This window comes from Butyricimonas sp. RTP31003st1_G1_RTP31003_210430 (genome assembly GCF_040920905.1).
In the GTDB taxonomy this organism is placed as follows: Bacteria; Bacteroidota; Bacteroidia; order Bacteroidales; family Marinifilaceae; genus Butyricimonas; species Butyricimonas paravirosa.
The window spans coordinates 136,798-184,888 of the sequence record NZ_JBCOSQ010000001.1 but is presented as its reverse complement, the minus strand read 5'-3'; the positions used below and the strand labels follow the sequence as shown (position 1 = coordinate 184,888).

At 43.8% G+C, this 48,091-nt stretch carries 44 protein-coding genes and 1 tRNA gene; 20 read left to right on the top strand and 25 right to left on the bottom strand.

Annotated elements, in window-relative coordinates; all coding sequences use genetic code 11:
• The 6 genes from AB5542_RS00730 to AB5542_RS00705 form a co-directional block, all read right to left on the bottom strand.
• On the bottom strand, positions 1-658 hold a 658-nt coding region (locus AB5542_RS00730), incomplete at its 3' end, for a PKD-like family lipoprotein (protein ID WP_368242948.1).
• 18 nt (positions 659-676) lie between these two features.
• Positions 677-1,489 carry a DUF4843 domain-containing protein gene (locus AB5542_RS00725; protein WP_288215030.1) on the bottom strand — a complete coding sequence of 271 codons (813 nt, stop codon included), beginning with the start codon at positions 1,487-1,489 and terminating at the stop codon, positions 677-679.
• 6 nt (positions 1,490-1,495) lie between these two features.
• Entirely contained in the window at positions 1,496-2,992 is a 1,497-nt protein-coding gene (locus tag AB5542_RS00720; protein WP_340278443.1) for a RagB/SusD family nutrient uptake outer membrane protein, read from the bottom strand.
• Positions 2,993-3,014: 22 nt separating this feature from the next.
• Entirely contained in the window at positions 3,015-6,377 is a 3,363-nt protein-coding gene (locus AB5542_RS00715; protein ID WP_288215028.1) for a SusC/RagA family TonB-linked outer membrane protein, read from the bottom strand.
• 102 nt (positions 6,378-6,479) lie between these two features.
• Positions 6,480-7,607 carry a FecR family protein gene (locus tag AB5542_RS00710; protein WP_288215027.1) on the bottom strand — a complete coding sequence of 376 codons (1,128 nt, stop codon included), beginning with the start codon at positions 7,605-7,607 and terminating at the stop codon, positions 6,480-6,482.
• Positions 7,608-7,654: 47 nt separating this feature from the next.
• Positions 7,655-8,188 carry an RNA polymerase sigma factor gene (locus AB5542_RS00705; RefSeq protein ID WP_124315533.1) on the bottom strand — a complete coding sequence of 178 codons (534 nt, stop codon included), beginning with the start codon at positions 8,186-8,188 and terminating at the stop codon, positions 7,655-7,657.
• Positions 8,189-8,334: 146 nt separating this feature from the next.
• Here AB5542_RS00705 and AB5542_RS00700 point away from each other — a divergent pair, with 146 nt between their 5' ends.
• Positions 8,335-8,907: an ORF6N domain-containing protein gene (locus tag AB5542_RS00700; protein ID WP_118304643.1), complete on the top strand. Its 573-nt coding sequence runs from the start codon at positions 8,335-8,337 to the stop codon at positions 8,905-8,907.
• 55 nt (positions 8,908-8,962) lie between these two features.
• Here the strand turns inward: AB5542_RS00700 and AB5542_RS00695 are convergent.
• Positions 8,963-9,034, bottom strand: a tRNA-Arg gene (locus AB5542_RS00695).
• Positions 9,035-9,357: 323 nt separating this feature from the next.
• Here AB5542_RS00695 and AB5542_RS00690 point away from each other — a divergent pair.
• From AB5542_RS00690 to AB5542_RS00665, 6 genes are all read left to right on the top strand, one after another.
• Entirely contained in the window at positions 9,358-10,581 is a 1,224-nt protein-coding gene (locus tag AB5542_RS00690) for a PLP-dependent aminotransferase family protein (protein ID WP_087419162.1), read from the top strand.
• Positions 10,582-10,672: 91 nt separating this feature from the next.
• On the top strand, positions 10,673-11,125 hold the full coding sequence (gene dtd, locus AB5542_RS00685) for a D-aminoacyl-tRNA deacylase (protein WP_118304644.1): 453 nt from the start codon (positions 10,673-10,675) through the stop codon (positions 11,123-11,125).
• A gap of 40 nt (positions 11,126-11,165) precedes the next feature.
• Positions 11,166-11,522: a four helix bundle protein gene (locus tag AB5542_RS00680; RefSeq protein WP_118304645.1), complete on the top strand. Its 357-nt coding sequence runs from the start codon at positions 11,166-11,168 to the stop codon at positions 11,520-11,522.
• 39 nt (positions 11,523-11,561) lie between these two features.
• Positions 11,562-11,891 carry a nucleotide pyrophosphohydrolase gene (locus AB5542_RS00675; protein ID WP_087419165.1) on the top strand — a complete coding sequence of 110 codons (330 nt, stop codon included), beginning with the start codon at positions 11,562-11,564 and terminating at the stop codon, positions 11,889-11,891.
• Positions 11,892-11,939: 48 nt separating this feature from the next.
• Entirely contained in the window at positions 11,940-14,303 is a 2,364-nt protein-coding gene (locus AB5542_RS00670; RefSeq protein WP_288215026.1) for an efflux RND transporter permease subunit, read from the top strand.
• 100 nt (positions 14,304-14,403) lie between these two features.
• Positions 14,404-15,318, top strand: a complete 915-nt coding sequence (locus AB5542_RS00665) for a hypothetical protein (RefSeq protein WP_288215025.1) — start codon at positions 14,404-14,406, stop codon at positions 15,316-15,318.
• A gap of 6 nt (positions 15,319-15,324) precedes the next feature.
• On the opposite strand, the gene AB5542_RS00660 is transcribed toward AB5542_RS00665, so the two are convergent.
• Genes AB5542_RS00660 through AB5542_RS00635 form a run of 6 tightly spaced genes read right to left on the bottom strand, consistent with a single transcriptional unit; the run spans position 15,325 to position 21,328 of the window.
• A complete protein-coding gene (locus tag AB5542_RS00660) occupies positions 15,325-16,656 on the bottom strand; it encodes a DUF58 domain-containing protein (RefSeq protein WP_288215024.1) in 1,332 nt (443 codons plus the stop codon).
• Positions 16,656-17,633, bottom strand: coding sequence for an AAA family ATPase (locus AB5542_RS00655; protein ID WP_279038613.1), 978 nt, complete (start codon positions 17,631-17,633; stop codon positions 16,656-16,658). The genes AB5542_RS00660 and AB5542_RS00655 overlap by 1 nt, the downstream gene beginning before the upstream one ends.
• Positions 17,634-17,640: 7 nt before the next feature.
• Positions 17,641-18,801: a DUF4350 domain-containing protein gene (locus AB5542_RS00650; RefSeq protein WP_118304650.1), complete on the bottom strand. Its 1,161-nt coding sequence runs from the start codon at positions 18,799-18,801 to the stop codon at positions 17,641-17,643.
• Positions 18,798-19,523, bottom strand: coding sequence for a DUF4129 domain-containing protein (locus tag AB5542_RS00645; RefSeq protein ID WP_279038614.1), 726 nt, complete (start codon positions 19,521-19,523; stop codon positions 18,798-18,800). The genes AB5542_RS00650 and AB5542_RS00645 overlap by 4 nt, the downstream gene beginning before the upstream one ends.
• The gene (locus AB5542_RS00640; protein ID WP_279038615.1) at positions 19,507-20,385 is read right to left on the bottom strand and encodes a hypothetical protein; all 879 of its coding nucleotides are present in this window, start codon (positions 20,383-20,385) and stop codon (positions 19,507-19,509) included. The genes AB5542_RS00645 and AB5542_RS00640 overlap by 17 nt, the downstream gene beginning before the upstream one ends.
• On the bottom strand, positions 20,372-21,328 hold the full coding sequence (locus tag AB5542_RS00635; protein ID WP_270547125.1) for a stage II sporulation protein M: 957 nt from the start codon (positions 21,326-21,328) through the stop codon (positions 20,372-20,374). Before AB5542_RS00635 ends, AB5542_RS00640 begins: the two co-directional genes overlap by 14 nt.
• A 64-nt stretch (positions 21,329-21,392) precedes the next feature.
• On the opposite strand from AB5542_RS00635, the gene AB5542_RS00630 reads away from it, so the two are divergent.
• A complete protein-coding gene (locus tag AB5542_RS00630) occupies positions 21,393-22,121 on the top strand; it encodes an RDD family protein (RefSeq protein ID WP_270544354.1) in 729 nt (242 codons plus the stop codon).
• A 16-nt stretch (positions 22,122-22,137) separates the two neighbouring features.
• Here AB5542_RS00630 and deoC read toward each other — a convergent pair whose 3' ends face one another.
• Entirely contained in the window at positions 22,138-23,013 is an 876-nt protein-coding gene (gene deoC / locus AB5542_RS00625) for a deoxyribose-phosphate aldolase (RefSeq protein ID WP_279038616.1), read from the bottom strand.
• Positions 23,014-23,244: 231 nt separating this feature from the next.
• On the opposite strand from deoC, the gene mutS reads away from it, so the two are divergent.
• Positions 23,245-25,860 carry a DNA mismatch repair protein MutS gene (gene mutS / locus AB5542_RS00620; protein ID WP_279038617.1) on the top strand — a complete coding sequence of 872 codons (2,616 nt, stop codon included), beginning with the start codon at positions 23,245-23,247 and terminating at the stop codon, positions 25,858-25,860.
• A gap of 22 nt (positions 25,861-25,882) precedes the next feature.
• On the opposite strand, the gene AB5542_RS00615 is transcribed toward mutS, so the two are convergent.
• From AB5542_RS00615 to AB5542_RS00605, 3 genes are all read right to left on the bottom strand, one after another.
• Entirely contained in the window at positions 25,883-26,581 is a 699-nt protein-coding gene (locus AB5542_RS00615) for a hypothetical protein (RefSeq protein WP_279038618.1), read from the bottom strand.
• A gap of 8 nt (positions 26,582-26,589) precedes the next feature.
• A complete protein-coding gene (locus AB5542_RS00610) occupies positions 26,590-27,018 on the bottom strand; it encodes a hypothetical protein (protein ID WP_340278436.1) in 429 nt (142 codons plus the stop codon).
• A gap of 88 nt (positions 27,019-27,106) precedes the next feature.
• Positions 27,107-27,910: a peptidylprolyl isomerase gene (locus AB5542_RS00605; protein ID WP_279038620.1), complete on the bottom strand. Its 804-nt coding sequence runs from the start codon at positions 27,908-27,910 to the stop codon at positions 27,107-27,109.
• 115 nt (positions 27,911-28,025) lie between these two features.
• Here AB5542_RS00605 and AB5542_RS00600 point away from each other — a divergent pair, with 115 nt between their 5' ends.
• Both AB5542_RS00600 and AB5542_RS00595 read left to right on the top strand, forming a co-directional pair.
• On the top strand, positions 28,026-28,451 hold the full coding sequence (locus tag AB5542_RS00600; protein ID WP_118304656.1) for an SPOR domain-containing protein: 426 nt from the start codon (positions 28,026-28,028) through the stop codon (positions 28,449-28,451).
• 11 nt (positions 28,452-28,462) lie between these two features.
• On the top strand, positions 28,463-28,963 hold the full coding sequence (locus AB5542_RS00595; RefSeq protein ID WP_288215023.1) for an SPOR domain-containing protein: 501 nt from the start codon (positions 28,463-28,465) through the stop codon (positions 28,961-28,963).
• On the opposite strand, the gene AB5542_RS00590 is transcribed toward AB5542_RS00595, so the two are convergent.
• The 4 genes from AB5542_RS00590 to hemW all read right to left on the bottom strand — a co-directional run bounded on the left by AB5542_RS00590 (position 28,960) and on the right by hemW (position 33,721).
• Complete coding sequence (locus AB5542_RS00590; protein WP_118261574.1) at positions 28,960-29,559, bottom strand: PAP2 family protein; 600 nt, start codon at positions 29,557-29,559, stop codon at positions 28,960-28,962. The two genes, AB5542_RS00595 and AB5542_RS00590, sit on opposite strands and share 4 nt — an antisense overlap.
• Before the next feature lie 18 nt (positions 29,560-29,577).
• Positions 29,578-31,068: an RNA polymerase factor sigma-54 gene (rpoN, locus tag AB5542_RS00585; RefSeq protein ID WP_087419181.1), complete on the bottom strand. Its 1,491-nt coding sequence runs from the start codon at positions 31,066-31,068 to the stop codon at positions 29,578-29,580.
• A gap of 24 nt (positions 31,069-31,092) precedes the next feature.
• Positions 31,093-32,538: an asparagine--tRNA ligase gene (gene asnS / locus AB5542_RS00580; protein ID WP_270544346.1), complete on the bottom strand. Its 1,446-nt coding sequence runs from the start codon at positions 32,536-32,538 to the stop codon at positions 31,093-31,095.
• A gap of 61 nt (positions 32,539-32,599) precedes the next feature.
• Positions 32,600-33,721, bottom strand: coding sequence for a radical SAM family heme chaperone HemW (gene hemW / locus AB5542_RS00575; RefSeq protein ID WP_288215022.1), 1,122 nt, complete (start codon positions 33,719-33,721; stop codon positions 32,600-32,602).
• Positions 33,722-33,835: 114 nt separating this feature from the next.
• Here hemW and AB5542_RS00570 point away from each other — a divergent pair, with 114 nt between their 5' ends.
• From AB5542_RS00570 to AB5542_RS00530, 9 genes are all read left to right on the top strand, one after another.
• Positions 33,836-36,073, top strand: a complete 2,238-nt coding sequence (locus AB5542_RS00570; protein ID WP_288215021.1) for a TonB-dependent receptor domain-containing protein — start codon at positions 33,836-33,838, stop codon at positions 36,071-36,073.
• A 4-nt stretch (positions 36,074-36,077) separates the two neighbouring features.
• Positions 36,078-36,884 (top strand): DUF4249 family protein, encoded by an 807-nt coding sequence (locus tag AB5542_RS00565; protein ID WP_288215020.1) that lies wholly within the window; start codon positions 36,078-36,080, stop codon positions 36,882-36,884.
• 607 nt (positions 36,885-37,491) lie between these two features.
• On the top strand, positions 37,492-37,947 hold the full coding sequence (gene rplM, locus AB5542_RS00560) for a 50S ribosomal protein L13 (RefSeq protein WP_027200744.1): 456 nt from the start codon (positions 37,492-37,494) through the stop codon (positions 37,945-37,947).
• 6 nt (positions 37,948-37,953) lie between these two features.
• Positions 37,954-38,340 (top strand): 30S ribosomal protein S9, encoded by a 387-nt coding sequence (gene rpsI, locus AB5542_RS00555; RefSeq protein WP_027200745.1) that lies wholly within the window; start codon positions 37,954-37,956, stop codon positions 38,338-38,340.
• Between the two features lie 93 nt (positions 38,341-38,433).
• On the top strand, positions 38,434-39,216 hold the full coding sequence (rpsB, locus tag AB5542_RS00550) for a 30S ribosomal protein S2 (RefSeq protein WP_087419186.1): 783 nt from the start codon (positions 38,434-38,436) through the stop codon (positions 39,214-39,216).
• Positions 39,217-39,298: 82 nt separating this feature from the next.
• Positions 39,299-40,117 carry a translation elongation factor Ts gene (gene tsf, locus AB5542_RS00545; RefSeq protein WP_087419187.1) on the top strand — a complete coding sequence of 273 codons (819 nt, stop codon included), beginning with the start codon at positions 39,299-39,301 and terminating at the stop codon, positions 40,115-40,117.
• A 76-nt stretch (positions 40,118-40,193) separates the two neighbouring features.
• Positions 40,194-40,871: an HAD family hydrolase gene (locus tag AB5542_RS00540; RefSeq protein WP_288215019.1), complete on the top strand. Its 678-nt coding sequence runs from the start codon at positions 40,194-40,196 to the stop codon at positions 40,869-40,871.
• 62 nt (positions 40,872-40,933) lie between these two features.
• The gene (locus tag AB5542_RS00535; RefSeq protein WP_087419189.1) at positions 40,934-41,512 is read left to right on the top strand and encodes a hypothetical protein; all 579 of its coding nucleotides are present in this window, start codon (positions 40,934-40,936) and stop codon (positions 41,510-41,512) included.
• Entirely contained in the window at positions 41,502-42,638 is a 1,137-nt protein-coding gene (locus AB5542_RS00530; protein ID WP_288215018.1) for a serine/threonine protein kinase, read from the top strand. The genes AB5542_RS00535 and AB5542_RS00530 overlap by 11 nt, the downstream gene beginning before the upstream one ends.
• Before the next feature lie 5 nt (positions 42,639-42,643).
• Here the strand turns inward: AB5542_RS00530 and AB5542_RS00525 are convergent, their stop codons facing one another.
• The 4 genes from AB5542_RS00525 to AB5542_RS00510 all read right to left on the bottom strand — a co-directional run.
• Positions 42,644-44,254 (bottom strand): leucine-rich repeat protein, encoded by a 1,611-nt coding sequence (locus tag AB5542_RS00525; RefSeq protein ID WP_288215017.1) that lies wholly within the window; start codon positions 44,252-44,254, stop codon positions 42,644-42,646.
• Positions 44,255-44,258: 4 nt separating this feature from the next.
• Entirely contained in the window at positions 44,259-45,206 is a 948-nt protein-coding gene (locus tag AB5542_RS00520; protein WP_288215016.1) for a hypothetical protein, read from the bottom strand.
• Positions 45,206-46,975, bottom strand: coding sequence for a WG repeat-containing protein (locus AB5542_RS00515; RefSeq protein WP_288215015.1), 1,770 nt, complete (start codon positions 46,973-46,975; stop codon positions 45,206-45,208). Before AB5542_RS00515 ends, AB5542_RS00520 begins: the two co-directional genes overlap by 1 nt.
• Before the next feature lie 475 nt (positions 46,976-47,450).
• A partial coding sequence (locus AB5542_RS00510) for a fimbrillin family protein (protein WP_368242946.1) occupies positions 47,451-48,091 on the bottom strand: 641 nt, incomplete at its 5' end.

Below are 48,091 nucleotides of genomic sequence, written 5' to 3'. Positions count from 1 at the left end.
CAAATGCTTTCAGCATATCCACGGTACGAAGGCAAATAAGTTTATCCGATTCCGTGGTGATACAGACGGTATTGGCGTTCACCATTTTGTTCTCCTCTGTATCGATAAAGGCTTGGCTATAACCCACGGAGAGGTTACGAGGAGAACCGGGCAACGCTTCCCCTTGGGTCATGGCTAAAAGATCGGGGACCAGCCCGTTCTGCGTGTACACATCCAGTTCCGTGTTCCCGTCTGCCGTCTCTTTCAAGATGTAGAATCCCTGCGAAAACGTGGTGGAAACGGCAAGTTTCATCTCTGCCGTCGCAGCATAACCATTCTCGGTTGCCGTGGCTTCGAAGATAATCGTGTAACTTCCCGCCGGTAGATTTACCTCGTACGACAGATTCTTGACCGAATCTATTTTATTCGTCCGGAAGCCTTTATCTTGATCTTCCTTGTAAATGTACCACGCGTAGGTTAATTGATCGTCCGGATAAGTCGTTTCTATTTCCGGCTCACGAATTAATTTATTCCCGCTATAAGAGATAATCGATGCGTCTTCCAAAGTTCCGATCGTGATGTCCCCGATTTTCTTAGTTCCCAAGCTACTGTCATCATCATAACAGGATACCAGCCCGAACAGCGTGAACAACACGGATAATATGATATACTTTTTCATGCTTTCTTGCTTTTAAAATTAACTCCAACTTTTAGGCTCAAAACTAACCGGCGTTCCATCTTCTTCCTTGTAGGGTTCCTCCCCGGCCTCTTCCCGTTTTGCATTCTCTTCTTCCAATTTCCGGGCAAACCAACCGGCCAAGTAGTTGACATAGGCGTTATCCCCGTCCATTAATTCCTTAATGTACGCATCATCCCACTTTTCCCCGGTCCACTCGATCATCAAGCGATGCTTTTCCGACCCGTAAAGACCAAACACATAGTCACAATAAGATTCCTCCCATACGGATGGTTTGGTTAATTTCGAAGAAATGGATAACGTGCGGGTCGTTAACCCGTCATATCCCGGTTTGAAATAACCGTTATCCTTGAAAGTGAATTGCAGGGTAACGTCCCCGTTGCTCAAAGAAGGGTCTCTTTTGACAACAACCGGAATTTTGGTTCCCGTTTTACGGGCAGGGATCATGTATTTCGCCTTCAGTTCTTCGTTGGTAAAAGCGACATAATGCACGTCAGCCTTCGCATCATTCCCCCCTGTCTGAATTTGCTCCAGTTCTAACGGTCGGTCCTCATCCGACACGAAACCCATGGTTGATATTTCAAACCAAACCGTGTCAACTTCAACCTCTTCCCCGACATACACGAACGAATACGATGCATATCGCATCTCGTCGGTAACTTCTTCTGTCCCCAGCACGGAACCATCATAACTACTGTAGTACACGAAATTCAACCAACAGTCCGGGGTTTCGTACACCGGCAAATCTTTCTCACAGGAACTCATCCCGAAAAGGAACAGACTCCCGGTCAGTATATTTATTAACTGTTTCATAATCATTTACTTTATTTGAGAGTTAGGATTATATTCGGTTTCCGGGAGAGGAACGATGTACACGTTCTCGTCGGCATTCCCGTTCCCCCAAAGCATTGTCGTCGCCCCGGTTCTTTTGTACGTATAGAACATTTGTCCCTCACCGTAAAACTCCCGACGGTACTCGTTTACCATCTCCCCGGAAACCTCGCTCAAAGAGGAAAAACCTGCTTCATTCAATACAACGGAGTGAGCCAACATATAATCATGGTACCATTCGTTTATTTCGTCCAAATCGGAAGAGGTTTCCATCGCTATCAAGTAGACTTCGGACATCCGTAACAACGGGATAATCTGGTAATATAACATCTGGTTTTCAGCATCATCTGCAAAATAATATTTTGCAAGGGCTCCATACAAGTTGGCCGACGCATCTTTCACGTTCCGGTTCCAACAATTCAGATACCTGTTGTGCGAACCCGTGTTTTGTCCCGCATACAAGTCACTTAGCATGGAGCTGGAGATCACGAGATGGGAGGGGCCAGCCTGTTGGTCGGCTTTGTTACCGATCAAGAAGACGGACGAGTATGTTTTCACGTCATATTTACTGAGGTAGAGCAAACATTCCGACGGGCAGGCTTTATATCCCTTGGCAATATCGGTTTCACCGCTCATGGTCATTACCAATTCCCCGTCAGCACCTTTGGCCTCTATGATTTCTTTGGCCAGCGTGTACGCCTTGTCTTTCTTTCCCAAGTAAAGGTACATACGGGCTTGAATGGCTTTTACAGCCCAATAATTCATCCGGGACTGACGATAGTACATGTAGCTATCACTTAATTCATTCCCGTTCGCTGAATTCAACTCGGAAAAAGTATATTGGAACAAGGGATCATTGTCTTTCAATAAAGATTCCGCTTTCGACAAGTCGCTTTCTAATTTCACGACGTAATCATCAAAACTATAATAAGCGGGCATCTCGTCAATCGAGGTTGTTTCAGAATAAGGTAATTCCACTTGCCGGGAGGCTCCCTGTGGTATTTGTCCGAACAAACGCAGCACGTCCAACTGACAAAAAGCACGAATGGCGTACGCCTCTCCCGTGATAACAGCTCGAGCCGCAGGGTCCTCAATAACATCCCCGTTCTTCTCGGCATATTTAATAATCATGTTCGCTTGGGCGATCACGTTGAACAATCCCGCGTAGATGGTCTTCACGGCCGTCTTGGAGTAGTCGCCCGTGTAGTCATGGTTCATGAGGTCGTTATCCTCGTAGCGTGTCGAATTACGGAACTGGTACCAGAGATTAGCCAAAGATTCAATATTCGACATCGTTAATCTTTCACCATAAACATCTTGGCTAGCCAAACTCATGTAACAACCCGTGAGGGCATCTTGGAATCCTTTGTACGTGGTAAACAAATCTTTGTCTTTCTGTTCCGTGTCCGGCCGAACATCCAGCCAATCATTACAAGAAACGGACAACAAAGCCACGAGTACCGTTATGATATATAATCTTTTCATAAATACAGTTTTTAGTTACGTGTTAGAATAAGAACTTGATATATCCCTGTATGTTACGAGCATACGGGTAGCTGGTTCCCCGTTCCATTTTAATGGATGATAAATGCAGAATGTCGGACATATTCACACCGAAAGTAATCGACGTGGCACGAGTATATTTCTGAATCCAAGGGGTATCCCATCGATATTGCACACCGATAGACGAGATCTCAAATACATTGTCATCCATCACGAAACGAGAGGTTGCACGGGTCTGGGTGTTACTCAATTGCTTGAAAAACGTCACGTCACCCGCTTGAAACCAACGGGATTTCAGCACACGGGCATCCACGTTTTGGCTGGATAAGGTATTCTTTGTTACCTCTACCTTGTTCAACAAGGTCTCATTGTACACCTTACCTCCCCAATAATAGGAACAGGCCACGTTGACCGTCAGTCCTTTCCACATGAACATGATGCTGCCATTTCCCCTGTACTTCTGATCTTTTGATCCTAAATATACTTTATCGGATGGTTTCCAAGTATCGGTGATTTTCCCGTTTTTATCCAGAAAAATCTCATTCCCCGTACTCGGGTCAATACCTAAAGAGCGTACGGCATAAATGGCATTCTGCGGACGTCCCTCGTAGAACAGGTTGCTCACGTCTACATCCTCCTGCAAGTACAATTCATTCTGGGCCTTGATCGCATCGGAAAGTTTGGTGATTTTATTCTTGTTGTAAACCAATTGCCCGCTAAACATCAAGTTCATCCTACGTTCCGAGTCCCGAATGGCATAGCCGCTAAAAGAGGCTTCCCAACCTTTATTTTCAACTTCCCCGACGTTCGCTATATAGGAAGAGAATCCCATAGAAAGGGGTAGGTCCATGTTAGAAAGAAGGTTTGCCGTCTTTTTCGTGTACACGTTGATTTCTCCTTTTACACGTCCTGTCCACAAACCGAACTCCATCCCGACATTAAATTCATCCGTCTTTTGCCAAGTCAGCTTGGGGTTTCCCCATCCTTGCAGGATCGTCCCGTTCCAGTTCATGTATTTGTTGTCCGTGGAATACTTGTAGGTTGTCGATGCCCCGGTAGAGGAACCCTGTTGTGAACCGGTTTCCCCGTAAGAGGCTTTCAACCGTAAGGTCGTAAGCACGGGATGCCCTTGCAGGAATTGTTCGTTATGCAAGTTCCAACCGATACCGGTACTCCAGAAAGGTGCGTATTTCTTGTCACTCCCGAACGTGGAGCTACCATCGACACGGTAGGCCAAGTCCACGTAGTAGCGCCCGTCATAGATGTAGTTCACGTTCCCGGTCAAGCCAAAGCGACGGGTACTTGTTTTTGTTCCGCTAGGAATCCCATCCTTCATGTACTGACGGGCGTTTCCTAAAAAATTCATATCCTCGCTCGAAAAGCCTTCCAGTTCGAAACTGTATGAACGGGATTGTGTTTCAGCCAATGACCAGTCAACACCCACGGACAAAAGATGTTTCTCGGCAAAAGTTTTATTATAGGTCACCGTGACATTCCCGCTATAACTATATTCTTTCCCGGTTCCGTAACGGTACAATCCGCGACGGAAGAATCCTTCATCCGTGGCATATTCCGCTTTCTGATCCCCGGTAGTGAAATAGGAATGTTCTGCCGGCAAGAAATAATCGCTACTGTTGTCCGTGCTGGAAATTCCCAACTGTCCTCTTAATTTCAACCCCTCGATTATGTCCCATTCGATGGAAAAGTTATTGGTTAACGATTGATATCCCGATTTATCGAAAGTGTTTAACGAGGCGTCATATAACGGATTTTGCTTATCAAGGTTATTATACTGAAAACCATCAAAATAACGCACGAGATTACCATTCTCGTCATACGGGGCATCATAAGGTTGTTGCTGCGCATACGTGCTAAATTCCCCATACCGACTTTCACGCCCCCGGTTCATCCCGTAAGAAGTGTAATTCTTGAATGTCAATTTATCCATCATGTACATCAAAACGATGGAGCCGTTAAAATTACGCCGGGAAGAACCTTTCATGGCTCCAACCACGTTTTTGTAAGCCAAAGCACCACTCCAACGAAATTGTTCACTTCCTCCTTCCAAACGTAAATTATAATGGGTACCGACACCCGTGTGTAAGGGTTTACTCAACCAATCCGTATCCACCCCGGAAAGTACAGCTTTTAGGCGTTTGTTATATCTTTCGGAATACTTCACATCATTCCCCGGAAAATCAGTATCATATAGTCCGGCCATCTTTTCCAATTGTAGTTTTTCTGCCGCATTCAGCAAGTCATAGGAACTCAAGTCCGGAGCCTCAATATCCATTCCTATTTCGGCATTCACTCTCAATTTGCCTGCCTCCGGTTGTTTCGTGACGACCACGATCACACCATTGGACCCACGAGAACCGTAAATGGCCGTGGCTGCCGCATCTTTCAATATATTGATGGATTCGATCTCGTCGTCATTGTAGTCCATTAACTTTTCCAGTGTGATTTCGAAACCATCCATGATGATCAAAGGAGAGTTCACGTCATTTTTGATACTTTCATTATACTCCTGCACACTCATGGGTAAAGAGGAATTACCCCGGATATTGATTTGAGGTACGTTATTCGGATTGCTACCCATGGCATTATTTACCATGAAGTTTAAGGAGGCATCAATATTTTTCAAGGTTTGCAAAACATTCTGCCCCTTGTACATTTTTAATTGTTCGGAAGAGATGCTGGAAACCGCACCCGTGTAACTTTCCTTGGCCTTTTTGAAAATACCGGTAACCACCACGTCTTCCAACACGGTATTATCCTCTTCCATCACGACACGGACTTCAGTTTTGTCTTTGATGGAAACCAGTTGTGTCTTCATCCCGACAAACCCGACTTCGAGTGTCATCACGTCTTCCGGAACACGCAAAGTAAAATTCCCGTCAATATCAGTGGCTGTCCCGATTGTAGCATTCACCACCCGGACCGTTGCCCCGATAACTGTTTCTCCTTTACTATCCACTACTTTTCCCTTGATCTCTTTCGTGGCATCGGATTTTTTCTTGGGCTGATAGACTACCGAGATATACTTTCCGCTGGCCACATCCGAGAAAACAAAAGGCTTCCCATCAAGCACTTTTTGTAAAGCTTCAGTAATAGTTACATCTTTCAACGAAACAGTCACTTTATAGGACTGTACGTCATCATAAGTAAAGAGAATCTTGTAGGTAGAAAGTTTTTCCAGTTGTTTTAACACGTTGGATAAAGGTGCATCCTTGAATTCCGCCGTGATTTTCTTCTCTTGTGCCTGTGTCAGCCCTGCCGACAACAAGCAACACATGAAGAACACAACCCGGAATAACCCGTTCAGTCGAAAACTGCCCGGCTTGAATTGGAGTTTCTGGTGTTTCATAAATTTGTTCATTTAATTTATTTTTACATGACTCAAATACGTATTCTTTATTCAGATTTCGTTTTGAGATGTAAATCGGGTACCAGAAACGATAAAAATTTTTTATTTTACCAAAATTTTATTGTTTTCGTAAGTCGCTTGTACTTTACCAAGCATGTTCAATAATTGCAGTACTTCTTCTATTTTCTGATCGCGTTCGGCAAGGAAATGCAAGCGGTAATTCATCGCTTGCGGGTTCTCGAATTCTACCCGTATATTATACCACCGCCCTAATTCACGCATGATCTCGACCACGGTTTCATTATCAAAATAGAAATACCCTTCCGTCCATAAATAGTAATTGTCCGTGTCGACTTCCCGCACGTCAAAAGTCCCGTCTCCTTGTAAATGAGCGTCCTCCCCGGGACGTATTACCACTTCCGAGGACGAACTAACATTTTTCACTTTCACGCTCCCTTTTAACAAGGTCACGTGTGAATCATCGGACACGTAGGTTCTGACATTAAATTCGGTTCCCAGAACTTCCGTCGTGATATTACCGGATTTTACAATAAAAGGTCTTTTTGAATCGGGCGTTACTTTGAAATAACCTTCCCCCTCTAACTCAACCACTCGCTGCTCTCCGGTGAAGCGACTGGGATATTTCAAACGGCTCTCGGCATTTAACCATACTTGAGTTCCATCTGCCAAACGAAGTTGATAAGCCCCACACCTGGGAGTTGTCAATGTATGTATCTCTGTTTCCCGGATCGTTTGCTGGTAATCTAACTCCTCGTCTCCCCGGGTAATACCTGTTTCTCGTAACAAACTATCTGCTTGAGGTGCGGATAAAGACACCATACGCCCGTCACCCGTGGACAAAAGGACTTCTTGAGATTGAGTACTGGCGGTAAAAGCCACGATAGGTCGGTTAACCGGAACCGGGGAAGTCCGATTGAACATCTGCCAACTGAAAAATAAAAGCACAGAGGCCGCCACACCTATCGAGATGCCGATCCACAATTGTTTTCCTTTATTTTTACCGGAAATTCTACTTTGCCGGAAGTTATTCCATTCTTTATTCACATCAGGTTTCAAGGACGCATGACGACGTGTAAACGCTTGCCTGTAATCCCCTAGCAAGCGAGCATCTTCCAGTTCTTTCGGATCATCCAGAATTGCATCAAGCTCCTCCTGACTCAACGAGCCGGGATCATCCAAAGCATCCAGCAAATCCTTTTTATTTTTCATATCCTGATCATCCATGTTTATTAACGACCTAATTTATATTAATACGTTTAGACCTCATTTTCGGGCACCCCCTCCGAGCCATTATTTATATGAAATTCTTCCCGCAATAAACGCAAGGCTTTCATAACGTGCTTTTTTACCGCACTAGGACTGATGTTTAACATCTCCGCAACCTCTGCATATTTTTTTCGGTTAAAATAACATTCTTCCATGATATGCCTTGTTTGCGGGGTTAAACTATCTAATACTTTATATATCCGTTCAATCTTCTCGTTTTCCTCATCCAGCCCCGCATCCTCTTCCGAAAGCATCCGAGAATACAGTGCCACGTAATTCTCTTCCACTTTATTATGCCGGAAGGTGTCTATGCTTTTATTCCGTACACTTTGAAAAAGAATCGCCACCACGTTCATCTTCCGAAAGTTCTCGTAGTTTTTCCACACGTACTCGAACGCATCATTCACTACATCCCGACTGACCTCCGCATCATTCAAAAACTGATAAGCATAGTAGTACAGACGGGAATAGTTCCCCGTGTATAGTTCTTCGAACTCTTTTCCATACCTCAAGCTTTTCAGCATATTCAATCCTGTTTATCCGCCTGCTAAGTTAATAGAAATTCATGGAACACGTACTCTTGATTTGCATATTCTTTAACTTTATAGCTATATAGTGATAATTCATATCTATTTTTACTACATTTGTCCTACTAAATAATATCACCGTGATGGACCTGCAAATCATTCAAGATAAAATTTATGAAATTCGAGGACAAAAGGTCATGCTTGACTTCGATCTGGCTGAATTATATGGAACAGAAACAAAATATTTGAAACGTTCCGTGAAGAATAATTTAAAACGATTCCCATCGGATTTCATGTTCGAGTTGACAAAAGAAGAGTTCGATAGTTTGAGGTGCAGAAATTGCACCTCAAACCAAAGAGGTGGCAATAGATATATGCCTTTTGCTTTCACGGAATTAGGTGTCGCCATGCTAAGTAGCGTCCTTAATTCAGAAATCGCTATCGAGGTAAACATGGGCATCATGCGAGCTTTTGTCGCCGTTCGACAATTAATAGCCAACTCTCCAACAGATAAAATAGGGGAAATTAAAAACGAGTTGAAAGAACTGAAAGAGTATATCAAGGAAATGTTTACCGACCAAAACGATATAAACGAGGACACCCGAATGCAACTCGAACTGATCAACCAAACGCTTGCCGAATTACAAGCAAAAAATCGAGGGACTAACGAACGAAAACGAATCGGCTATCAATTACCGGGATGTAACAATAAATAAAAGCTAAAAGTACATTCTCCCTGTTTAACTTTTAGCTTTTAACTTTTATCTTTTGTACCCCCGGGCAGAATCGAACTGCCATTTAAAGTTTAGGAAACTTCCGTTCTATCCGTTGAACTACAAGGGCCTTTATTCGGCTTGCAAAACTAATCGAAAAAACGGTTTATTCCAAATAATTATCACATTAGTCTTCTTTTTCTAGTCGAGAAAATCCCATAGCATCATATTATCTCCTCTACTTCTCTGAAGAAACTTTTATCCAAGCAAAATACAACTACAAAGCTCTCAAAATTCAAATTATTACTAAAAAAGCTCGAAAACATACAAAATGAAAGTACCGCAATCGATTTTAATAAAAAACTGATATGAAAAATTTTATTTCAAAAACTTATTATTAACTTCGCAACACAAATACTTAACAGCGTGTATTCACTTTAAATAAGAATAAACATGGTTAGCGACTACAAAGAAATTCTATCAGACAGCGCCAAAGGGATGAAGCGCTCTGCTATCAGAGAGTTGTTGAAATTAACTCAAAAGCCGGAAATTATTTCTTTCGCCGGGGGTCTTCCTGCTAAAGAATCTTTCCCGTTAGAACAATTACAAGAAATTTGTGCGGAAGTAATTGCCACGGATGGTGCTGCTGCTTGCCAGTACGGTTCAACTGAGGGAGTTCCTGAATTATTGGAAATCCTTGCTCAACGTTACCGGGATCAAGGCTTGAGCTATGTTACAAAAGAAAATATCACGATCATCACTTCTTCTCAACAAGGTTTGGACACGGTTGGTAAGATTTTCTTGAACCGTGGAGACAAATATATTTGCGAGTTACCTTCTTATCTTGGGGCCCTCGGTGCGTTCAACTCTTACGGTGGTGTAGGCGTTGGTATTCCTCAGGACGAACAAGGTATGAGTGCCGTGGAATTAGAAAAGACTTTGGCTGAAATGAAGGCTAAAGGGGAAAAACCGAAATTCATCTATTTGATTCCGGACTTCCAGAATCCTGCAGGTATGACCATGCCGGAAGCCAGAAGAATCGAAATTCTGAATATTGCCAAGAAATACGAGATCATGGTTGTTGAGGATAGCCCTTACCGTGAACTACGTTTCTCAGGAAAACCGCAACGTATGTTGTACGACTTGGATAATGGAGAAGGTAATGTAATTACGTTGGGAACTTTCTCCAAGATCTTCATGCCGGGATTCCGCATGGGTTGGGTTCTTGCTCACCCGATGGTGATTGACAACTTTGTGAAGGCAAAACAAAGTACAGACCTTTGTACCTCTGCTTTCTTACAGAAAATCACGGTTAAATTCTTCCAGAAAAACTATTTCGATGCCAACGTGAAGAATATCGTTGATATGTATCGTAGTAAACTAGAAGCTATGTTAGGTGCTTTCGAGAAATATATGCCGGAAGGTGTCACCTGGACTCGCCCGGAAGGTGGTTTGTTCTTGTTCTTGACATTGCCGGAAGGATACGATGCAGAGGAATTATTCCAAATCGCTATCGAAAAGAACGTGGCATTCGTACTTGGAACCGTGTTCTTCGTTAACGGTGGAGGTAAAAACACCATGCGTATCAATTTCTCTTACATGAGCGAGGAAATGAACATCGAAGGTGTTAAGAGATTAGCCGACGCAATCAAAGAACTATACGCTAGAAAAAAATAATCTAGAATGTAGATTTAAAATTTAGAGTTTGGAGTGGAGTATATGAATAAAATTCATATATTTCACTCTAAATTTTAAGACTAAGTTCAAGATGAAAGTAGTTATTCAACGAGTTACACGTGCCAGTGTTACCATCGAGCAACAATTGTTTTCTTCAATAAATAAAGGGATGCTCATATTAGTAGGAATCCAAGCCGATGACACGGATGAAGACATTAACTGGCTATCTTCCAAAATTGTAAATCTCCGTATATTCGATGACGAGAATGGAGTAATGAATAAATCCATCCTAGACTCCGGTGGTGAAATCCTTGCCGTTAGTCAATTTACTCTCATGGCTCGAACCAAAAAAGGCAACCGTCCCTCATATATTGATGCAGCCCCTCCCGCCATCTCCGTTCCGTTATATGAAAAATTCGTCGCAACCCTAAGCCAAGAACTCCACAAAGAAGTTCAAACCGGACAATTCGGAGCTAACATGAAAGTCGAATTAATCAATGATGGACCCGTAACAATCATTATTGATTCCAAGAATCGACAATGATTGTTAAACTCACAACTAAAAGTTAAAAGATAAAAGTTACATGGATTCAATTTTACAAGATAAAAGTTATACTTTTGCCATAAGCATCGTGAAACTTGCTCAATTCTTTCAAAAAGAACAGAAAGAATTTGTTATCAGCAACCAAATTCTAAAAAGTGGAACCTCCATGGGAGCTTTAATCCGTGAAGCAGAATTTGCACAAAGTCAAGCTGATTATATTAACAAATTTTATATCGGTCTTAAAGAAGCGAATGAAACGAATTACTGGCTTAATCTTTTAAAAGACACAGGATATATTGATGGGAATAATTTTACAAATATGGAAAAAGATAATAAAGAATTAATCGCCATGCTTGTCGCCACAGTAAAAACACTCAAATCTAAATTAAAGAAATGAACTTTTATCTTTTAGTTTTTAACTTTTAACTTGGTAACAATGGATATCGCAGAATTACAAACCGCAGTAGATGCATGGATCAAGACCCACGGGGTAAGATATTTTAACGAATTAACAAACATGACTATTCTGGTAGAAGAGGTCGGAGAACTAGCCCGGGTGATGGCTCGAAAATATGGCGAACAGTCGTACAAGGAAGGAGAGAAGGATAATTTGGCAGAAGAATTGAGTGATGTTCTTTGGGTATTGGTATGCTTGGCAAATCAAACGGGGGTAGATTTGAACGAGGCCGTAAACAATAATTTTGCCAAAAAAACGGCAAGAGATGCTAATCGTCATAAAAAAAATCCGAAACTCTTAAAAGATTAAACACTTTTATCCTACTTTTGCCAACAAATGCGCAAATAAAAAAATATCATGTGGATTAAGATTGCAGGGATTCTTCTTCGTAACCGGGTGGCCTTTATTGTTGGGGTCTTGCTTATCACCGTTTTCATGGGATTTCAAATCCCTAAAGTGGAAATGTCATATGAATATTCGAACCTGTTACCAGCCACGGATAGCGCATACCTAGACTACCTTGATTTTCACGAGAAATTCGGACAGGAAGGAAACGTGATGGTCTTTGCCATACAGGACAAAGACTTTTACCAGCTCGACAAAATGAATGACTGGATCAGCATGTGCGATAGCCTGAAAGCTCTTCATGGCATCGTGGCTCTCGTGGATATTACCCATTCATTCAATCTTCACAAGGACACACTGAATAAAAAATTTGACATCCAACCCATCTTTCCCAACCATATCAAGGATCAACGGGAACTGGACAGCTTAGTGAATATCATTGAAAATCTTCCATTCTACGACGGAACGCTGTTCAACAAAAAGAAAGACATCTATGGAATGATGGTTTCCGTCTCCGCTGATGTGATGAACTCTCCTGCACGGGTAGGATTAGTAAAGGATATTTTAGAGATTACCGAACATTTCTCAAAAAAACATAACCTCCAGATGCACTATTCGGGACTTCCTTACATCCGGGTAGTCAATGCGGAAAACATCAAAGGAGAGATGTACATGTTCATCATCCTGTCGTTATTGATCACGACATTCATCCTCTACCTGTTTTTCCGTTCCTTCCGCATCATCGGTTTTTGTTTATTGATTGTGCTGATTTGTGTCAGTTGGACGGTCGGTGTTATGGCCATGCTAGGCATCAAAATCACGCTACTCACTGCCATGTTACCACCTCTGTTGATCGTGATATGTATTCCGAACTTGGTGTTCATGATCAACAAATTTCACGCAGAATACGACCGTCACGGGAATAAAATCAAAGCCTTGCAACGTATGATTCAAAAGATCGGGAATGCCTCATTCCTAAGCAATTTGACCACAGCTGCCGGTTTTGCAACTTTCATCGTGACCTCAAGTCAAATCCTCGTGGAATTTGGAATAACCGCCTCCATTGGTATCACATTCGTGTACCTTGTGTGTTTGGTCATGATTCCTTGCGGATTCAGTTTCATGCCGGAGCCGGATAGCAAACAAATCAAACACTTGCACAATAAAACAGTAACCGGAACGCTGGAACGTGTCATTCAACTTATCTTAAATCGTCGGAATGTCGTGTACGGAGTTGCTATTTCCGTTGTCATCCTTGGAATTATCGGACTTACCCTCATGAAATCCACGGGTTACATGGTAGATGACTTGAAAGAAACAGACCCGATTCGACAAGACCTAAGTTTCTTTGAGGAAAACTTTGACGGATTAATGCCCCTAGAGGTAACTGTTGACTTCGGAAAACCAAAGCAAGTATTGAACTTACCTAATCTCCAAAAACTGGATAAACTCTCCGAGGAATTATCAAAAGACGAAGATATTTCCAAACCCATTTCCCTCATTGAAGTCATCAAATTTGCCAACCAGGCGTTCTATAACGGGAAACCCTCTTATTACAAGCTCCCGACAAATATGACCAAGAATTTCATCTTGAAATATGCCTCCCAATCCACGGGAGAGATTGGCGGACAAGCAAACTCTTTCGTTGACTCCACCCTCCAACGGGTGCGCCTCAGTTTCCGGGTAAAAGACATCGGGACCAAGAAAATGCAGGAAAAGGAAAACAAATTATACAATATTGTTGAACAATACTTCCCGAATGACCGCTACACGGTAAAGGTCACTGGTTCAAGTATTATTTTCTTTAAAGGAACTCAATATCTTGTATTTAATCTCTTTACCTCGCTAGCACTAGCCATCCTTCTTATTGCTCTCTTTATGGCTTGGATGTTCAAGAGTAAACGTATGGTACTGGTTGCCTTGATCCCCAATATCATTCCACAGATTATCACGGCTGCCATCATGGGATACTTCGGCATCCCGATCAAAGCATCCACGATCTTGGTATTCAGCATCGCTTTCGGTATTTCCGTTGATGGAACGATCCATTATCTCGCTAAATACCGTCAAGAATTACAAGGAACAAACTGGAGTATACGATCTTCCGCTGTACTGGCCCTACAAGAAACAGGACAAAGTATGATTTACAATGCTATCATCCTGTTCTTCGGATTCGGCATCTTTGCTCTTTCCGATTTCGGTGGTACGGTTGCATTGGGTATTTTGGTCTCCATCACGTTATTGGCAGCCATGCTATCTAACCTGATACTTCTACCGTCATTATTACTAACGCTGGACAAACACACGACAAACAAGACTTTTCAGGAACCTAAAATAGACATTCTCGCTGAAGGAGAAAGCAAAGAAATCAAATAAAAACATCCTATGTAGGATTTTTTAAAGTTAAACTGAAGAATATTTATACTCTTCATTAAAAAAAGATGTATACTTGCATAAATAAATCAAAAGCATATTTATGAGGCGACTATTATTCTTCATGTTGGGGATAAGTATGTTATTCCCGGCCACAGCACAAAAAAAGACAAGTATACACTCGGAGACCTATACGCAATGGAAGAGTAAATCTCCAATAGGCATATCGATCTATTACGACCGACGAAAATACGACCACGATTATTCGATCCAGACTGTAATAGGATACATTCCTGCCCAGGGATACCCTTTTACTACCGATCAAGCCGGTGAATTATTAGAATCTTACTCTAGGGACTACAAAATAAAAAAGAACATCACAAATACAATCCGGTTGCAAGTGGATTACTGGCTTTTTCCTTTCTTAAACATATATGTCCTAGGAGGAAAGATTTTTGATGAAAGCAAACTAAATGCGGCTCTTCAAATCAATTACATCGACTTACCTCCTTTTTCCCAAAGCATAAAAACAGATGGATGGATTTATGGATGCGGCACAAAAAGTGAATTTATATATCATCACTTCAAGCCTCAGATCGAATATACCATATATTGGAACCATTTTGATGAGATCAGTAATAAATCAATATTTCAAACCATAACCCCGAAGCTAGGATACATCGCCACGAGTAACAAGAATTGGATCAAGAATATAGAGATATATGCCGGGGCAACTTACAATCATATAAAATTTAAAAATCATTACGCGGCCTACTATGATGAACCAACACTGCAACAAATATTTGCGGAAATACACCCGTCAGAAGAAGGACCGTTACTGCCTCATGGCGGAATTTTGGATGCTATTATATTAAAAAATATACACGATTGGAACATGACCACTGGCATCGAGATCGAATTTTGCCACCACATTCATTACAAATTTGAAACTATCTTTCTGGGAAAAGAAACAACAATTTCCACGGGTATCACTTATCGACTATTCGGTAAGAAGTAGTAAAGTTTAAATCAACTTTCGCTCCTTCAGATTCAAATAACTATTGATACTATTCACCGTCAGAGATTCCGGTTTGGAAAGGATCACCCGGATACCCAATTGACTTAATTCCCGGACCATTTGTCGTTTCTCCGTGGCAAATCCCGCTGCAATGGTTTCGAAATATGCATCCTTTAGATTGTGTACGGGACGCTCCAAAGCCTTATTTAATTCAGAGTTCTCGAATAAAATGACCAACACGAGATGCCGTGCCGCCAAGCGCTGTAATGCAGGCAAATGACGTCGTAATCCTGATACGGTATCAAAATTGGTAAACAAAATCAGTAAACTCCGGGTCGGGATTTGTCGATTCACCGACACGTATAATTTCTCGAAATCAGTCTCTTGATAATGTGTTTCCAAACGATACAAAGCCTCACTTATCCGATTTAACTGGCCCACCCGGTTATCGGCCTTCACGCAATTCCGAGAATTATTCGAGAACGTGATCAACCCGGCCCGATCCCCTTTTTTCAATATAATATTCGACAAAGTTAAGACCGTATTTATTGCGTGATCCAGCATCGTCATATTATTAAAAGGCGATTGCATCGCACGTCCCTTATCCACCAGACAATAAATCTGTTGAGATCGCTCTTCCGTGTAGGTATTCACCATCAAATGATTATATTTCGCCGTGGCCTTCCAGTTTATCGTGCGGGGATCATCGCCCGTCACATAAGGCTTAATCTGTTCGAAGGCCATGTTTCCCCCGAGAGCCCGGGTACGGATGCCTCCATTCTCCGGATGGTAATTCCCGTAAGCCATCAACTCATAACGGTGCATCATCATAAACGAAGGATAAACAGCCACATCCTGATCCGCACGAAAAGAATAACGCCTTTCGACCAACCCAAAACGCACGGACACGAATACCCGAATCTTCCCGAAATTATAAGAACCTCGTTTTGTAGGACGTAACGTGTAATGGATCTCCCGCTGTTCTCCGGCATTCACCTTCAACCGGAACAAGACATTCCGGTTCTGGAATTCCACCGGGATCTCGTCAATCACACGAAGACAAGCACTCACCGGATAACGATTTCTTAGTACCAGGCAAACCGGATTTTCTTCCCCGTTAGACAATTTATCCACCACCACCCGCGAAGCATCAATCCCGTCCACTCGCTTGTACAATTCGAATAACTCCACGAGTAACAGCAACAGCACAGTCAGCAAAGCCCCCGCAACCCAGATAAAAAGTAACGGGAAAACGTAAGCCATCACAAAAGCGAATATTCCCAACATCAATATCAGGAAAAAACGGCGGGATAAATATGTATCTTTAAGTATTCGCACTATCTTGGAACTTCTATTTTAGACACTATCTGTTGCACTACCTGATCAACAGTCACGCCTTCCAACTCCTTCTCGGAAGAAAGCTGCACCCGGTGTCGCAATACCGGATTTACCAAATACAAAACATCGTCCGGAACAACAAAATCCCGTCCTTGAATAGCTGCGAAGGCCTTAGCCCCGTTCATTAAAGCGATCGACGCACGGGGAGACGCACCCAAGTAAAGCCAACCGCTTTTACGAGTAGCATCCACGATATTCACGATAAAGGATTTTATCTTCGAATCTACACGCACTTGAGCAACCTGTGTTCTCAACTTCTTCAACGCCTCCACGCTCAACACGGGTTCCAGTTCCTGCCAATGGGCGATAGCCCCGTGATCATGCAACTCAAGCACCTCGATCTCTTCCGCCACGGAAGGATAAGTCACGTTAATCTTAAATAGGAAACGATCCAGCTGAGCCTCGGGCAAACGATAAGTACCTTCATGTTCTATCGGATTCTGCGTCCCCACCACCACGAAAGGATAATCCATCCGGTATTCCACCCCGTCATTCGTGATTTGCCTTTCCTCCATCACTTCAAACAAAGCCGCCTGTGTCTTTGCCGGAGCCCGGTTGATCTCGTCCACCAACACGATATTCGAGAAAATAGGTCCTTTCCGATATTCAAAACGCCCTGCTGCCGGAAGAAAAACAGAGGTTCCCAGAATATCACTCGGCATCAAGTCCGGCGTAAACTGAATCCGGTTAAAAGTAACATCCAGCATCCGGGCCATAACCTTTGCCATCAACGTCTTGGCAATTCCCGGAACACCCTCAATCAAGATATGTCCATCAGCCAGCATCGCCGTCAGCAACAAATCGGCCACTTCCTTTTGACCGATAATCACCTTACCCATCCGTTCCCGTATTCGGGTGATCTTCTCGTTTAAATCCGTGAAATCTATTCTGGACTCAAAATTTATCTGATCTTCCATAATCTATTTAGCTTTTAGTTTTAAACAGTTCTATATATCTCACCAGCTCACGTAACTGGTCTTCATCCACATGCTCGGTCTTCCGAATCCGGATAATCAAAAAAATCAGGTCTTCCACGCTACCCCGTGCAACTCCCGCTCGTTCCGACAACAAATCTATAAAAGAACTATCCAGTTCCTCCGTACGCAATTTATAATAATAACGTACCTCTTCCAGAAAACTATTGATCCGTTTATTCGCGATAGCAACATGATCCCGCTGCTTGTAGTACAGAGAACTCACAACCGACACGAATTCCAATGTCCGGTTTTCCAAAGGACGAATTTCCGGAATCGGACGCTGTTCCCGTTTCGTCCGGAACAAAACGTATAGTATCGCCCCCAATATCAACAAAATATACGCCCACTTCAACGCGGGATACCTGAATATCACCCGGAAAAGAGTTTGTTGCCCCTCTGTCCCGGATTTTAGGTATTCATCCCATACCACGTTCGCATCCGGGGGAAGAAACGAGAGAGCCTTCTGGTAATAATCCCCATTCACCGAATCCAACAAGAAGAAATTCGTGAATGCCATCGGGTTCGAATGTAGGTAGATAACCCCCTCCCCGTAATTCATCCGGATAAAATTGGGATTCTTGATCGTATCGACATATCCTAAAACCTCCCCGTCAAAAGATTCCTTCAATTCAAAATAACGGTGAGTTGCCCTGAAAGGATAACCTTTATCTTCAAAGCCTCGCAAATAATCCTTCCCGTTCTGAATCCTTTTCATTCCTGAAACACCCACGTAAGAATACAATGTATCGGGAATAAACTCTGCCGACACGAAAAGCGAACCACCGTCTTCCACCTCTTCCAACACGACCTCCAAATCCCCCGGAACAATTCTGAAAAAGGGACTCACGAAAAAGTAGGTCTTCAAGAAAGGCGTTCTACCCACACGCAATTGTTCCCGTACAGACATCCGGGCAAAAGACACCTCTCCTTCCGGAAATAGATAAGGCAAAGCATCTTTAATAATATACGTCCCATAAGGACTCTTCTTGCTGATAGAAAAATTAGGACTCCAATCTATCGGTTGCGGTTTATTCGCCTCATATCCCGTGTAAACAGCCATAATGGCGATCACGAAAAGAACAATCAATACATTTTGGCGCCGTTTCATCCTTCCACCTCCTTCCTGAACTCCGTGAAATATCGTTTGATATTCCGATAAGCGGTTTCATCCACTGGAAACTCGCCATAACAAACACAATCAAATATACGGCTTATCTCCTCAAAATGACGACTCCACGTTTCATTCTTTATCTCGTAAATATAATGCAGATTCGTTTTAGAAACATCCCAACGAATCACCTCTTTTTTATCCAACATTTGCAACAAAGCAGAATAACTCACCCGTATTGCCAGCACGTAATCATTCTCCTGCTCCGCTTTCGCCAGTAACCGCACGAAAGAATCCGCTTCCTGTTCCCCGGTGTACTCCACGGAATCCTCCGGGAAAAAATCGGTCTCCCGCCTGCGGAAAAGAAATTTATCCCTATTCCTCACGAGCAGGTAAACGATACCCAAGGCAAAAAGACCCAATACAATTTTTAAAATAATATCCATTGTCTGCATTGACCCCTCCGAAACCTTGATCCGAAACAAACGCTCCAGAATCCAACGTTTTATCCAGTCCCAAATACTAGGCGAATCTTCAATATTCGTCGTGTAATCAAAAGCCGCATCTTTCCTATATTTCTCCAAGAAATCAGCTTTCGGGCCCCGCAAAACATAAGAAGAATCCGGAAAGAGCGAAGACTCCCGCTCCCCTTCTTCCGCCCATGTCACGTTCCCGACACAAACAAACACGAATAGAATAATATATTTAATTAGCCTCTTCATCCGCCTTTTTCTCGGGTTGAACCCCCAACTGGTCAATCTGGCTTAATAAAGTCGTGTGTTCCATCTCTTCCGAACGGGAAAAGAAAAGCATCCCGACCCCGACAAATAAAACCGTGTATAACGTGTATTGTCCCAAGTAAGAGAGTAGCAGCGAGAAAGTAATCTCGTAAATATTGGGAATCGCCCCCGTGAAAGCCGACGACATCATCACGAACATATAAGGAATACCAAACAGATAAGCTACAACACCTACCAATAGGTACATCACGAGAATAAACCCGAAAGTCTTCCACCAATTCCCCTTTACCATAGCCATTGATTCCGTGATAATTTTTCCTAGCCCGTTATCTCTTAATATCAGCAAATACGATCCGAAAGTAAACGAAATTCCAATATATATTCCGGGAACAAACAAGAACAAGAAACCGATAAAAACAACCAAACCACAGAAAACAGACCACACAAGATACACCCCGAATTTCTTCAACATAACTCTAAAAACCTCGATAATCGTGATCCGTTCCTCAATCCCCGCCTGATAATGATCCCAGTAAACCCGCAAATAAGAAATAGCAAACAACTGCACCCACAGCATCATCAGCACCCCGAACAGTGACGTGAACAGGGTTCGTAACATCGTATCCGTAAAACTATTCACGTCGTAGTAAGCCTCCGGGTGCAGCGACATATCAAAAACCTCCATCAACAGATCCTTCATGAAAAAAAGCATCAGCAAAATCATGGGAAACCCGATCACGGCAAAAGCCCGGATAAAAGGAACAAACTCCTGTTTCATGAAATTAATCGTCACGGTAATCAAATCCGAAAAAGAACGCTGCACGCTCAAATTAATCTTTTCCATTGGTCTCTGTTTTATGTAAATAATAAGGATAAACAACAAAATACCCGATAACCCCTCCCAGCGAAAGGATAATTGCCGCAGCTCCTACCACCGGGTAAGTATCGGCATAACGCGTGATGAAACTTTCAATCCACCCAGCGATAATAAAAAACGGAATCAGCCCGGTAACAATCTTTATGCCCCGCAAGGCCCCATTCCGAAACGAGTACGAGCGCTTGTACGTCCCCGGGAACAGGAAACTATTTCCCATCACCAGCCCCGCTCCCCCGGCTATGATAATAGACGTTATCTCGAAAGTCCCATGCGCCCACACGGACATCACCGAATGCAACAAAAGCCCGTGCTGGAAAAAGAAGTATTGGAAAGCCCCCAGCATAACCCCGTTCGAGAAAAGAATCCATAACGTTCCCGCGGAAAAAAAGATACCGAAAACAAACGCCACGAAAGCCACCTTAATATTGTTTGCGGTAATCATAAAAAACATATCCACCTCGTTCGAGGACGAATAAATCCCCATCGGAGTCCCGTTCTCGATGTTTTCCAACGTTTTGTCCACGTATGCGTCACCCAGAATCAAGCGCACGAAAGTATCGTCTTTCGCCGTGGAGAAGCCCCCGATCAATGCCGCAAACAGAAGAAAAAGAAAAGCAAACAACAACGTCCGCCTCTCTCGATAGAGCAACAGCGGAAACTCCCGCACCCAAAAGGAAAGAATCCCCTTTTTCTCCGATCTTTCCTGTCCGTAAATATTGATCTGGTAAACAGAAATCAACTGATTCAAATACTTCACCACATCACTACCCGGGTAAAACGTTTTGGCATAGGAGAGATCATCGGAAAGAATCACGTAATTAGAGGCAAGAGTATCTGTATCCAGATGGCTTACATTTTCCATTTTTCCCCATTTCTCCTTGTTCTGACTTACAAATCTAGCCTCTTTCATTCTAAATACCACACTTTTTTCCTGTGATAAAAATAATGCATTTATTCAAAAAAAATGTATGTTTGTGGAAATATTTATACTTATCATGAACATTTCTATCAGTACAGCTCACAACGTTGACATTGATTATATTCCCGCGGGCGTGCTAGACCGCATCCTAGCAACCTTGATTGATGGTGCCTTTCAGTTCGGACTACTCATGTTGGGTCTCATGTTTATCGGCCTCTTCAGCATGGTAGCCTCCCCTACTTGGTTTTTCGTCATTCTCGCGGTGATCATCGCTTCCTATCATCTATTCTGCGAGGCCGTCTTTAACGGCCGCAGCCTTGGCAAATACACCATGCGTATCCAAGTCGTGAAACTAAACGGCAAAAAACTCACCTTCTGGGATTGTATGCTCCGCTGGGTCTTCCGCTTAATAGATATTTCCATCTCAAGCGGTGCCGTCGCCGTCATCTCGATCATCGCCTCCAAACGAATGCAAAGACTCGGTGACATGGCGGCAGGAACCACGGTAATAAAACTCGAAAAAGCAGTCACGTTAAAACAAATCAGTGAATTCGAGGCCCCGGAAGAATATCAGGTCGTCTTTCAGCAAGCCGCTCTTTTGTCCGACAAAGACATCAAGATCATCAAGGATGTGCTACGGGAAGTACACAAAAACAACAATTACGCCCTACTGGCCCCTCTCACGAAAAAGATTAAAGAAGTAACAGGAATTGAAACAGCCATGATTCCACTGGAATTCGTGGAAACCATCTTAAAAGATCACTCTCACTTGGCAAATAATTAGCTGAAAGCTTTCACTTTCAGCCATTAATTTTTACCGTTTTCATCTCTTTCAGAACATCTTCCAGTAATTGGGACGTTCCTATTCTGAAATAAGCAGGCGTAAGCCATTGCTCGCCTAAAATATGTTTCACGATCGTCAAATAACGAATCGCGTTCTGAATCTTCGTAATACCACCGGCCACCTTAATCCCGACCATCTTCCCGGTCTGTGCATGGAACTGACGCAAGGCTTCACAAATCACGTAAACCGTCTCCGGTGTAGCATTTACCGGAACCTTCCCGGTAGATGTTTTAATAAAATCAGCTCCCGCGTAAGCCCCGATCAATGAAGCATTGAACACGCTCTCGATCGTCTTCAGCTCGCCCGTTTCCAAGATCACCTTCAAAATAACCCCGACACAAGCCTCACGAATAGCAACCAACTCTTTATACACCTTCTCGTAATTACGCTCCAAGACATCCCCCACGGAAATCACGACGTCTACCTCATCCGCTCCCGCCGCGATAGCAGCCTTGCATTCAGCCAACTTCACGTCCAAAAACGTCTGTGCAGCCGGGAAACAAGCTCCCACGACCGTCGTTTTAATCGGTGTCCCAACCAGATTTTCCTTCACGAGAGACGTAAACCGGGGAAACACACATACTGATGCCACATCCGGCAACGTGTTTTTCTTCAATTTCTTCAATAATTCAGAAACGAAAGTCATGATTGATTTCTCCGTATCCGTCACCTTCAGCGAAGTATAATCCATACATGAAACACACAATTCAAAATTCTCATTACAATAAGCCGGAGCAATTTCCTTCTCGATCACCCCATCCAGCTCAAATTCGATCCGATCCTCTAAATTTGAATACCCGTAAATTGCCAATGCATCCAATATATTTTCCATATACACTATTTTATTAATCGGCTATCCCCCTACCCGTCTCTATATTCAATACGAAAAAATACACGACAGGTTATTCTTCTACACTCACTAAATTTCGTCATTCCCCTTTTTAGCCTAGGCAAAATTACACAATGTTTGCGAAGTTTTAAAGCAAATCTCGATCAAAATATTTACTTTTGGGAGGCGAAAACACGTAATTAAAATTTAATAACAGACAATAAATACAACATAATGGCAACAAAGTCAGAAGAACAGACGCCGCTTATGCAACAATATTATTCGGCAAAAGCTAAATACCCCGATGCGATTTTATTATATAGGATGGGTGACTTTTACGAAACGTTCGGCGAAGATGCCATTCTAACATCCAGAATACTAGGCATCACGCTCACCAAACGCTCCCACGGCTCTCCCGGAGACGTAGAACTTGCCGGCTTTCCTTATCATGCCATCGACACGTACCTGCCCAAACTGGTACGAGCCGGCCAACGGGTAGCCATTTGTGAACAACTGGAAGACCCGAAAAAAACCAAGAAACTGGTAAAAAGAGGGGTTATTGAACTCGTCACCCCCGGGGTTTCCTATAACGAAAACACCATCGACAACAAAAACAACGTCTTTCTGGCTGCCGTGTATTTCACGAAAACCAAAGCCGGGCTATCCCTGTTAGACCTTTCCACGGGAGAATTCCTAACCACAGAAGGAAGTCCCGCCACCATGGATAAAATATTAAACAGTTTCCAACCCAAAGAAGTACTATACCCTAAAGGTTCGGAAACCCGGTTTAACGAACTCTTCGGGACAAAATACTACACTTACCCGATCGAAGAATGGTTCTTCGAGACAGAATCTGCGACAGATCGTCTCAAAAAACATTTCGAAGTATCATCATTAAAAGGATTCGGGATTGATAAAATGGACTGCGGCATTTCCGCCGCAGGAGCCGTTTTGTATTACCTCGACATGACAAAACATGAACTCGTGGGACATATCACCTCGATCTCCCGTATCGACGAGTCAACCTGTGTCCTATTGGATCGTTTCACGCTACGTAACCTCGAAATTTTAGACACCCTCCACGAGGGAGGACGCTCCCTAGCTGACATTATTGACCGCACCATCACCCCGATGGGCGCACGCGCTTTACGTCGCTGGCTGTGTATGCCCTTGAAGAAACCGGCAGACATAAACGAACGCTTGGACATCGTGGAATGTTTCGTGCATCACGAAACGGAACGTTTGGAACTGGAACAAATTCTCCGCACCATTGGAGACCTGGAACGCCTTGCCTCCAAGATCGCCGTCGGCCGCATCTCTCCGAGAGAAATGGTTCAACTAAAAATTGCGTTACAAGCCATCAAACCGTTGAAAGAACAATGCTTATCTACCAGCAATGAAGTTCTTGCCAAATGGACGCAACAACTGGATGATTGCGAAGTATTAAGCCAAAGAATAGACCACGAGATCAGGGAAGATGCCCCCTCAATGCTCAACAAAGGGAATGTCATCGCCCCCGGAGTTAACACAGAACTGGATGAATTACGGGAAATCTCTTCTCACGGGAAAGAACTTCTACTAAAGATGCAACAACGTGAAATAGAGAACACAGGAATACCTACATTGAAGATCAGCTTTAACAATGTTTTCGGCTATTATATCGAAGTGACCAAAACTCACGTGAGCAAGGTTCCCGACACTTGGATTCGCAAACAAACCCTTGTCAACGCGGAACGTTACATCACTCCCGAACTAAAAGAATACGAGGAAAAGATTCTTGGTGCCGAAGACCGGATTCAAGAATTGGAAAGCGATATATACAACACTTTGCTGGCAGCGGCAGCCTCCTATATCAAACCGATACAGCTGGATGCCCGCGTCATCTCCTACATCGACACCTTAATCTCGTTCGCCAACATAGCAATCACGAATAATTACCATCGACCGGAGATCAACGAATCCTTCGTGATCGACATAAAAGGAGGACGGCACCCGGTCATTGAACGCCAATTACCTCCGGGAGAAAACTATATCGACAATGATCTCTACCTCGATAACGATAAACAACAAATCATCATTATCACGGGGCCCAACATGGCGGGTAAATCAGCACTTTTACGCCAAACTGCGCTCATCGTGATCATGGCACAGGCCGGATGTTTTGTTCCCGCCATATCGGCAAAGATCGGGTATGTCGACAAGATTTTCACCCGCGTCGGGGCATCCGACAACATCTCTTTGGGGGAATCCACCTTCATGGTCGAGATGAACGAGGCTGCCAACATCTTGAACAACATTTCCGACCGAAGCCTTGTACTATTCGATGAGCTTGGACGAGGAACCTCCACGTATGACGGTATTTCCATCGCTTGGGCCATTGTCGAGTTTTTACACGAAAATCCGAAAAGCAGGGCAAAGACCCTTTTCGCTACTCACTACCACGAACTGAACGAAATGGAACGCTCTTATCCGAAAATCAAGAACTTCAACGTATCGGTAAAAGAGGTGAACAACAAAGTCGTGTTCCTTCGAAAACTGATAAAAGGAGGTTCCAACCACTCGTTCGGTATACAGGTCGGTAAAATGGCAGGCTTGCCGCAATCTGTCATCAAACGTTCGTCCGAGATACTGAAACAACTCGAGAACGACCGTAATTCAAGCGGTGCGATACAAAAGAACGTCGCTAAAATAGGAAACGAAAGAGAAGGCATTCAACTCAGTTTCTTCCAACTGGAAGACCCCGTGTTATTACAGATTCGGGATGAAATAGCCGGACTGGACATCAACAGCCTGACCCCGCTTGAAGCCTTGAACAAACTAAATGAGATAAAAAAGATAACAGGTATTTAGGTCACAAATTGTGACCTAAATACTATTTTTCCAAAGCCACATCTCCACTATTCCATATATTCTTACTCTTAAAAAATGTACAATCATACTCTCTCGGTTTGTACTTCACCTGCTTCACTTGCTGAAACTTACCAGACTTATCTATCTTGTAATAAGTATCTATTCGTTGTCCCTGCATGGAGTCTAATTGATAGTACTTATCAAAAAAAAGTATCGGTTCAGACGATATCGGCTTTACTTGACATACTTGTATCTGCAAATTCTTATCAATTCTCCAATGCTTGGAACTTGTATATTCCCCCCTCCTAACAAAACCTATTTCTACTTCAATGTAATCTATCATCTTTCCCTCTTTATCATATGTAATTAATAGGTGTTTAGTGCATTCAGAAACACCTATTTTAGCTACAACAAGAACAAACTCGCTTGATTCCGGTTTAAATAACCTAAAAATACTACCGCCACTTGTCCAAGTTGTCTTAATAGTACCCCCAAAATCCATATATTCAAATAATAAAGAACAAGGGATTTCCTTATCGGCAACAAGCCCATAACTAGGATTTCTTTGCCCCTTATCTGTTAAAACTCGTTCGTAAGGTAAAGAGGTCTCTTTTATTACTTCAAATTTACATTTTAAATCAAAAGTGTTTTTCTGGCAATTTCCGGATAAACCTATACAGAAAAGCAACACGATAGATAACCATACTTTCACAATTTTCATTTTTTAATTTATTTATTAACCTCCCAAACAGCAATAGTTCCACTCCACGTTCTACCATCATTAGGTCTTACCTGGGTTACGTCAACTCTTTCGCCATTATAATTACTCGGGTCATAAAATTCATTAGAAACTGGATCCCAATAAAGTCTATTTTGTGTAGCATCACATCCTTCACTCAACTCAGACACTCCTGTTTCCATATAAATATAATAATACAATCCCAAATCATAATCATATCCCCGCCCTGTAACAACCACAAAATGATCTGTTGTTCCCTCATTTATACCTCGTCCTATTTCAGTATTAAGCCCCACAACTACTGGCCGACCTCGTTCCAAATGAATATCTGTACACTCTAAAGCCTGCATATGAGCTACCCAAGGATCACTACTAAAATTCTCAAGCCTCCCATTCAATTCAATCTTTAGTTGATACATACTATTTGGACTACCAGCTATAAATCAACATAAAACAAACACGAACCCATTAAACGAGAATATGCACACCAAGAAAATAGTCCCCCCCCTACTTCGCCACCCTCACCCTCTTAATCATCACATCCTCCACCGGGCGGTCCCATTCACTGGTCTTCACGGCGGCGATTTTATCCACGATTTCCAGCCCCTCGATTACCTCGCCGAAGACCGTGTATTGCCCGTCCAAGTGGGGAGTCCCGCCGACTGTCGTGTAAACCTTTTTCTGTTCTTCCGTCAGCACGAACTCCGCGTTGACAAACAGGCTGTCGCACTCCCGGGTTAGTTTCTCCGACAAAGCGACTATACCCTCCGTATCGTTTACCTCCTGCAAACGAGTAAATTCATCCTTGTACTGATTCTTCAATCGCCCATATAACGCCATCTTACGCCTTTCATTGATACTCTTCACGGTAGCCTCCAACTGTTCCGGAGAATACACCTTTCCTTGAACAATATAAAACTGTGCCCCGCTAGACTTACGTTCCGGATTGGTATCATCCCCTTCTCGGGCAGCCGCAAGCACTCCTTTCTTGTGGAAATACTCCGGCACGAACTCCGCGTCTATCCGATAATCCACGTCTCCCTCACCCAACATCACGTCCGGCCCTGCATTCTTCGACGTCGGGTCACCGCCCTGTATCATAAAATGATTAATCACCCGGTGAAACAACAATCCATCATAAAATTTTTCATCCACCAACTTCAAAAAATTATCCCGATGCTTGGGTGTTTTGTCATACAAACGAATCTTTATATCCCCGTACTCCGTGGTAATTTTCACGATAGGTTCTGTTTCATTCTTACACGAAGCGGCAAGAACCAAAATCAACAATACTCCGATAAATTTATTCATAATAACTCTTTTACTGGTTACAATTCGACACTTTCACCACAAAAATAGAAGAAAATACTTTACTAACAATAAATTTGTTTGTATCTTGGCATGATTAACCAAAACGTTGTCAAACATGAAAACGATTCTACTATTTACACTTGTCATCCTAGCGGTTGCAATCTCCGGATGTCAAGACAAAAAGAAGGTAAGAAACACGAATACGCAAAAAGAAGCGGTTAAAGTAGAGACCAAGGCTGTCCTTATAAAAGACACCATCCAAGTAACGGAAACAAAAACGGTAACCGAGACCACCGTGGTAAAAGAAGCCCCAGAATATCTCCTTGTCGGCGGCTGTTTCCGCATCAAAGACAATGCAGACCGTATGTACGACAAGCTACACAAGGAAGGCTACGCAAACGCCATAATCATGCCTTATAGCAGGGATCTTTACCTCGTGGCTTACGAAGGGTACAAGACCGAGAAAGAGGCTATCGCTGCCGTGAGAAAAATTCACAAAATCCCCGGTAAAGAAGAGACCTGGATCTATCAAATAAAATAAACGCAAGTAACATGAAACTCGTATTGTTCCTGTCATTCGTCCTGATATTGCCATTTATCGGCTGTCAACGGGATAAAATGAATTCCAAGAACCTGACTACCGTCAACGTGAAAAGAAACCTTCCGGCCTCTCTTTCGGGAAACACCGTCTCCCTTGACACTATCAGGCAAAAACCCTCGCGAGATAACAATAACACAACGATTGCATCAAACGTGAAGATTTCCCCATCCCGGCAGGAAACAGGAAAGCAACAAGGAACGGAACAAAACATCAAGAAAACAAATACAAGAAGTTATCATATCATCGTGGCCAGCCATCCCCGGGAAAATCTAGCAGAAAAAGACGTGACACAACTAAAAGCCAAAGGCTTCCAGAGCGCACAGATCATTATCAAAGACCAGCGTTATCGTGTCAGTATCGCAAATTACACGGATAAACAAGAAGCCACGAAACAAAGGGATCTACTCGCCACCCAACTGGGACAAAGCGATATATGGATCATGCTTTATTAATACATGATAGCCACCACGGCTGTGGCACCATAAATATACCCGACATACACTTGGGCAGGGGTATGTTGTTTTAGATACAAGCGGGCAGAGGCAACAAGGCCGGAAACCAGAATCAGCAAAGGCAACAAGTTAATCACATCACCCAAGTACTTCATTCCCAGAATAAAAACAAAGCCACACAAAGCCCCGATAGCTGTCATGTGCATACTGATCTTCCAGCGAATCGTCACGATCATAAAGCCGGAGAGCATGATTACCATAATCAGGTAAAACTGTCTCACGATATTAGAATAAGGCAAATTACGGGAAAAATAAAACACGATAAAAGCCCCCACGATCGTCACCAGCACCGGGAACACCCGATCTTGTTTCTGCACCAGACGGTACCCCTCAATCAACCCCAACCATTTTAACAACGGCAAGCAAAGCAATGGAATCAACGTCACCCCCAGCAGGGTCAACAAATAAGACATATTCTGCGTGTATGCCGGAATATAAGTAAAAACGGTTCCTGTATTAAATGTGATAAACAACACGTACAAAGGCAACAACAAAGGATGAAACAGTATGGATACTGCAAAAGCAAGTACTTTCATATTTTAAAATTATGGCTTTTAAACTTCCCTACGAAGTCGGGCCACCGGAATATCCAGCAACTGACGATACTTTGCAATCGTCCGGCGGGCAATCTGGTAACCTTTTTTATTCATTAATTCCACCAACTCATCATCCGTGTAAGGTTTGCGTTTATCCTCGCCGTCCACGATTTCCTTCAACACATTCTTCAACTCGCCCGTGCTAACTTCCTCTCCACTACTTGTCGGCATACTTCCCGAAAAGAATTGTTTTAAAGAGTAGATACCGAACCAAGTCTGTATATACTTAGAATTAGAAACCCTCGAAATAGTAGAAACATCCAATCCCGTAATATCGGCAATATCCCGAAGAATCATCGGTTTCAACTTGCTCTCGTCCCCCGTCTGGAAAAATGGTTTCTGGAACTGCACGATAGCCGTCATTGTCAACATCAGCGTGTTATTTCGCTGTTGCACGGCATCAATAAACGAACGGGCAGAACTCAGTTTATATTTCACGAAAGACACCACATCTTTCTTCTCTCGGGAATTCGAATTCTTCTGGTAATCCTCCAACATATTGACGTATGATTTGTTCAACCTCAACTCGGGAATATCCCCCGTGTTCAAGCTCAACTGTAACTCCCCGTCAACAATATCCAGGTTAAAATCAGGAATAATCTTCTCGGCTCCCGGAACCGAAGAATCGGAAATCTGTCCGCCCGGCTTGGGATTCAATTTCAAAATTTCGTCCACCGCCTCTTTCAACTCCTCGTCCGAAATCCTCATCCGTTTGGAAATCTTCTCGTAATGTTTCTTCGAGAACTCCTCGAAATAACTCTCCAATATAATCCGGGCATTTATCAAAGCCGGCGTGGAAGTCTCCGCCAAGCGTCGTTTCACCTGCAGCAACAGACACTCCCTCAAATCTCTCGCCCCCACTCCTGCCGGATCGAAACGCTGCACGACACGCAACAAAGATTCAATCTTCTCATCGTCCACCTCGATCCCCGCCCCAAAAGCGAGATCATCCACGATATTCTCCACGTCCCGACGCAGATAACCATCATCATCTATATTACCAATGATATACTCGCAGATCTTACGATCCATCTCTCCCAAGTGCTGCGTCCCCAACTGTTCCACCAGATTCTCCCGAAAAGAAATCCCCCCGGAAAGCACGAACTCCCGTGCATCATCATCCTTCGAGGCATTCGATGCTGTCAACTTATAGTCCGGAATATCATCCTCATCACTGATATAATCATCTAAAGAAAACTCATCCTCCGAAGATTCGTAATTATCTTCTTCCTGCGAATTCTCATCATAATCCACCTCATCCCCGTCCTCCTTAATATCAACCTCCGGCTCTGGTTTCTCCTCCCCCTCTTCCAAAAGCGGGTTTGACTCCAGCTCCTCCTTAATCCTCTGTTCAAGTTGATAGGTAGGAAGCTCAAGCAGCTTGATCAGCTGTATCTGCAACGGATTGATTTTCAACCCTAATTTCTGTTGTAAATTTTGCTTGAGCATCCTTCTATTTATTTCAAATTATTCTTAAAACTCGGCATTCTTCGGTGTCCGCGGGAACGGGATCACGTCACGTATATTCCCCATTCCGGTCACGAACAACAACAAACGTTCAAACCCAAGTCCGAATCCGCTATGCTCCGCGGAACCGAACCTTCTCGTGTCCAGATACCAAGACATCGCGGAAACCGGAATCCCAACCTCCTGCATACGGGTCACCAGCTTGTTATAGTCTTCCTCACGCTGTGACCCCCCGATAATCTCTCCGATTTGCGGGAAAAGCACGTCCATCGCGGCAACCGTCTTTCCGTCCGGGTTCTGTTTCATGTAGAAAGCCTTGATTTCCTTCGGGTAACCCGTCAAAATCACCGGTTTCTTGAAATGTTTCTCTACCAAGTAACGCTCGTGTTCACTCTGTAAATCCACACCCCAACCTGTCACCGGATACTGGAACTTACCGTTCTTATTTTGCTTGCTGTTTTTCAATATATCAATAGCCTCCGTGTAAGTAACCCGTTCAAATTCATGGTTCAACACGAATTGCAACTTCTCGATCAACTCCATGGAACGTTCCTCGGCTTTCTTATCCTTCTCCTCTTCCTGCAAACGCTTGCTCAAGAACAACAAATCGTCCATGCAATGCTCCAAAGCATAACGGATCAGGTATTTCAAAAAATCCTCCGCCAAATCCATGTTATCTTCCAAATCATTGAAAGCAACTTCCGGCTCGATCATCCAGAACTCCGACAAATGGCGCGTGGTATTTGAATTCTCCGCCCGGAAGGTAGGCCCGAACGTGTAAATCTTACCCAGCGACATGGCACCCAACTCACCTTCCAGCTGACCGCTCACCGTCAAGTTGGTTGATTTACCGAAAAAGTCCTGTCTGAAATCAACACTTCCGTCCTCCAACAAGGGTGGATTCTTCGGGTCAAGCGTCGTCACCCGGAACATCTCTCCCGCCCCCTCGCAATCCGAGGCCGTGATTAACGGGGTATGCAAATAATAGAACCCGTGATCGTTAAAATATTGATGAATGGCAAAAGCCATCGCGTGACGAATACGGAAAACAGCCCCGAAAATATTCGTGCGGAATCTCAAATGAGCCACCTCACGCAAAAATTCCAAGCTATGTTTCTTCGGTTGAATCGGGAACTTTTCCGGATCAGCCTCTCCCATCACGATCACCTCGTTCGCTTGAATCTCGCGAGCCTGTCCGCTCCCGGCACTCTCCACGAGCAAACCTTTCACGTGAATAGCCGCCCCGGTCGTTACTTTCTTCATCACCTCCTCGGCCACCTTCTCCATATCAACTACCACCTGTATATTATTGATCGTAGAGCCGTCATTCAACGCGATAAAATTCACCTGTTTATTACCGCGTTTGGTTCTTACCCAACCTTTAACCTCAACCTCTTTACCGCAATCTCCTGATTGCAACAGTTCTTTGACTGACATTCTACTCGTTTTCATCTGAAAAACATTTAAATATTAAACTTACAACCGCAAAAATAGTATTTTTTCATGTAAAAAACTAGACCACGAATAAATCACTCAAAATCGCGTCTGAAATTACCCACCCGGTCTCGCTGATTTTCCACCTTCCTCCTTCCTCCACCAAATCCCCGGAACGCTCGTATTTCCGGACTTGTTCCTGCACCTGTTCCCAAAACATGGCGTAATCTCTCTCCAATTTTTGTTTCTCCATGCCCCACATTGTCCGCAAGTTCGTCATCACGTATTCATTATACAAATCAACAGGTTTTAATTCCTCTTTTTCAAATGAAAGCGTTCCTTCATTTAAATGATCTATATAAGTTTTCAAATTCGCCGTGTTCCATTGCCGGGAACGCAGGTCATAAGAATGAGCCGAAGGGCCGAAACCGATGTATGGCTTTTGTTGCCAGTAAGATGTATTGTGCCGGGAGTACTTCCCGTTCCGGGCAAAATTGGAAATTTCATAATGTTCAAAGCCCAACTCTTTCAACCGTTCACACACCCGCTGATAACGTCCGGCCATCACCTCTTCATTCTCCAACCGGAACTCACCTCGTTTCACCATGTGTTCAAATACCGTATTTGAATCAATACTCAACATATATACAGATAAATGAACTATTGGTAAACAACTTGCCTTCTCCACATCTCTCAACAACTCCTCCTCCGTCTGCCTCGGCAAACCAATAATCAGATCCATGCTTATATTATCAAATCCCATGCCAGCAGCAAGCGCGATTCCATCCATTACCTGACGGGCCGAATGCGTCCGGTTGATTCGTTTCAATTGTTCATCCGAAAAAGATTGCACCCCGATACTCAATCGATTAAACCCCAAATCCTTTATTCCCTGCAATTTTTCCGGCACCAGATCTTCGGGATTCAACTCAATGGTTCGCTCCATACCGGGGGCGAACGAATAATTTTCCTCCAACTTCCGAATAATTCGTTCCAGTTCCCCACGTTCCAAGTAAGAAGGAGTACCTCCCCCGAAATACAAAGTATTCATTTCCTGCCGTGGCAAATACCCCCTCCTTAAAACGATCTCCCGTTCGATAGCCCTCAGATATGCCTCCTTCAAGGTCAATGAAGCCACCGAATAAAACCCGCAATAAAAACATTTACTCCGGCAAAAAGGTACATGCACGTATATTCCCATGATCAAATTTTAATAGATACCCTGCAAAATAACAACAATTATTCACATGAACCATAAGGCATAAAGGGATTTGTTTACTACATTTGTGAAATTTCGAACTCACAACGCGTGTATATGGGCAAATTGGTTGCAATCTTATTTATGTTCATCTCCATATCACTTGACGCCCAAACGGTCATCGTAGGGAAAGTTATAGCCCACTCTGGCGAACCGGTCAGCGGGGTACACATATACTGCATCGAAAGCGAAAAAGGCACCACTACCGACACCTTGGGTCTCTTCCGGTTAGAATGTCCCATCCCTTGCACGTTGGAATTTTCACACGTCAACTATAAAAAAGAAACTTACAAACTCAACAAAAGTGACGCACCCTTCGTCATTACCTTGCGTAACAAACAGAACAACCTGAAAGAAGTCGTCGTCACGGCCCTTCCGGCCAGCGGGCGAATCCTCTCCTCCATCAAGGGGATCGAACGGATTCCGGCCATTCTCGGCGAACAAGATGTACTGAAATACCTCGCCACCATGCCCGGCATCGTGACGACAAACGCGCTCAATTCCGGCATCTACGTCCGAGGTGGAAACAGCAACGAAAACGGATTTCTCATCAACAATATGCCCATCGCCTACCCGGACCACCTCACGGGAATCCTGTCCACGTTCGACCCCTACATACTGAACAACTCCACCCTTTTCAAAAGCGGTTTCCCCGCCCGGTACAACAGTTTTTTATCCTCCTACATCAATATGCGCCCCGAACCGGGAAACAAGCACGAACACGAGGGAGAGCTGACTCTCGGACTTGTCTCTTCCGCCCTGAAAGCCAAAGGCCCGATTATCAAAAATCATACGTCCTTTGCCGCCTCTGCCCGGACCTCTTATTTACAACATATCTCCCGGTTATACAACCGGTCCATGGACGACAAGACGAATCCTAACTATATGCCGGAGTACTCCTTCAGTGATATTACCGCAACCATTGATTCACGTCTTTCCGACAAATGGAGAATGACCGCCTTCGGACTGTTCTCCCTCGACCACATGAAAATGAAGATCAGCGAACACGTGCAATACATTTTCGACTGGCACACCTTTTCCGGCAACGTGAATGTCTCCTACACGCCCAATGCCAACGAGCAATGGGATTTCCAGTTCGGCGGGAAAAACACGTACAGCGAGGGTGACGCCTTCGGCAGTGTTCCCATGGGAGGCGGAAATCGCAACTACGCCCTTCTCGGACAAGCAACCTATTCCCGCAGACTCTCGGATAAATTGAACCTAAACAGCGGGGCAAAATTTGAATACTCCCGGTTCGAAACTGCCAACAAAAGCGACGACAGCCAAAATCTTCTAATAAAAAGTTCGGACAAAGACTTCAATCTATATGAATTATACCTGGATATAAACTACCAATTGAATCAAAACTTCTCCTTAAACGTGGGAGGAAATTATCAATTTTACGCAGGAGAAACCCGGGAACACACCTTCTCGCCCCGGGCAAAAATCAGTTACACGATCAACAAATTCACCATCTGGGCCGATTACGCCAAGACAATTCAATATTTAAGCCTCTACCCCTATTTCACGGTTAAAACCCCGATCGACATTTGGTATCCCTTGGCAAAAGGAACCCAACCCGCCACCTGTCACCAGTATTCCATCGGGATTAATCAAGAGATCGGACAACTATTATCCTTCTACGCGGGCATTTTTTACAAGGACATGCGTAACGTGAAAGACTTCGCCTCGGACATTCAAACTGAATATTCCGCCCTAAGCAATCGCCAAATTCAAGGAAAAGGCCATGCCAAAGGTCTCGAATTTGACCTAACGCTCAACCATCACGCACTCTACATGCGGGCCAATTACACGCTCTCCGAATCCAAGCGCAAATTCGCAGAAATCAATAACGGGAAAGCCTTTAATCCCCCGTACGACGTGAAACACAACGTCATGATCAACTTCTCCTATCAGATTTCGCCCCGGCTCCTGTTGAACACCCTTTGGACCTTCTCGTCCGGGGTTTACACGACCTTTCCCAAGGGAATGGTCATCGCCCAGAACATCACGGAATTCAATGATGACAAACCTATTCTTATCCCCGTGTACACGGATCGCTATAACTACAAATTACCCAACAACCACCGGCTGGATGCCAGCCTCGACTATAAATTCGGCGGCAAGAACCTCTTGTTCAAACTCAGCGTCGGAGCCTACAACGTATATAACCAATCGAACCCTTCGTTCGTTTATTTTCAAGCAGAAAGCACGGACAACCTGACCAAGATTATCCCGAAATCCAAGGTCATGCTCCCCTTTATCCCGTATGTTTCACTTCGAATAAACTGGTAATCAAATGAAAAATGGAATTTTAACCCTCCTGTTTCTCTCGCTTCTCTCCTGCATGCCGGAAGAGGAACTTCCCATGAAAGACATGGGTGAGATCTCCGGTTATTTCATTGAATGCTACTGCAAACCGGGTGAATTTTACACGTTGAACGCGGCCAAAGTCTCCCCAATCCACGAGATCATCGACCTGAGCGACCCTATCAATCTGGATGTTTCCATAAAGGCTGACTCCATCATCAAACTTATCCCCACGTTCAGCCCCTCATTCCTCGGAAATTTCAGGCACGACACCAAGTTCAATCAATTCGGTCTAGACTCGCTTTACCTGAGCATCTACACGCCTGAAAAAGAACACATCACGGCCAAAACCGCCATACCGGACCCCATCGCTATCTCTTCCTATTCCGTTTCCAAGGTGACGAACTCCGTCACGATCAGTTTTCAAACCTCCCTCAATCCCATGCAAAATTACTATATATATAGCGTGCAGGCAAGAAAAGAAGGAGCCGGGGATGACAACCTGCTGAAAAAAGAAACAAGCTATCTCGACCTATCCCGCCATACCGGGGGTGTCTCGATCGAACGCACCATCAAATGCCAAGAAATCGAAGAGGCAGAAGCCGTCGTCATTCTTCTTTTACGTATTACCGAAGATTGTTACAACTATCAAGTTTCTCTCTACGAGGCTAACAGCGCCAACCAAGGTAGCATCACCTCTCCCGTCCCGCTTATCGGAAACATACAGGGTGCGCTAGGGATATTCACCTGTTACACGGAAGATTACAAATTCGTATCCCGCGAAAGTTTTCAATAACATATCCCACCTTACAAGACTCTTTAAACCCAACAAGTCCGGAAGTGAAGCCGATTTAAGTAATCATTTGATTATCAAACCATGATCACTTCAAGAGAAAATGCGGAAAAACTATTTAAAATGTATTTTTAAAATCCTTATAAAACGCTATTTTTAGTATAGCGCTTTAATAGAGCTTTAATAGCGTTCTAATAGCGCTTTATACGAAAGTGATCCGGAACAAATCAGCTAGAATTAATTGATTATCCGACTATTACCTTAGCACGTCGGCATAAATAGGGTACGTCCCCCCATACGAACAAAAAATACCCCCCGACCATTTACCCCCAAATAAATAATTCCGAAGTCAATCAAAACGCTCTGGAACAAATCTTTTCGCGGAATGTTTTGGAATTCACGTATTAATGTGTAATTTTGCCCCTCATTTTGGAGTGGAGTACTCGCTAAATTGTAAGGGATACCTTAGCCATGCTCTTTACAATGCACCTGTCTCCGTTGAAAATTATATCAGTTTGCCCGATAAACCTCGTTATTTTCAACCGGATAGAATGCCCAGAGTCCCCACGAAGAAATACAAACAGAAGTTTAATTTTTAATTAAAAAAAAAGTGGATCAGATTAGTTACAAAACAACTTATGTCAACAAAGCCACTGCACAGAAAGAATGGGTTTTGATTGACGCAGAGAATCAAGTTGTGGGACGTCTTGCCGCTAAAGTTGCGAAACTATTGAGAGGCAAGTACAAACCCAGTTACACTCCCCACGTGGATTGTGGAGACAATGTAATCATTATCAACGTAGAAAAAGTTATCTTCACAGGTAACAAATTAACAGACAAACAGTATCGTAGACACACCCAGTATCCTGGAGGTCAACGGATTTCTACCCCGGCAGAAGAAATGAAAAGATTCCCGGAAAGAATTCTGGAACATGCTGTTAGAGGTATGCTTCCTAAAAATCGCCTTGGAAGAGCTGTATTCAAGAACATGCACCTGTTCGTAGGACCGGAGCATAACCACGAATCACAACAGCCTAAAGTAATTGATATAAACGCACTTAAATAACAAGGTATGGAAGTAGTAAATGCAGTAGGTAGAAGAAAAACAGCGGTAGCCCGCGTTTATCTTAACGAAGGAAAAGGCAATATTACGATCAACAAGAAAAGCCTGGAAGAATATTTCACATTGCCTACCCTCCAATATATTGTAAAACAACCGCTTGAACTATTAGGTGTGTTGGGACAATATGACATCAAGGTAAACCTTGTAGGTGGAGGTTTCAACGGACAAGCTGAAGCTTTACGTTTGGGAATTGCCAGAGCATTGGTGAAAGTAAACGCAGAGGATAAATCAAAACTAAGAGCAGCAGGATTCATGACCAGAGATCCGCGTGAAGTGGAACGTAAAAAACCGGGACGTCCTGGCGCTCGTAAGAGATTCCAATTCTCTAAACGTTAATAGGAGTTTAGTATCTAAATTGGCGGGACTTCTGTGGAGAACTACCCGACAATTGATTAAATTTAAGAAAGTAAACTTTAAAGGAGACACAAAATGTCAAATACGAATTTCGACGAATTATTAAATGCAGGTTGTCACTTTGGACACCTTACCCGTAAATGGAATCCTAAAATGGCTCCGTATATTTTCATGGAGCGTAATGATATCCACATTATTGACCTGAACAAAACAGCCATCATGTTGGACAAGGCAAGTGCAGCTTTGAAACAGATCGCTAAATCAGGTAGAAGAATTCTGTTTGTTGCAACAAAGAAACAGGCTAAGGACATTGTTGCTGAAAAAATTTCTAATATCAATATGCCGTTCGTGACTGAAAGATGGCCGGGTGGTATGTTGACCAACTTCCCGACAATTCGTAAAGCCGTGAAGAAAATGACCACCATCGACAAGATGGAAAAAGACGGTACTTTCTCTCACCTTTCAAAACGGGAAAAACTTCAGATCTCTCGTCAAAGAGCAAAATTGGAAAAGAACTTGGGTAGCATCGCTGACCTGACTCGTCTTCCGGCAGCTCTTTTCGTGGTTGACGTGATGAAGGAGTACATCGCTGTAAAAGAAGCTAACACGTTGGGAATTCCAGTATTCGCTATCGTGGACACGAACTCAAACCCGGAAGGAATTGACTTCGTAATCCCGGCTAACGACGACGCATCAACTTCTATTTCTTTAATTATCGACAAGGTAGCCGGAGCCATCAAAGAGGGTCTGACGGAAAGAAAAGCCGAAAGAGAGAAAGAAGGAGACAAGAAAGGTGCCGAGAAAGTTGAGGCTCAGGATGAAGTAGCTGAAGTAAGCGAAACCGCTTCTGAAGAATAGATTAATTTTTGACTTTAGATTTCAGATTTTAGATTGAATGATCTAACTTCTGAAATTGAATTAACATGGAGGTTTAAAGAATATGGAAATAAAAGCAGCAGACGTGATGAAGTTGCGTAAAGCAACAAACGCCGGAATGATGGACTGCAAACATGCATTACAAGAAGCTGAGGGAGATTTCGACAAAGCCGTTGATATCATCCGTAAGAAAGGTCTTGTTGTTGCAAGCAAACGTGCAGACAGAGAAGCAAAAGAAGGATGCGTTTTAGCCAAAACCGATGGAAAGAATGCAGTTATGGTTTCCTTAAACTGCGAAACTGACTTCGTGGCTAAAAACGAGGGATTCATTGCTTTCACGACCAAAATTCTTGACGCCGCTTTAGCTAATATGCCTGCAACTACCGAAGATTTGTTGGCTATCCAACTGGACGGTAGAAGTATCGCTGACCAGATTTCAGAACAAACCGGTGTTATCGGTGAGAAACTGGAATTAAGCTACTACGGCTCTGTAAAAGCAGAAGATTGCGTGATCTACATTCACCCGGGAAACATGTTGGCAACCGTTGTTGGTTTCAACAAAGCAGCTGACACCCAAGTGAAGAAAAATATCGCCATGCAAGTGGCAGCCATGGCTCCTGTTGCCGTGGATAAAGACGGTATTCCTCAAAACGTTATCGATCACGAATTCGAGATCGGTCGCGAAAAAGCTCGTGAAGAAGGTAAACCGGAAAACATGCTGGATAAAATTGCTCAAGGTCGCTTGAACAAATTCTTCCAAGAGTCTACCTTGTTAAACCAAGTTTTCGAGCAAGACGGTAAAATGTCTGTAAAAGAGTACTTGAAAAGCGTAGATAAAGATTTAACTGTTACCGCTTTCTTACGTTTCACGTTGAACGCCTAATACAGGAAACAAATCTTTGAAATATAGAAACAGGCTTAGCAATAGGCCTGTTTTTTTATCCACTCACACCCACGATATGCAGCAAGAATATACCTACATCCTGTTAGACCTCGACGGTACGGTCACCGATTCCATGGAAGGAATCACCAAATCAATCCGGTACGCCTTGAAACACTTCGGAATAGAAGTGAGTGACTTGAACGAACTACGTAAATTCGTGGGTCCCCCGTTGAAAGAATCCTTGATGGAATTCTGCCACTTCAGCGCAGACCAGGCCGAGGAAGGCATCCGGAAATACCGGGAAAGATTTGCCGACACGGGCATATACGAAAACGCCGTTTATCCCGGCATGGAACGCCTTCTGCAAGAATTAAACGAGGCCGGAAAGCAAGTGATGCTCGCTACCGGAAAACCGGCTTATTACGCTGAAAAGATACTTGATCATTTCCACTTGAGCGATTACTTCAAATTCGTCGGGGGAAGCGGGGTTGACGGCTCGTTGTCTCACAAAGACGAGGTGATCCGTCACGTGCTGGAAAATAATGACATCCGGGACTTGAGTAAGGTGGTCATGGTGGGGGATCGGAAGCACGACATCATCGGGGCCCGGAAGACCGGAATTGACTGTATCGGGGTTTTATACGGTTACGGGGATCGGGAAGAATTAACCCAAGCCGGAGCCAAACGGATCGTCGCGTCGGTAGAGGAATTAAAACAGGCGTTATTACCCAAAAACCGCCTACATAATCAATAAACAGTCTTGTACAGATCGAGTTATTGTACTATATTTGTTTACTCGATTAATAATTTTTATGGATGAATACATTTAAGCCGGAAATACAAGAATTATTAAAAGCCGTTGAAAAGAAGTACTCTCAAAATTTAAGGACAACCACTGATTTTGATGTATTTTCTCTTCACTTAAAGCTTCAACTCGATGTATCCATATCCACTTCGACCCTAAAGCGGTTGTGGGGCTATGTCAAAGACAAGCACAAACCGAGGAATCAGACACTCGATTCTCTCGCGCAATACATCGGCTTTTTCAACTTCAACGAGTTCTGCGCTTACCTGAAAGACAACAGTCTATGCAATTCATCCTTCTTTGTCACGAAACAGATTCAAACCAGAAATCTCTCGGCAGGAGAAGAAATTGAAATCGGATGGTCGCCCAATCGCTACCTTCACCTGCAATACCAAGGGGATTCATGGTTTGAAGTGGTAGAGGCCCAGCACTCCAAGCTCGTGCAAGGAGATCGTTTCGAGGCTGTCAGCTTTTTGATGGGACAACCGTTATCCCTCGGCTATGTTTTAAGAGACAACCAGAAAACGCCGCCATTTATCGCGGGGCGTAACGGGGGATTGACTTTAATTAACCGCATCCATGCTAAATAACGATTTGTTATCATCGGGCTTCGTGGGAGAAGATATTCCAAGTCAAGAGAGTATGTTCAGCAATATTTCCGAATTCTATCGTTCGGAATCGGGTTATAGTTGCCTGCATCTGTGTCGACGGTACGGGAAATTACATATCCTCAAAAGCCTACAACCCCCATTTAAACAAGAAGAGTTCTACAAACAGTTATTACACAAGGAATTCAATATCGGCTACCAGTTGGATCACCCGAATATTCGCCAGACGATCGACTGGGAACAACAGGACGAGTTGGGGCTGTGTATCGTGATGGAATACATTGACGGAATTTCCCTGAAAGAGTTTATGATTCAAGGGAAACTAACGCAACCTCTCACGTACAAGTTTATCCGGGAACTTTGTGAAGCGTTACACTATATTCATAGCAAGCAACTTGTTCATAAAGACTTAAAGCCGGAGAATATCATCATTACCCACAACGGGAATAACGTCAAATTAATCGACTTCGGCCTCTCGGATCGGGATGATTATGACACGCTGAAAATTCCTGCCGGAACAAAAAAATATCTCGCCCCGGAGCAATTACTTCCTCACGCATCGCTTGATTGCCGTACGGATATTTACTCTCTGGGAGTTATCATCCAAGACATCACAAGCGTGATAAAGGATCGAAGATTGGCTCGAATCGCACAGAAATGTACACAGAAAAATCCTGACAAGAGATTTCATTCCGCCCAAGAAGTGCTGGAAGCGCTCAATGTTAGAAGACATAGCAAGAGCATTCTTTATATTTCTGCGGTCGCGGCACTCTCGCTCCTGACGACGTTTTACCTGAAGAACTTGTCGTCCCAACCGGATAAAAGTAGCATAAACCGGGTGTACAGCAATTCGGTGATCGCACCGACCTGCCAAAAATTCCTCTTACAGGAAAAGAATAATTTGAATAGACACGTGATTGCTTACAAAAAGAACGAACGATCCCTTGTGCAAGATAGTACAAACACGCAAAAGGCGCTCAAGCAAATCATAAAAACAGAATTCGCGGACGCCACACAGCAAGAGTCCCGTTTGTTCAAGCATCAAGTGAATGAATTAGAATCTGAAATCGGACAAATCTTTGAAGCCATCCGAAAAGAGGTCCAATAAAGCCATCACTGTTCATTAATCCGCAGGAAGTTTCCCCATTCTTTCGCCTGCCGGTAAATCGGTTTACGCCCGGAAGGCACGTAAAGAGTACATACATTGAAAATATCCCCTGCCCCGGTAAACGTCGACGAGTAACAAACAGGCGGGTAAGTTGCCATCAGGTAAAGCTCCTGCAAATTACAACCATCAAGACAATAGTCAAACAATGCCGAAATCTCTTTTCCCAACACCAGTACCTGCAATTCGGAACACTCTTTGAAGGCCGCCTCCGGAATAGTATAAACTCCATCGGAAATAACGATTTTTTTTAATCTCGAACCCCGGAATACCTGTTCGCCCAACTCCTCCACCGAAGCGGGGATAATGATGGAATCCAACAAACAATTCTGGAAAGCCGCCGCCCCGATCTTTCGAACGGAAGAGGGGAACGTGAATTCCTCGGCCGTTTTTCCTTCCGGGTAATGGATCAAGATACTCGCATCTTTATTGTATAACACACCATCAATACTTGAAAAGGTGGTATTCAAAGGAGAAACAGACAATTCCTGCAAAGCACTGCAACCACTTGAAGTTTGGTAAACGACTAGACTATCGGGTATCGTCATGGAGATCAAACCGGAACATCCTTTGAATGCATCTTTCTCGATCACTTTCAAGCTGTGAGGCAAGACGATTCGCTGCAATTGACTGCATCGAAGAAACATCCCGTAGTCCAACGTGTCCCGACGAGTATATCGGGACCCGTAATAGCTACTTCCACCCTCCACGATCTTTGCCTCGGAGAGATCCATCTCCACTAATTGGCCCGGCGTTTCATGCCCCTCAATATCCCATCCCAACATTTCACGTAACAAACGAATATCCGTTCCGTTCAAGAAACCGGAAAGGGTTAAGGAGGCAAGGTTGTACTTTTGATCTCCCATGATTTCCGGCAACATACCGGGAACAGAATTGTAAACGGCCTCGCTAGTCGTAAATTCCACGGGCGTAGAGTAAGTTTCCCCGATCGAATTCACGGCGAATGCACTCACGATATAAGTGGTTCCCATCTCCAACCCTTGCAGTTTTCCCGTGAAAACACCCTCATCACCCAATGGTACCTCAACCAATTTCCCGTTTTCCGTATCCTTCTCCCGATACGTAAACGCCAGAGTTGTCAAGGCTTCCCCACCATCATCCACCAAGATACACTGGAATGCCGCACTAAAAGGCCCCTTGTATATCATGACCAGATCACCCAGAACGGGTAGGGTGTTCGGCAAGGTCTGAAAATGTCCAATATCACTTCGCACGACGCTATGACCATTTGATATTTCCAAGCAATAATAATACGATGTTCCGGCTTGTAAACCCGTGAGGCAAGTCTCCACGTTTCCCTCTACCCCTTCAGCCTCCTGTTGAAACGCTTCCGCCATATCCTCGGATGTCCCGTACAGGAATTTACACGAGGTAACCGTTCCCTCTCCCCGCAATTCAATCTCCGCAGAGATTCTCGCCGTGTTACGAGTAATCTCTGTCACCTCATTTAAAGAGATACGGGGAGCCAGCACAGAAGGTTCCTCTTCCTTTTTACAAGCAAGTAATAGTAAACAGCACGCGATGATCCATTTGTACATATCCCTAAAAATTTATTCCGACTCCAACCGTGGGTTCCCAGTACTCCCCCTTTATCGTGATCACTCCAAGCGTGAGGGCCATTTTGCGAACCTTGACAAGCAAGCCAAGTTCCGCGGCAATCCCCTTGTAGGAATAATCTTTATTTCTCAGTTTCAATCCCTCGATGGTTTCCCACGCCACCTGCCGTTTCCCATAGCCCACTCCCTCGTATAGATAGCATAACGACGCTATCGAGTGAATTCCCCCGGCCAGAAACGCGTACCGGGAATACTTCTCGGAACCCGTGTAATAAGGCGTGTCCCCGGTAGAAGGTATGCTCCCGTCCTTCCGACATTCCCCATCCACGGACAAAGACTTGAGATCAGCCTGCCCATGCACGTATAACCCATGTTTTTTCATGCACGCCAACATGACCCCGAAAGCGGGACGTTCGTGATCCCATCCGACAGTCAATAAACTTGTAAAAGCAAGTCTTCGAGATTTCAATTTACCCGTTGGCATAGCCCGTAAGCTCTCGTCCAGCGAGGCGTTCGGTAACGGCCGGAGAACTTTCCGTACTCTCGGGTATTCTTCCTCGACCTTCAAAAGCGGTTCTTCTATCACCAACTCGTAGGTTAATCTCGATTCAAGGGTAACGGGAAATTTATAGTCCCGCAAAACACCCCATCGAGGATGCTTTATCGTTATTTTCCGAGTTCCATTTGGCACGTACAACCAGATTTCACCCACTTCATTCTTACGCTGCACGATTCCCAAAGGAGTAGAAAAGGCGAAATCACGATTCCCGACCACTTTGATTAACGCACACGCCTCGTCATTCAAGTCTCTCACAGGATTCACCCAAGCTGTTATATCGTTGGGTAACAAGCGAAACGAAGCGACCTTAAACTCTTGAGCCCATCCCGGCACAAGTAGCCATAAGAGTATGATCGTGCATAAGATTTTTTTCATCATTCAAAATTAAAACTTCCCAAGTGAATAATATCCCGTTCCGGCAATAACGTCTGGTCATCTATTCTCCGGGGCTGCCACGTACGCACGTGAATTTTAGGTGCCGTCTCGTCAGAAAAATCCCATAACAAGAATAAATACCCCTCGTCCGAGTACAAGTCCGAAGAGTAAGCCTGACGAACGGAGACGCCATAAATTCCCGGTCGGGTGGGATGCCTCCGGATCAGAAAATCAGAATAACGAACCTCTATTTTCTTATTTGCCTTGAATATCCGGCGCAAACGATCCAGATATTGTTGTTTCGTTTTTATATTGTACCGGATCTGATCGGCTGGAAGATAGTGGCCTTCCTGTGGCAGTTGTTTCACCACGGTACCAACAATGATTAACGCTTTCTCGCTAAAAAGTTGCTCCAAGAAATCAATATCTTTCGTCTCGTACGACATCCGGAAATGCTCCATGTAGTTTAAGATCACTCTCCGATTTTCCGAATCCGTCTCCGAGAATCCGTTTTTCAGGACCTTTTGCGCCTCTTGATAAAACGGGCTGGCAGTATCTATTGCCTGAATTCTTTCTTTCCGGGGCAAAGAAAGTTTCTTCGCTGGCAGTATCGTGTTTTCCGGTTCCGGCACTTCGACCGTCTCCAGGAGCGGGTAACGATAAAAAAACTGTACAACGGGAGAAGTTGTTTCCAAAGATTGCCAGTCCAGTTCAAAAGGATATGCCGTGCTGAAGGTCTTTCCCATCCCGTCAATCACGAGATCCATGCTGTCCTGATGAACAAAAACACGGTTCGTGTGGCTCCACGGATATATTTTATCATAGATAAAAGGGGTCACACGGTTCCCTTTAAAATCAAACAGGGCCCATTTCCCTTTACTCTTTAATGCCAGTCGTTCCGGATTTATAAATTCTCCATCATCATAGTCGGCAGGAACGATCATTTTCCCGGCCTTATCAACCACCCCGATTCCATTTCGAGTTAAACAGAATGCCACGTCGTGACGGAATTCAGTCATTTCCTGTATCTCGGCGGGAAGATACAACACGGTTTTCCCTTTTTTATCCAAACAAGCACAATAGTGTTGCCGCAAATCTTTGTACACGAGTAAACCGCAAGAAAATACTCCCTGTAAGCGACAATTCGTTAACATCACGGGAAAAACGTTCTGTCCCTTCCTGTCGATGACCTCGTAGGCGATTCGTCCCTCCCTGTCTGCCATCCCGACCAAGGCCATCCCCTCGGAAAAATCACAGGCAAAATCATACTCAGGGGCAATAACCCATTCCCCACGAGTATTCACGTAGCCATATTTTTGATTTCCAGTATAAGCCAGAGCAAGGCCATCTCTAAAATTATGCATCACCCGAACGGGTACTCCCCGGTAGGAATCTATTACCGCAATGTTCTCACTCGATTTATTGATTAAAATGAAAGGCCCTCCCTTTTCTTCTTGGGCAATGGTTACGTCCTCCATAAAGTTTCCCACTTGGATAAAACGCCGGGAACTTGTTGTCATCGGAACTTTTGAAATATCACACAACCGGAACATTTCATTCCCACAGGGAAGAACGCACACTTGATTTACAACAATGGAAGGTTTACCAGAAAATAAAGAATCTATCAGCGCGTTCCCATCGGGCGTAATGATCCCGAAAGAAGAGTCTCCATGAAGAATTTTCACGGGATAACCATTTATTTCCACCCGCTTTTTCTCACAGGAGACGCACACGTATATTAGTGCAAATAGAAAAATAATATTTCTCATAAACACACGTTCCTATTTTTTGAAATATCCTCCCGTTTTACGTGAACCTCTATATTCAATTAATCCTTTCTCTTTCAATGATTTCAAATAACGTTCCATCGTGGAAGTCCCTTTTTGAAGGAATTGGGTAATTTCACCGCCTTTAGCACCTAGCTTTTTCTCTAAAAAAGCAAGAATCAAAGCCTCAACCTCATTTATTCCCTCATTTATTCCCTCATCAACGTTTATCTTATCATTTATATGATCATTTATTCCCTCATCAACGTTTATATGATCATTTATGTGATCATTTGCTCCTTCATTATTATAGGATCATCACAAACGCAACTTTCAGCAGCAATACTGTCTTGATTAGAAAAATGTTCCTTAAATTGGACCGTACTCGTTTCCCCACATGCTACTATCTGTTGTAATTCCTTGCTATCCATCTCTTTTGCCAGTTAATTATCTTACAAAAGTAAGAAAAATAGCCAATCTAATCCTCCCAATCCTCGATTTCTCCACCGATTTCGATTTTCACCTGTTCCGGATTCTTCGAGATCGTGACGGATAACATATGCTGGATACCGGGTTTAAAGACAAATTTGCTTTCCACCATGTAGGACACTCCTTTCATCACCACTTCAACTAAAGGAACTTGATTGGTTAATCGTTGGGGTACCACGATAGCCGTATATTGTGTCTTGTTGACTTTTTTCGCCTTAATCGTCTGTGCTGTTCCGTGAGTGTTCCGGGTAACAATTCCCACGCTCAAGTCGATCGTGGCAGAAGGTACCGTATTATGGATGTATACCTCGGCATCTTCCGGAATATCACCATCATAATCTTTACCTTTCATCAGACGCACAACCATTTTACTCATCCGGTGCTTGAATGACAAGGAGACCGGAGAATCGCTTGCCGTGACGTTCTGATCCGTGGCCCAAAGAAAATCACTCGCCTCGTAGCCATCCAAACCGGAATCGGTTGAAGTAGCCGACTGATCCAATGCCACAGAAAAAGGCAGATCGTCCACGCCCGAAAGAGAGGGGATGTACGGGTAATAAGCGAAAACATCAAAAGAACCCTCATCCCAATATAACTTTCTGGCGGGATTCCACTTTGTCCCGTCAAAGG

What these genes read in the sequence shown, in the direction of transcription:
- AB5542_RS00725 (WP_288215030.1), bottom strand. Translation starts at nt 1,489, where the DNA reads ATGAAACAGTTAATAAATATACTGACCGGGAGTCTGTTCCTTTTCGGG.
- AB5542_RS00720 (WP_340278443.1), bottom strand. Translation starts at nt 2,992, where the DNA reads ATGAAAAGATTATATATCATAACGGTACTCGTGGCTTTGTTGTCCGTT.
- AB5542_RS00715 (WP_288215028.1), bottom strand. Translation starts at nt 6,377, where the DNA reads ATGAAACACCAGAAACTCCAATTCAAGCCGGGCAGTTTTCGACTGAAC.
- AB5542_RS00710 (WP_288215027.1), bottom strand. Translation starts at nt 7,607, where the DNA reads ATGAAAAATAAAAAGGATTTGCTGGATGCTTTGGATGATCCCGGCTCG.
- AB5542_RS00705 (WP_124315533.1), bottom strand. Translation starts at nt 8,188, where the DNA reads ATGCTGAAAAGCTTGAGGTATGGAAAAGAGTTCGAAGAACTATACACG.
- AB5542_RS00700 (WP_118304643.1), top strand. Translation starts at nt 8,335, where the DNA reads ATGGACCTGCAAATCATTCAAGATAAAATTTATGAAATTCGAGGACAA.
- AB5542_RS00690 (WP_087419162.1), top strand. Translation starts at nt 9,358, where the DNA reads ATGGTTAGCGACTACAAAGAAATTCTATCAGACAGCGCCAAAGGGATG.
- dtd (WP_118304644.1), top strand. Translation starts at nt 10,673, where the DNA reads ATGAAAGTAGTTATTCAACGAGTTACACGTGCCAGTGTTACCATCGAG.
- AB5542_RS00680 (WP_118304645.1), top strand. Translation starts at nt 11,166, where the DNA reads ATGGATTCAATTTTACAAGATAAAAGTTATACTTTTGCCATAAGCATC.
- AB5542_RS00675 (WP_087419165.1), top strand. Translation starts at nt 11,562, where the DNA reads ATGGATATCGCAGAATTACAAACCGCAGTAGATGCATGGATCAAGACC.
- AB5542_RS00670 (WP_288215026.1), top strand. Translation starts at nt 11,940, where the DNA reads ATGTGGATTAAGATTGCAGGGATTCTTCTTCGTAACCGGGTGGCCTTT.
- AB5542_RS00665 (WP_288215025.1), top strand. Translation starts at nt 14,404, where the DNA reads ATGAGGCGACTATTATTCTTCATGTTGGGGATAAGTATGTTATTCCCG.
- AB5542_RS00655 (WP_279038613.1), bottom strand. Translation starts at nt 17,633, where the DNA reads ATGGAAGATCAGATAAATTTTGAGTCCAGAATAGATTTCACGGATTTA.
- AB5542_RS00650 (WP_118304650.1), bottom strand. Translation starts at nt 18,801, where the DNA reads ATGAAACGGCGCCAAAATGTATTGATTGTTCTTTTCGTGATCGCCATT.
- AB5542_RS00645 (WP_279038614.1), bottom strand. Translation starts at nt 19,523, where the DNA reads ATGAAGAGGCTAATTAAATATATTATTCTATTCGTGTTTGTTTGTGTC.
- AB5542_RS00640 (WP_279038615.1), bottom strand. Translation starts at nt 20,385, where the DNA reads ATGGAAAAGATTAATTTGAGCGTGCAGCGTTCTTTTTCGGATTTGATT.
- AB5542_RS00635 (WP_270547125.1), bottom strand. Translation starts at nt 21,328, where the DNA reads ATGAAAGAGGCTAGATTTGTAAGTCAGAACAAGGAGAAATGGGGAAAA.
- deoC (WP_279038616.1), bottom strand. Translation starts at nt 23,013, where the DNA reads ATGGAAAATATATTGGATGCATTGGCAATTTACGGGTATTCAAATTTA.
- mutS (WP_279038617.1), top strand. Translation starts at nt 23,245, where the DNA reads ATGGCAACAAAGTCAGAAGAACAGACGCCGCTTATGCAACAATATTAT.
- AB5542_RS00615 (WP_279038618.1), bottom strand. Translation starts at nt 26,581, where the DNA reads ATGAAAATTGTGAAAGTATGGTTATCTATCGTGTTGCTTTTCTGTATA.
- AB5542_RS00610 (WP_340278436.1), bottom strand. Translation starts at nt 27,018, where the DNA reads ATGTATCAACTAAAGATTGAATTGAATGGGAGGCTTGAGAATTTTAGT.
- AB5542_RS00605 (WP_279038620.1), bottom strand. Translation starts at nt 27,910, where the DNA reads ATGAATAAATTTATCGGAGTATTGTTGATTTTGGTTCTTGCCGCTTCG.
- AB5542_RS00600 (WP_118304656.1), top strand. Translation starts at nt 28,026, where the DNA reads ATGAAAACGATTCTACTATTTACACTTGTCATCCTAGCGGTTGCAATC.
- AB5542_RS00595 (WP_288215023.1), top strand. Translation starts at nt 28,463, where the DNA reads ATGAAACTCGTATTGTTCCTGTCATTCGTCCTGATATTGCCATTTATC.
- AB5542_RS00590 (WP_118261574.1), bottom strand. Translation starts at nt 29,559, where the DNA reads ATGAAAGTACTTGCTTTTGCAGTATCCATACTGTTTCATCCTTTGTTG.
- rpoN (WP_087419181.1), bottom strand. Translation starts at nt 31,068, where the DNA reads ATGCTCAAGCAAAATTTACAACAGAAATTAGGGTTGAAAATCAATCCG.
- asnS (WP_270544346.1), bottom strand. Translation starts at nt 32,538, where the DNA reads ATGAAAACGAGTAGAATGTCAGTCAAAGAACTGTTGCAATCAGGAGAT.
- hemW (WP_288215022.1), bottom strand. Translation starts at nt 33,721, where the DNA reads ATGGGAATATACGTGCATGTACCTTTTTGCCGGAGTAAATGTTTTTAT.
- AB5542_RS00570 (WP_288215021.1), top strand. Translation starts at nt 33,836, where the DNA reads ATGGGCAAATTGGTTGCAATCTTATTTATGTTCATCTCCATATCACTT.
- AB5542_RS00565 (WP_288215020.1), top strand. Translation starts at nt 36,078, where the DNA reads ATGAAAAATGGAATTTTAACCCTCCTGTTTCTCTCGCTTCTCTCCTGC.
- rpsI (WP_027200745.1), top strand. Translation starts at nt 37,954, where the DNA reads ATGGAAGTAGTAAATGCAGTAGGTAGAAGAAAAACAGCGGTAGCCCGC.
- rpsB (WP_087419186.1), top strand. Translation starts at nt 38,434, where the DNA reads ATGTCAAATACGAATTTCGACGAATTATTAAATGCAGGTTGTCACTTT.
- tsf (WP_087419187.1), top strand. Translation starts at nt 39,299, where the DNA reads ATGGAAATAAAAGCAGCAGACGTGATGAAGTTGCGTAAAGCAACAAAC.
- AB5542_RS00540 (WP_288215019.1), top strand. Translation starts at nt 40,194, where the DNA reads ATGCAGCAAGAATATACCTACATCCTGTTAGACCTCGACGGTACGGTC.
- AB5542_RS00535 (WP_087419189.1), top strand. Translation starts at nt 40,934, where the DNA reads ATGAATACATTTAAGCCGGAAATACAAGAATTATTAAAAGCCGTTGAA.
- AB5542_RS00530 (WP_288215018.1), top strand. Translation starts at nt 41,502, where the DNA reads ATGCTAAATAACGATTTGTTATCATCGGGCTTCGTGGGAGAAGATATT.
- AB5542_RS00525 (WP_288215017.1), bottom strand. Translation starts at nt 44,254, where the DNA reads ATGTACAAATGGATCATCGCGTGCTGTTTACTATTACTTGCTTGTAAA.
- AB5542_RS00520 (WP_288215016.1), bottom strand. Translation starts at nt 45,206, where the DNA reads ATGAAAAAAATCTTATGCACGATCATACTCTTATGGCTACTTGTGCCG.
- AB5542_RS00515 (WP_288215015.1), bottom strand. Translation starts at nt 46,975, where the DNA reads ATGAGAAATATTATTTTTCTATTTGCACTAATATACGTGTGCGTCTCC.